Origin of the sequence: Actinomadura sp. B10D3 (assembly GCF_039871695.1) — a bacterium.
GTDB lineage: Bacteria > Actinomycetota > Actinomycetes > Streptosporangiales > Streptosporangiaceae > Spirillospora > Spirillospora madurae.
Genome location: NZ_JBDPLY010000020.1, coordinates 113786 through 161951, shown reverse-complemented (window position 1 = coordinate 161951; position 48166 = coordinate 113786). Strand labels below are relative to the sequence as shown.

Annotated in this window: 39 protein-coding genes (1 of these 39 only partly in view); 11 read left to right on the top strand and 28 right to left on the bottom strand. The window is 73.5% G+C overall.

The window, feature by feature from the left end; translation table 11 throughout:
* The 4 genes from ABGB11_RS27390 to ABGB11_RS27375 form a co-directional block, all read right to left on the bottom strand.
* Positions 1 to 602, bottom strand: a 602-nt coding sequence (locus ABGB11_RS27390; RefSeq protein ID WP_347637180.1) for a branched-chain amino acid ABC transporter permease, incomplete at its 3' end; no start/stop codon positions are given.
* A 9-nt stretch (positions 603 to 611) separates the two neighbouring features.
* Entirely contained in the window at positions 612 to 1853 is a 1242-nt protein-coding gene (locus ABGB11_RS27385) for an ABC transporter substrate-binding protein (RefSeq protein WP_347637179.1), read from the bottom strand.
* A gap of 36 nt (positions 1854 to 1889) precedes the next feature.
* Entirely contained in the window at positions 1890 to 2591 is a 702-nt protein-coding gene (locus tag ABGB11_RS27380) for an ABC transporter ATP-binding protein (protein ID WP_347637177.1), read from the bottom strand.
* Positions 2578 to 3396 carry an ABC transporter ATP-binding protein gene (locus ABGB11_RS27375; RefSeq protein ID WP_347637175.1) on the bottom strand — a complete coding sequence of 273 codons (819 nt, stop codon included), beginning with the start codon at positions 3394 to 3396 and terminating at the stop codon, positions 2578 to 2580. The genes ABGB11_RS27380 and ABGB11_RS27375 overlap by 14 nt, the downstream gene beginning before the upstream one ends.
* Positions 3397 to 3731: 335 nt before the next feature.
* On the opposite strand from ABGB11_RS27375, the gene ABGB11_RS27370 reads away from it, so the two are divergent.
* A complete protein-coding gene (locus tag ABGB11_RS27370) occupies positions 3732 to 5117 on the top strand; it encodes a tannase/feruloyl esterase family alpha/beta hydrolase (protein ID WP_347637173.1) in 1386 nt (461 codons plus the stop codon).
* Positions 5118 to 5167: 50 nt separating this feature from the next.
* Here the strand turns inward: ABGB11_RS27370 and ABGB11_RS27365 are convergent, their stop codons facing one another.
* The gene (locus ABGB11_RS27365) at positions 5168 to 6136 is read right to left on the bottom strand and encodes a LysR family transcriptional regulator (RefSeq protein WP_347637171.1); all 969 of its coding nucleotides are present in this window, start codon (positions 6134 to 6136) and stop codon (positions 5168 to 5170) included.
* A gap of 132 nt (positions 6137 to 6268) precedes the next feature.
* On the opposite strand from ABGB11_RS27365, the gene ABGB11_RS27360 reads away from it, so the two are divergent.
* Positions 6269 to 7456: a CoA transferase gene (locus ABGB11_RS27360; protein ID WP_347637169.1), complete on the top strand. Its 1188-nt coding sequence runs from the start codon at positions 6269 to 6271 to the stop codon at positions 7454 to 7456.
* Between the two features lie 17 nt (positions 7457 to 7473).
* Positions 7474 to 8817 carry an SLC13 family permease gene (locus ABGB11_RS27355; RefSeq protein WP_347637167.1) on the top strand — a complete coding sequence of 448 codons (1344 nt, stop codon included), beginning with the start codon at positions 7474 to 7476 and terminating at the stop codon, positions 8815 to 8817.
* Between the two features lie 13 nt (positions 8818 to 8830).
* Here the strand turns inward: ABGB11_RS27355 and ABGB11_RS27350 are convergent, their stop codons facing one another.
* From ABGB11_RS27350 to ABGB11_RS27340, 3 genes are all read right to left on the bottom strand, one after another.
* Complete coding sequence (locus ABGB11_RS27350; protein WP_347637165.1) at positions 8831 to 9724, bottom strand: RNA polymerase sigma-70 factor; 894 nt, start codon at positions 9722 to 9724, stop codon at positions 8831 to 8833.
* Between the two features lie 104 nt (positions 9725 to 9828).
* On the bottom strand, positions 9829 to 10554 hold the full coding sequence (locus ABGB11_RS27345) for an alpha/beta hydrolase (RefSeq protein ID WP_347637163.1): 726 nt from the start codon (positions 10552 to 10554) through the stop codon (positions 9829 to 9831).
* 64 nt (positions 10555 to 10618) lie between these two features.
* The gene (locus ABGB11_RS27340; protein WP_347637161.1) at positions 10619 to 11371 is read right to left on the bottom strand and encodes an SDR family oxidoreductase; all 753 of its coding nucleotides are present in this window, start codon (positions 11369 to 11371) and stop codon (positions 10619 to 10621) included.
* Between the two features lie 483 nt (positions 11372 to 11854).
* Here ABGB11_RS27340 and ABGB11_RS27335 point away from each other — a divergent pair, with 483 nt between their 5' ends.
* Entirely contained in the window at positions 11855 to 12568 is a 714-nt protein-coding gene (locus ABGB11_RS27335) for an HD domain-containing protein (protein ID WP_347637159.1), read from the top strand.
* Between the two features lie 27 nt (positions 12569 to 12595).
* On the opposite strand, the gene ABGB11_RS27330 is transcribed toward ABGB11_RS27335, so the two are convergent.
* Positions 12596 to 12784, bottom strand: coding sequence for an acyl-CoA dehydrogenase family protein (locus ABGB11_RS27330; RefSeq protein WP_347637157.1), 189 nt, complete (start codon positions 12782 to 12784; stop codon positions 12596 to 12598).
* A 223-nt stretch (positions 12785 to 13007) separates the two neighbouring features.
* On the opposite strand from ABGB11_RS27330, the gene ABGB11_RS27325 reads away from it, so the two are divergent.
* Both ABGB11_RS27325 and ABGB11_RS27320 read left to right on the top strand, forming a co-directional pair.
* Positions 13008 to 13136, top strand: coding sequence for a hypothetical protein (locus ABGB11_RS27325; protein ID WP_347637155.1), 129 nt, complete (start codon positions 13008 to 13010; stop codon positions 13134 to 13136).
* 135 nt (positions 13137 to 13271) lie between these two features.
* Positions 13272 to 13658 (top strand): DUF1232 domain-containing protein, encoded by a 387-nt coding sequence (locus tag ABGB11_RS27320; RefSeq protein WP_347637153.1) that lies wholly within the window; start codon positions 13272 to 13274, stop codon positions 13656 to 13658.
* A gap of 128 nt (positions 13659 to 13786) precedes the next feature.
* Here ABGB11_RS27320 and ABGB11_RS27315 read toward each other — a convergent pair whose 3' ends face one another.
* The gene (locus tag ABGB11_RS27315) at positions 13787 to 14410 is read right to left on the bottom strand and encodes a DUF6817 domain-containing protein (protein ID WP_347637151.1); all 624 of its coding nucleotides are present in this window, start codon (positions 14408 to 14410) and stop codon (positions 13787 to 13789) included.
* Between the two features lie 146 nt (positions 14411 to 14556).
* Here ABGB11_RS27315 and ABGB11_RS27310 point away from each other — a divergent pair, with 146 nt between their 5' ends.
* Positions 14557 to 15099: an isochorismatase family cysteine hydrolase gene (locus ABGB11_RS27310; protein WP_347637149.1), complete on the top strand. Its 543-nt coding sequence runs from the start codon at positions 14557 to 14559 to the stop codon at positions 15097 to 15099.
* Between the two features lie 16 nt (positions 15100 to 15115).
* Here the strand turns inward: ABGB11_RS27310 and ABGB11_RS27305 are convergent, their stop codons facing one another.
* Together ABGB11_RS27305 and nhaA are read right to left on the bottom strand one after the other, a co-directional pair.
* Positions 15116 to 15454, bottom strand: coding sequence for a hypothetical protein (locus ABGB11_RS27305; protein ID WP_347637147.1), 339 nt, complete (start codon positions 15452 to 15454; stop codon positions 15116 to 15118).
* Positions 15455 to 15463: 9 nt separating this feature from the next.
* Positions 15464 to 17347: a Na+/H+ antiporter NhaA gene (gene nhaA, locus ABGB11_RS27300; RefSeq protein ID WP_347637145.1), complete on the bottom strand. Its 1884-nt coding sequence runs from the start codon at positions 17345 to 17347 to the stop codon at positions 15464 to 15466.
* A 169-nt stretch (positions 17348 to 17516) separates the two neighbouring features.
* Here nhaA and ABGB11_RS27295 point away from each other — a divergent pair, with 169 nt between their 5' ends.
* Complete coding sequence (locus ABGB11_RS27295; protein ID WP_347637143.1) at positions 17517 to 18305, top strand: DeoR/GlpR family DNA-binding transcription regulator; 789 nt, start codon at positions 17517 to 17519, stop codon at positions 18303 to 18305.
* 165 nt (positions 18306 to 18470) lie between these two features.
* Here the strand turns inward: ABGB11_RS27295 and ABGB11_RS27290 are convergent, their stop codons facing one another.
* Together ABGB11_RS27290 and ABGB11_RS27285 are read right to left on the bottom strand one after the other, a co-directional pair.
* The gene (locus ABGB11_RS27290) at positions 18471 to 18620 is read right to left on the bottom strand and encodes a hypothetical protein (RefSeq protein WP_347637141.1); all 150 of its coding nucleotides are present in this window, start codon (positions 18618 to 18620) and stop codon (positions 18471 to 18473) included.
* Positions 18621 to 18654: 34 nt separating this feature from the next.
* Positions 18655 to 20070, bottom strand: coding sequence for an OFA family MFS transporter (locus ABGB11_RS27285; RefSeq protein WP_347637139.1), 1416 nt, complete (start codon positions 20068 to 20070; stop codon positions 18655 to 18657).
* A gap of 149 nt (positions 20071 to 20219) precedes the next feature.
* Between ABGB11_RS27285 and ABGB11_RS27280 the strand changes: the two genes are divergently transcribed.
* The 3 genes from ABGB11_RS27280 to ABGB11_RS27270 all read left to right on the top strand — a co-directional run bounded on the left by ABGB11_RS27280 (position 20220) and on the right by ABGB11_RS27270 (position 23756).
* On the top strand, positions 20220 to 20831 hold the full coding sequence (locus ABGB11_RS27280; RefSeq protein ID WP_347637137.1) for a helix-turn-helix domain-containing protein: 612 nt from the start codon (positions 20220 to 20222) through the stop codon (positions 20829 to 20831).
* On the top strand, positions 20828 to 23059 hold the full coding sequence (locus ABGB11_RS27275; protein WP_347637135.1) for an MMPL family transporter: 2232 nt from the start codon (positions 20828 to 20830) through the stop codon (positions 23057 to 23059). Before ABGB11_RS27280 ends, ABGB11_RS27275 begins: the two co-directional genes overlap by 4 nt.
* 97 nt (positions 23060 to 23156) lie before the next feature.
* Positions 23157 to 23756, top strand: coding sequence for a helix-turn-helix domain-containing protein (locus tag ABGB11_RS27270; protein WP_347637133.1), 600 nt, complete (start codon positions 23157 to 23159; stop codon positions 23754 to 23756).
* A 21-nt stretch (positions 23757 to 23777) separates the two neighbouring features.
* Here ABGB11_RS27270 and ABGB11_RS27265 read toward each other — a convergent pair whose 3' ends face one another.
* The 14 genes from ABGB11_RS27265 to ABGB11_RS27200 form a co-directional block, all read right to left on the bottom strand.
* A complete protein-coding gene (locus tag ABGB11_RS27265; RefSeq protein ID WP_347637131.1) occupies positions 23778 to 24917 on the bottom strand; it encodes a hypothetical protein in 1140 nt (379 codons plus the stop codon).
* Positions 24914 to 25804: a DUF6206 family protein gene (locus tag ABGB11_RS27260; RefSeq protein WP_347637129.1), complete on the bottom strand. Its 891-nt coding sequence runs from the start codon at positions 25802 to 25804 to the stop codon at positions 24914 to 24916. Before ABGB11_RS27260 ends, ABGB11_RS27265 begins: the two co-directional genes overlap by 4 nt.
* Positions 25805 to 25970: 166 nt before the next feature.
* Entirely contained in the window at positions 25971 to 27188 is a 1218-nt protein-coding gene (locus ABGB11_RS27255; protein ID WP_347637127.1) for a beta-ketoacyl-[acyl-carrier-protein] synthase family protein, read from the bottom strand.
* The gene (locus ABGB11_RS27250) at positions 27181 to 28200 is read right to left on the bottom strand and encodes a beta-ketoacyl-ACP synthase III (protein ID WP_347637125.1); all 1020 of its coding nucleotides are present in this window, start codon (positions 28198 to 28200) and stop codon (positions 27181 to 27183) included. Before ABGB11_RS27250 ends, ABGB11_RS27255 begins: the two co-directional genes overlap by 8 nt.
* Positions 28201 to 28370: 170 nt before the next feature.
* Positions 28371 to 29240, bottom strand: a complete 870-nt coding sequence (locus tag ABGB11_RS27245) for an AfsR/SARP family transcriptional regulator (protein ID WP_347637123.1) — start codon at positions 29238 to 29240, stop codon at positions 28371 to 28373.
* Positions 29241 to 29485: 245 nt separating this feature from the next.
* On the bottom strand, positions 29486 to 29797 hold the full coding sequence (locus ABGB11_RS27240; RefSeq protein WP_347637120.1) for a hypothetical protein: 312 nt from the start codon (positions 29795 to 29797) through the stop codon (positions 29486 to 29488).
* A 12-nt stretch (positions 29798 to 29809) separates the two neighbouring features.
* Positions 29810 to 30976: an L-prolyl-[peptidyl-carrier protein] dehydrogenase gene (gene redW / locus ABGB11_RS27235; RefSeq protein WP_347637118.1), complete on the bottom strand. Its 1167-nt coding sequence runs from the start codon at positions 30974 to 30976 to the stop codon at positions 29810 to 29812.
* Positions 30973 to 33687: a polyketide synthase gene (locus ABGB11_RS27230; RefSeq protein WP_347637116.1), complete on the bottom strand. Its 2715-nt coding sequence runs from the start codon at positions 33685 to 33687 to the stop codon at positions 30973 to 30975. Before ABGB11_RS27230 ends, redW begins: the two co-directional genes overlap by 4 nt.
* 8 nt (positions 33688 to 33695) lie before the next feature.
* On the bottom strand, positions 33696 to 34841 hold the full coding sequence (locus tag ABGB11_RS27225; RefSeq protein WP_347637114.1) for an aromatic ring-hydroxylating dioxygenase subunit alpha: 1146 nt from the start codon (positions 34839 to 34841) through the stop codon (positions 33696 to 33698).
* The gene (locus ABGB11_RS27220) at positions 34838 to 37582 is read right to left on the bottom strand and encodes a PEP/pyruvate-binding domain-containing protein (RefSeq protein ID WP_347637112.1); all 2745 of its coding nucleotides are present in this window, start codon (positions 37580 to 37582) and stop codon (positions 34838 to 34840) included. Before ABGB11_RS27220 ends, ABGB11_RS27225 begins: the two co-directional genes overlap by 4 nt.
* A complete protein-coding gene (locus ABGB11_RS27215; protein WP_347637110.1) occupies positions 37579 to 38634 on the bottom strand; it encodes a class I SAM-dependent methyltransferase in 1056 nt (351 codons plus the stop codon). The genes ABGB11_RS27220 and ABGB11_RS27215 overlap by 4 nt, the downstream gene beginning before the upstream one ends.
* A 1-nt stretch (position 38635) precedes the next feature.
* Positions 38636 to 39499 (bottom strand): thioesterase domain-containing protein, encoded by an 864-nt coding sequence (locus ABGB11_RS27210; protein WP_347637108.1) that lies wholly within the window; start codon positions 39497 to 39499, stop codon positions 38636 to 38638.
* Position 39500: 1 nt separating this feature from the next.
* The gene (locus ABGB11_RS27205) at positions 39501 to 47165 is read right to left on the bottom strand and encodes an aminotransferase class I/II-fold pyridoxal phosphate-dependent enzyme (RefSeq protein WP_347637106.1); all 7665 of its coding nucleotides are present in this window, start codon (positions 47163 to 47165) and stop codon (positions 39501 to 39503) included.
* Between the two features lie 11 nt (positions 47166 to 47176).
* Positions 47177 to 48166 carry the 3' portion of a D-alanine--poly(phosphoribitol) ligase gene (locus ABGB11_RS27200; RefSeq protein WP_347637104.1) on the bottom strand. Its footprint extends 606 nt past the window's final position, so 990 of the gene's 1596 nt are visible here — the last part of the coding sequence; its start codon lies beyond the right edge, outside the window; its stop codon occupies positions 47177 to 47179.

Genomic DNA, 48166 nt, shown 5'->3' with positions numbered 1-48166 from the left:
GCCAACGCCGCCAGCGCGATCCCGAACCCGAACACCGGCGTCACCCACCGCCCCACATCGATCCCCAGCGCCCTCGTCAGCTCCGGCCGCTCGGTCGAGGCCCGCACGATCATCCCCACCCGGGTCCGGGTCAGCACCACCCACACCACCGCGCACACCAGCACCGACACCCCCAGCACGAACACCTGATACGCCGGATAGGTGAACAAGCCCAGATCGATCGTCCCGCCCAGCTGCGACGGACGCGGGTAGGGCTGGGAGTTCACGCCGTACTGCCGCTTCATCACATCCTGCAAAATCAGCGCCAGCCCGAACGTGAACAGGAAATTGTAGAGGGGATCGAGCGGTGTCAGCCGCCGCACGAACAGCCGCTCCACCACGACCCCGACCACCCCCAACAGCGGCGGCACCAACACCAACGACACCCAGAAGTTCAGACCGAACGAATCCAGAGCGATGAACGCCCCGAACGCACCGAGCATGTAGAACGCACCATGCGCCAGGTTCACCACACCCAGCATCCCGAAAATCACGGCCAGGCCAAGGGCGAGCAGGGCGTAAAACGCCCCACCCACCAACCCATTGAACGCCTGCTGCAGCACGCCCGCCGCCTACAGCTTGCAGGACGCGTCCGGCTGCGGCTGGAACGCCTCCGCCGCCGGGACGGTCTTGAGGACCTTGACGTAGTCCCACTCCTCCTTGACCTCGCTCTTCGGCTTCACCTGCCCGAGGTACGCGTCGTGCAGCAGCAGGTGGTCCTGAGCGCGGATGGTGGCGTTGCGGGCGAACATGTCGTCGAACTTGTAGCCCTCAAGCTGCTTGACCACCTCGTCGGACTTGTCGGTGCCGCCGCGCTGCACGGCCTCCAGGTACTGCAGGGCGGCGGAGTAGTTGCCGGCCATGTTGGAGGTCGGCCGCTGGCCGACCTTGGCCTGGAACTTGTCGGCCCAGGCGCGGCTCTTGGCGTCGAGGTTCCAGTACCACATGTCGGTGTAGCGGGTCCCGGCCAGCGCGTCCGGCCCGAGCGAGTGGATGTCGCTGATGACCAGCAGCCCGACGGCGAGGCTGACACCCTTGTCGCGCAGCTTGTACTCGTTGTACTGCTTCACCAGGTTGACCAGGTCACCGCCCGCCTGCATCGTCCCGAGCACCTGCGGCTTCGGCTTCAGACCCGGCGCCTTCAAAAGGAACGTGGAGAAGTTGTCGTTCGGGAACGGCGTCGGGTCGGTCTTCACGACGCTGCCGCCCGCGCCCTTGATGGCGGTCGAGAACGTCTTCTGCATGTCCTCACCGAACGCGTAGTCCGGGTAGACGATGTACCAGTTCTTACCGCCGTCCTTCGTCACCTCGGCGCCGGTGCTGTGGGCCAGCATGTAGCTGTTGTAGCCGTAGTGGAAGGTGTACTTGTTGCACTGCTTGCCCTCCAGCTCCGTGCTGGCGGCGCCGACGTCGATGAACACCTTCTTCTTGTTCTTCGCGATGGTCGCGACGGCGAACGCGGCCGACGAGGTCGGCACGTCCAGGATCACGTCGGCGTGCTTGCGGTCGTAGAGCTCCTGCGCCTTGGAGTTGGCGATCTCCGGCTTGTTCTGGTGGTCGGCGGCGAGCACCTCGATCTTGTCGGTCACCGCCTTGTCGCCGTACTTTGCCTTGAAGTCGGCGACCGCCATCTTCACCGCCTCGACCGACTTGCTGCCCGAGGTGTCGGCGTAGACGCCGGACGCGTCGTTCAGGACGGCCAGCACCACCCCGTCGTCACTGATCTTCCCTCCGCCACCGCCCGGCCCGCCTCCGCACCCGGCCAGCAGCAGCCCCGCGGCCACCAGGCCGCCGCTCCACCCCTTGACTCTCATTCCGCGTCTCCTCTGATCTTCAGAACTCGGCCGTGGTCAGATTCCGAGGTAGTCGAGCAGCTCGTGCTCTCGCTCGCGGACCTGGTCGCGGTCCAGCGACTCGACGATCCGCCCCTCGGCGAGCAGATAGTGGCGGTCGGCGACCGTGGCGGCGAAGTGCACGTTCTGCTCGATCAGCAGGACGGTCACCCCCGCCTCCTTCACTTCGCGGAGGATCTCTCCGATCCGCTGGACGATCAGCGGGGACAGGCCCTCGGTGGGCTCGTCGCACAGCAGCAGCCGGGCACCCGTCCGCAGCACCCGGGCCAGCGCGAGCATCTGCTGCTCACCGCCCGACAACTTCGTCCCAGGAAACCGCCGCCGCTCCTGGAGCTTGGGGAAGGTCTCGTACACACGCTCAAGCGACCAGGGATCCGGGCCCATCACGGGCGGCAGCGTGAGGTTCTCCTCCACCGACAGCGACGCGAAGATCCCCCGGTCGTCCGGGACGTAGCCGAGCCCGCGGCGGGCGAGTCCGTGCGCGGCCAGGCCGGTGATGTCGGTGCCGGACAGCGCGATCGTGCCCGCCATCCTGCCGTAGGCCCCGTGCAGGCCCATCAGGCAGCGCAGGAGCGTGGTCTTGCCCGCGCCGTTGCGCCCGACGAGCGTGACGATCTCGCCCTCGTCGACGTGCATCGACACCCCGCGCAGGGCCTGAGCCTCGCCGTACCAGGCCGACAGCCCGTCAATGCGCAGCATTGGAGTCTCCCAGGTAGGCGGTCACGACGCGCGGATCGTGACGGATCTCCGCGTACGGGCCCTCGATCAGCACCTTGCCGTGCTGCAGGACGGTCACGCGGTCGGCGAGACTCGCCACCACGTTCATGTTGTGCTCGACCAGGACCACCGTCCGGCCGGCGCGGATCTTCTGGACGAGCTCGATGGTGCGGTCGACGTCCTCGACGCCCATGCCCGCGGTCGGCTCGTCGAGCAGCAGGACCTTCGGGTCCAGGGCCAGGGCGAGCGCCAGCTCCAGCGCCCGCTTGCTCCCGTACGACAGCGAGCCCGCCGGGACGTCGCCCTGCCCGGCGAGCCCGGTCTCGTCGAGCAGTTCCCCGGCTCGGGCGGCGAACCGACCGAGCGCCTTGTCCGAACGCCAGAACCGCCAGCCGAGGCCGGTCGGGCTCGCCAGCGCCAGCTCCAGGTGCCGGCGCGGGGTCAGCTCGGCGAACAGGCTGGTGATCTGGAACGAGCGCGCCACCCCCAGCCGGGTGATCGACTCGGGGCTGCGTCCGGCCAGCTCGTGCCCGTCCAGCCGGACGCTGCCGGCGGTCGGCTTCAGGAAGCCGGTGAGCAGGTTGAACAGCGTCGTCTTGCCGGCGCCGTTCGGGCCCACCAGCGCATGCACGCTGCCCTCGGCGACGTCGAGGTCGACCTCGTCCACGGCACGGAAGCCGCGGAACTCCCGGACCAGGCTTCGCGCCGTCAGGACGGGGCCGGCACCGTCCGGAGCGGCGCCTTCCGGAGCGGCACCCCGCCCGGCCTCCGTGGGACCTCCTCCCATGCGCCCTCCTCACGCGTCTTGGCGTGACCCGGGACACACCGGGACGCCGTGACCGTGAACGCTAGGCGGCGGCCGGGGGGTGAACCAGGTGACCTGGACACACATTCGGGCGGCCTGATATGAGGCGGCGCACACCGCGCGCTCGATCCAGAGGAGGAAAGTCGTCCTGGCAGGGCGTTCACGGAGGTCCGGCAGGCATCCGGCGGCGGGTTCATGGACGGAGCCACCACAGGATTCCGGTGAACAGTGTGCTCGCCGACGTGGCCCGTCCCGCCGCCGGTCGACCAGCATGGCAGGGCACGGGTCTGACGTGTCCCACCCCCAGGGAGCCGCTCATGCCGTTCCTCCGCAGATCCCCCGTCCTCCCGGCCCTGCTGGGGTCGCTTCTGGCGGTCCCGCTGGCCGTCGCGGTGCCCTCCGCCCACGCGGACGCCCGCTGCGCCCACATGAACCGGGTCCGCGTCCCCGGCGCGGTGCACCAGGTCGCCGCCTGCCTGGACGATCTGACCACCGCCGGCACGGTCGCCTCGGGCCACACCGACAAGGCCGACTGGGAAGGGCTGCATTCGGCGGCCACCCGGAACCCGAGCGGGGTGCCGGGCATCCAGATCGACGGCTACTTCCGCGACGACTCCACGTTCAACACCACCCACGGCTGGAACCACGACTCCCAGTTCGTGATCCGCCTCCCGAAAAAGTGGAACGGCGGACTGGTGGTCTCCGGGGCGCCGGGGACTCGCCGCCAGTACGCCAACGACTTCACCATCTCCGACTGGGTGCTGGCCAAGGGGTACGCCTTCGCCTCGACCGACAAGGGAAGCAACGGCAACCAGTTCTACCGGGACGGCAGGCGGCCGGGGGACGCCGTCGCGGAGTGGTACCACCGGATGATCCAGGTCACCGTGGCCGCCAAGGCGACGGTGGCCCGCCACTACGGCAGGCGCCTGACCAGGACGTACGCCGCGGGCATCTCCAACGGCGGCCAGATGGTGCGCTGGGCCCTGGAGACCCATCCCGAACTGTACGACGGCGGGGTGGACTCCGAAGGCACCTACTGGCCGCGCGACAACGGGAACAACGCGCTGGTCTACCTGCCCGAGGCGCTGCGCAACTACCCCGCATATGCGGCGACGGGCGACCCGAAGGCGCACGCCGCGATGCTGAAGGCCGGCTTCGCCCGCGGCTCGGAGTTCCTGTGGGACTTCAACTACCGCGTCCTCTGGGACAACACCCAGCGCATCTACCGCGAGGAGGTCGACCCGACGTACGACGGCGACCTGGAGGCGGGCATCCCGTACTGCGAGAGCGGCACGCCGAACTGCGACACCGACTACCGCTACTACTCGCGTCCGAAGAGCGTCCACCGGACGGTGGAGCGGCTGGGCATGACCGGCCGCATCGGCAAGCCGATGATCACGGTGCAGGGCACGCTGGACACCCTGCTGCCGATCAAGGTCCACGGCGACGCCTACGCCCGCAAGATCCGCGCGCAGGGCCGGGGCGGGCTGCACCGCTACTACCGGATCGAGGGCGCGTCCCATCTCGACCTCGAATACGACATGTTCCCCGGCAGGATGCGGCCGCTGCTCCCCTGCATGCGGACGGCCTTCGAGGCCCTCGAACGCTGGCTCGGCCCCGGCGGGGGCCAGGCGCCACCGCCCAGCGCCACCATCCCGCGCCAGACCTCCGGCGACGTGGTCAACACCTGCGCCATCGGCTGACCGGAGCGCGGGCACCCGCCCCCGGCGGGCCGCCGGGACCCGGTGGCCCGTCAGGGGACGCGGTCCGGCCGGACGGGGCCGTCCCCCCGCCCCTCCTCCCGTGGCGGGGACTCCCGTCCGGCCACCCCGTCCGCCATCCCGCCGGCCACTCCGTCGGCTTCGGCGCGGATGAGCCGGCGGACGATGAGGGCGGACCGCGACGGCCGCCCGTCCCGCCGCTGGGTCAGGCACAGCTGGACGGAGGGCGCGTCGCGCAGCGGGAGCCAGACCAGGTCGGTGATGTCCGCCGACGTGTCGAACCGGGCGAGGATGCCGAGCCCCGCTCCCTGGCCGACCATGACCTTCACGGTGCGCGCCGACATGGCCTGGACGACGACGTCGGGGTCGGCCATGTGCCGGTGCAGCATCTCCCACAGCACCGTGCCCGCCCGCATCGTGACGATGGGCCAGGTCTCCAGGTCGCGCCAGTGGACGTGGTCGCGTCCGGCCAGCGGGTGGTCGGTCCGCGCCCAGACCCCGACGGCGGCGGACACGAGCGGGATCCGGCGCAGCCCGGGGGCGGCCGGGCTCACCGGCATGGTGACCACCCCGAAGTCCAGCGTCCCGTCGAGCACCGCGGCCTCGATGTCGGCCGAGGCGCCCTCGTGGACGGTGAACCGCAGCCCCGGGTGCCGCTCCCGCAGCCGGCCCACCACCGGCGCGATGATCGTCTCCGCGGTCACCGAGACGCCGCCGATCCGGACCCGGCCGTGGTAGGCGGCGCCGGACTCCATCGCCGCCTCGCGCACCGAGTCCTCGGCCGCCACGAGCCGTCCGAGCGGCTCGATCAGGGCCTGACCGGCCGCCGTCGGGCGCACGCCGTGCCTGCTGCGGGTGAGCAGGACGACGTCGAGCTCCTCCTCCAGCAGCGCGATCTGCTGCCCGACGGTCGGCTGGCTCACGCCGCACCGGGCCGCCGCCGCGCGCAGCGACCCGGTCTCGATCGCCGCCAGGAAGTATCGCGCCCGCTCCACCCGCACCGGGCCACTATAAAGGGGAAACCTTTCACCTGTGAGCTCCGATCGCGTCTTCCCCGCAGCCCAGCGAGAGGGCATGTTGGCGTAAGCCCGATCTCCGGGCCGGCGATGCCGCCGACGTGAAAGGAATCCCCAGTGCCCGACGGTCCGCTGAGCGGAGTGCGCGTCCTGGACGTCTCGACGATCCTGGCCGGCCCCCTGGCGTCCTCGCTGCTCGGCGAGTTCGGCGCCGAGGTGATCAAGATCGAGCATCCCGCCGACGGCGACCCGGCGCGCCGGTACCCGCCGCTGGAGGACGGCGAGTCGGCGGCCTGGGCGATGCTGGCGCGCGCCAAGCGGAGCGTCACGATCGACCTGCACCGTGCCGAGGCCGCGGCCCTGGTCGGCCGGCTGGCCGCGTCCGCGGACATCGTGGTGACCAACTTCCGCCCGGCGACGCTGCGGCGGTTCCGCATCGACTTCGACGACCTGCGGGCGTACCGGCCGGACCTGGTCATGGTGCACGTGAGCGCGTTCGGGCGCACCGGCCCGTACGCCGACCGCCCCGGCTTCGCCCGCGTCGCGGAGGCCTTCGCGGGCCTGACCTACCGCACCGGCGACCCGGAACGGCCGCCGGTCTTCGCCGGCTACCCCGTCGCCGACGGCGTCACCGGCATCTACGCCGCGTTCGCCGCCATGCTCGCGCTGCGCCAGCGGGACCTCACCGGCGAGGCCCAGCTCGCCGACATCCCCCTCTACGAGCCGCTGCTGCGGATGATGGAGGACTTCGTCGTCGAGTACGGCGCGACCGGGGAGAACCGCGAGCGCCAGGGCAACCAGAACCCGCACATCAGCCCCAACAGCCTCTACCGGACCCGCGACGGCCGGTGGCTGGCCCTGCCCGCCTCCACCGAGCAGATGTGGCACCGGCTGATCACGGTCATGGACGCCGCGGACCTCGCCGTCCACGACACCATGACCGCCCGGCTGGAGCACCGGGAGGAGATCGAGGCGCGGGTCGCCGCCTTCGTCGCGGCCCACGACCTTGACCCGCTGATGGCGCTGCTCGCCGACGCCGGGGTGGCCGCCGGCCCGGTGAACTCGGCGGCGGACGTCTGCGCCGACCCGCACATCCGCGCCCGCGGGTCGGTGGTGGAGGTACGGGACGAGCGCACCGGCCGCCGGCGCCTCATGCAGGCGCCGGCCGGCCGCTTCTCCGGCTTCGGCGGCACGATCGGCCGCGCCGCGCCGGCCCTCGGCGAGCACACCGCCGAGGTACTGCGAGACCTCGCCGGGCTCGGGGACCCGGAGATCGACGACCTGCGCCACCGCGGCGTGGTCTGACCGAGAAAGAACCGCCCATGAGCCTGGCAACCCTGTCCATCATCGTCCTGGTCGCCCTCTTCGCGGCGACCCTGATCCCCGCGTTCGACCTCGGGCTGGGCGCCCTCGCCGCCGCGTTCCTGCTCGGCCTCGCCGCCGACGTCGCCACCGACGAGGTGACGGGCTTCTTCCCGGCCGACTTCTTCGTGCTGATCGTCGGGGTGACGGCGCTGTTCGCCGTCGCGCACCTCAACGGGACCCTCGACTGGCTGCTCGACCTGCTGCTGCGGCTGGTCCGCGGCCGGCTGGTGCTGATCGTGCTGGTCCCGTTCGTGATCGGCGCCGTGCTCACCGCCGTCGGCACCCTGCCCGCCGCGGCGACCGCCATCGTCTCCCCGATCGCGCTCGGCTTCGCCGCGCGGTACCGGATCTCGCCGCTGATCGCGGCCGTCCTCGGCATCACCGGGATCATCAGCGGGCTGCTCTCGCCGCTCGCCGTCTACGGCGTCACGGCGCGCGAGCTGAGCGAGAAGCAGGGCCTCGGGCTGCCCGGCTCGGCACCGGTGACCTTCCTGCTCGGCGGCCTGGTCACCGGGCTGGTCGTGTGCGCGGCCCTGCTGGTCGTCGGCACCCGGACGGGGGCCGTGCCGCCCGGCCGGATCTCCGGCTCGCCGCGTCCCGCCGCCCCGGAGGGCACCGCACCGGACGGTCCCGCACCGGGGGCGGCCTCCGTCTCCACCGCCGAGGGCGGGACGGCGACGGCCGTCACGGCCCCGCCCGCGGAGACGGCCGATCAGCCCGCCGGCGTCCGCGGCCTCACCATCGCCGCGCTGCTCGCGGTCGTCGTCCTCTCCGTCGGCTGGGACATGAACGTCGGGTACCTCGGCCTGACCGCGGCGCTGCTCCTCCAGCTGGCGTTCCGGCTGCCGTCCGGGGAGATCGTCTCCCGCATCCCGTGGAACGTGGTGCTGCTGATCGGGGGGCTGCTCACCTACGTCGGCCTGATGCAGCACCTGGGCGCGTTCAAGCAGATCAGCGACATGCTCAGGGTGGACGGCTCGCCCCTGCTCAGCCTGCTCGTGCTCTGCTACATCGCCGGGGTCACCTCGTTCGCCGCCAGTTCCATCGCGGTGTTCGTGACCACGATGCCGCTGCTGCCCCCGCTGGTCGCCGACGGCGTCTCCCCCGTCGGCGGGGTCCTCGCGCTCGCGCTGGCGTCGGTGCTGGTCGACATCAACCCGCTCGGCATCACCGGCGGCCTGATCCTCGGCGCCGCCGAACCCTCGGCGCGGCCCCGGCTGTTCCGCCAGCTGCTCATCTACGGCCTCGTCTCGATCCCCGTCGCGCCGTTCCTGACCTGGCTCGCCTTCGGCTGGTGGTGAGCGGCGCCGGGGCTCACCCGGCGGACGCCGCCGTGATCTTGGCCGGGTTCATCATCCACAGGACCCTGTCGATGCGCGGGCCGGAGGCGTCGACGGCGAGGACGGTGAACAGCTCGCCCTCCCGGTGGAGCAGGGCCGCCTCCTGCCCGTTCACCTCGGACCACTGGACGTCGACCCCGTTCCAGAACCGGTCCGCGAAGGCCCGGACGTACTTGGCGACGCGGAACGCCCCCTCCACGGGGAAGCGCGAGGCCCGGACGGCGCCGCCGCCGTCGGAGTAGCTGATCACGTCCGCCGCGAGGATCGTCTCCAGGGCGGTGAGGTCACCGGCGCGGGCGGCGGCGACGAAGGCGGTCAGCAGCCGCCGCCGCTCGGCCCCGGTCACCGGGGCCCGTCGCTCGGACCGCAGGTGCTTGCGGGCCCGGCTCACGAGCTGGCGGACGGCGACGTCGCTGACCTGGACGATCTCGGCGATCCGCGGGTAGGGGTAGTCGAACGCCTCCCGCAGGACGTAGGCCGCGCGCTCGGTGGGCGGGAGCTTCTCCAGGAGGAACAGGATCGCCAGGCTGAGGGCCTCCCCACGCTCGGCGCCGAGGTGCGGGTCGGCGCCGGTGTCGACGGGTTCGGGCAGCCAGGGCCCGACATAGGTCTCCCGGCGGACCCGCGCCGACCGCAGCACGTTGATCGCGAGCCGGGTGGTCGCCGTCGCCAGGAACGCGGCCGGCTCGGCCACGGCGCCGCGGTCGGTGGTCTGCCAGCGCAGCCAGACGTCCTGCACCAGGTCCTCGGCCTCGGTGGCGCTGCCCAGCATCCGGTACGCGATGCCGAACAGGCGCGGCCGCACGCCGGCGAACACCGCCGCGGCCTCGCCGAGATCGTCCCGTTCCGCGGGCCCGATGCCCCCCACGCTGATCGCCCCCGTCTCGCCGGTCGCCGGACACCTCCGATCATTCCCTACCCGCGAACGGCTCCCGCCAGGGCATCGGGCGCTCCCGGACGACGGCTCGGGGCTCAGCCTGCCTCGTCGCCGACGGCGTCGAGGATGCTCGCGACCACGGCGTCGGGCCGGGACACCGCGATCGCGTGCGAGCCGCCGGGGATCTCCCGGGTTCCGCGCGAGGAGGCGCGTTCGGCCATGAACCGCACCGCCTCCGCGGGGATGTTGAGGTCGTCCTCGCCGATGACGAACCACGACGGCCTGGTGCTCCACGCCGGCTCGCTCGTGCCGAGCCCGTCGGTCAGCGCGCGCTCGGTGACCGGGCGCTGGGTCGACGCCATGAGGGCCGCCTCGCCGGCGTCCACATCGGCGCAGAACTGCCGGTGGTACTTGTCGTCGGCGATGCGGACCTCGTTGCCCCCCGTGGACACCGGGTACGCGACCAGCGCGCTCGCGAGGGTGCTGCCCTCGAACTTGCCGGACAGCAGCAGCGCGCTCTCGCCGGGGTCCGGGGCGAACGCCGCGACGTAGACCAGCGAGCGCACGGCCTCCAGGCCCGCCGCCGCCTCGGTGATCACCATGCCGCCGTAGGAGTGGCCGACGAGGACGACCGGCCGGCCGATGCCGTCGATCACGTCGCGCACGTAGGCGGCGTCCCCGGCCAGGCCGCGCAGCGGGTTGGCGACGGCGACGGCGGGCAGGCCGCGGCCGTGCAGGCCCGCGATGACGCGGTTCCAGCTCGCCGACTCGGCGAAGGCCCCGTGGACCAGGACGACGGTGGGTCGTTCGGTGCTGCTCATGGCTTCTTCCCTTCGGTGTCGGTTCCGCCCGGACGTCGTCCGGGCGTCGTCCGGGCGGGCCGCGCTACCTGCCGGCGCCGCTCGCCAGCCAGTCGGCGTACTTGGTCTCGCCGAGCGTCGCGCCGTCGCCCGGCACGAGGTCGCCCTCCCGCATCTCGGCGCCGAAGTAGTGCGCGTGCGGGTCGGTGACGATCCGGCGCGGGTCGTTCCACGCCGTCAGGGCGTCCCGGAAGAACTCGTCCATCCGGAACCGCTCGGGGCCGCCGATCTCGACCGCGCCGTCCAGCGGCGCGCCCACCGCCACCCTGGCGACGTTCTGCGCGACCTCGTCGCCCGCCATGGGCTGGAAGAGCACCGGCGGCATCCGCACCGCGTCGCCGTCCGTGGCCTCGTCCGCGATCCGGCGGGCGAACTCGAAGAACTGCGTCGCGTGCACGATCGAGAACGGGATCGGCGAGTCCTCGATCAGCTTCTCCTGGGCGACCTTCGCACGGAAGTAGCCGATGTCGGGCCGCCGCCCGGTGCCGACGACCGACAGCGCGACGTGGTGGCCGACTCCGGCCGCCTCCTCCGCGGCCAGCAGGTTGCCGGTCGAGGTCTCGAAGAACTCCAGCACCGCGGCGTCCTCGAAGGACGGCGAGTTGGACACGTCGATCACCACCGACGCGCCGTCCAGCGCCCCGGCCAGCCCCTCACCGGTGAGCGCGTTGACGCCGGTGTTCGGCGCGGCCGCGACCGCCTCGTGGCCCTGCTCGCCGAGCCTCGCCACGAGCTTGGAGCCGATCATGCCGGTACCGCCGATGACCACGATCTTCATGAGAGACCTCCCGTCCGCCGGGGGCCTCCGTCGCCGCCCGGTCGCCAGCTATGACCGGGCACCTCCTCCGTCTGTGACAGGTTCGGGAAATCTCTCCAGAGACCGGTCAGCCGCCGAGGACCCCGCGAAGGCTGCGCGCCAACGCCTCGGGCTGTCCGGCGTAGCCGAACTCGCCGGGCGAGGAACCCGCCGTGGTGGCTCGGGAACACCTCCGCCCGCTGACCGAGCAGCTCGGCCATCGCCACCGAGGTGCGCCCGGTGAAGAGGCCCTCGGACTCCTCGCCCACGGCGAGCGCGGTCACCGCGCCGCCGCTGCTCGCGAACATCTCGACCGGACCCGCGCCGAGCGCCTCGATCCTGCGCCGTCTCGCAAACTCATCGGCGGCTCGCGGAACCCCGTGATCAGCGGGTGCGTCCGATGGGCACGCGGGAACGGCACGCACGCTCCCGGACGGGGGCACCTTCCCGCGGGAAGGGAGCACGGTGCCCAGTTACCTGCAGACACTCCCCCTCCACACGATCACCGAGGTGTACGGCGAGGCGGGGCTCCGCGACCGGTTCGCCCGCGAGATCCTCCGCTTCGCGGAACCGGACTGGCGGCGGCTGAGCGCGGCCCTCGCCCTGGCGAGTGACCTGCACCGACAGGACCGCCGGTCGCGCGAGCCGGTGGTCAACCACCTGCTCCGGGTGACGCTGCGGGTGATGTGCCACTACGAGGTGGACGACGTGGACCTGCTCGTCGCCTGCCTGCTGCACGACTCCGTCGAGGACCACCCGGCCGACCTGGCCGGCGAGGGGCACGACGATCCCGCCGAGGCGGCGCTGGACGTCCTCGCCGAGCGGTTCGGCCCGCGCGCCGCCGGCCTCGTCCGCGCCGTGACCAATCCGGTCTACGACCGCGAGGGCGACGTCCACGCCCAGTACCGCGCGCACGTCGCCGCGAGCCTGGACCGCCACCCCGCGGCGCGGATCATCAAGGCGTCGGACTTCACCGACAACGGCGTCGGCCTGATCCACACGACCGGCCCCAAGGTCCGCAAGCTCGCGCGCAAGTACCGGCCGCTCGTCCCCGAACTGAAGGAACTGGTCAACCGCCCGGACACCCCGCTGCGCGACCGGATCAAGCGGCACATCACCGGCCAGCTCGACCGCGCCGACGAGCGCTTCACCGCCATCCTCCAGGTCCACGCCGCCTGATCCGGCCGGGAGGCCGCGCGAGGCCGCTCAGCTCTTCGCCTTGCCGGGGCCGGCGAACCCGAACAAGTAGCCGGCCACCTTCCGCATCTGGACCTCCTCGGCGCCTTCGGTGATCCGGTAGCGGCGGTGGTGCCGGTAGATGTGCTCGAAGGGGGTGTGGCGGGTGTAGCCGAGGCCGCCGTGCACCTGCATCGCCCGGTCGGCCGCCTCGCACACGAACCGGTCGGTCGTTGTGGAGCCCGAGCCCCCGGTGGGCGAGATGCTCGCGTATCACCGCCATATCCAGGTTCGTCCCGCCGGAGCCGCCGACCTCCTCGAGTAGCCCGTAGCGCAGCCAGCCCGCGGCGTCCGCGCGGCGGAACATCTCACCGAGCAGCTCCTCCCACTCGGGACGCGGGACGCCCCCGTTCTCGAAGTCGGTACGCGCGTACTCGCGGCGGTGGTCGAAGAACCGCTCGTTGTCGTCCTGCGCCTGGAGCGGCAGGATCTCCCGCTCGATGAAGGCGTCGAGGTCGGCCAGGAGCCGGACCAGCTCGTCGGGCAGCGCGAAATCCACGAATCCTCTTGAACGATCGTCTAATAGCAGTACACCCGATCACCCCGCGCGGCCAAGGGAGCCGTCGCGGTGAGGACGGACGGCCGGGGCGCGAATGGAACAGCCCGGAGCGGCAATACCCGAGGGGACTCCCCCCGGAGGTGCGCGATGGTGTGGCTCGGACTCGTCCTCGTCGTGGCGGGGGCCGTCCCCGCGCTCACCGCGAGCGGCGACCTCGCCGGCGTCGACCTCACGGTGGCCGGCGGGATCGCGATGGCCGCGGGCGCGGTGCTGCTGGTCGCCGGCATCCTGCGGCTGCGCGGGCGCCGCCGCGCCGGCCCGGGCGGCGCGGCACAGGCCTACTACCGGACGTCCACCGGCAAGATCGTCGCCATGATCGTCGCGGTCGTCTACATCGTCTCGCCGGTCGACCTGATCCCCGACGTCTTCCTGCCGGTCGGCATCGCCGACGACGCCACCGCGTTCACCTGGCTGCTGTTCGCGCTCGGCCAGGAGTACACCCGCAGGTCGCGGACGGCCCGGCGCGCCCGCTGACGCCGCCGTGGCCCGGCGGAGCCTGACCTTCACCCCGCGCGACCGCGCGGCGTTGATCAGCGAGTCGGCGATGACCGCCTCCTCGAACCGGTACGCGGTGAACATGATCGTCGAGCCCTGCTCGGCGCTCACTCAGCGGGACCGAAGGTCCGATACGCGTCTTCGACGGCCTGGTTGGCGGGGTCGGTCAGCAGCGCTCTCCAGGAGGAGAACAGGTCCAGCAGAGCGGTGACCACTGCGCGGTCGACATCGGGAACGGCGCCCAGGACGTCGAGTTCGTTGGCGACGGTCAGTTCGGCGAAGTCCCGGCGCTGCCCGGGCGAGATGGACCGTGCGGTTCCGGCGAAGCGATCGGCGAAGGCGCCGTCCGGCCGGTTCAGGGCCGGGTAGGTGTCCGCACGTCGACAACTGCCGTAGAGGTACACGAGGGCCTCGGCCTCCGTGCCGATGACCTCGCGCAGTTCCCCGCGCCGGCCGGTGTCGCCGAGGGACGTGGCGAAACCATCGGTCCCGTAGAAGGCGTGGCACAGACCGGCGAGGGCCAGAGCGGGCCGCGCACCCCAGCCGTCCAGGAGGGCATGCACGCGCAGGAGATGCTCCAGCAGCGTCCCGCCCGGATGCCTGACCTCACCGGCACCCTTGGCGACCAGGAAGTCGGCCGCCACCGCGACGATCTCGATGGCGAGCTTGTCATCGAGTGCGTTGCGTCCCATGCCCAGCATCCGCGCGACCGCCGCCGGTTCCGTCGTCATCCCTCGCTCCCTTCGCCGTCCAGTACAGCTTGAGATCATCGGAGACCCTCGTCAATCCCTGGGTTTACTCGTGCAGATCCAAGGTTTCGCTTGGGGTAAATTCCGGCGGTCGAGGAGGCATCGCCGCGGTCTCGTGCGGGCAGGGCATGGCTGTGACCCGAAGCGCGCTGATCGTCATCGACATGCTGAATCCCTACGAGCACTCGGACGCGGAGCCGCTGGCGGCGAACGTCGAGGGCATGATCGGCCCGCTCCGCCGCCTGATCGACACCGCCGAGAAGGACGACGACGTGCTCGTCCTCTACGTGAACGACAACTACGGAGACTTCTCGGCCGACCGCCAGGACCTCATCGAGCGGGCACTGGAAGGGCGGCGGCCCGACCTCGTCGAGCCCATCGTGCCGCCGTCCGGCTGCGGGTTCCTGGCGAAGGTCAGGCACAGCGCCTTCTACGGCACCGCGCTGGAGTACGTGCTCTCCCGCGAGAAGGTCGAACGGGTCGTCCTCACCGGTCAGGTCACCGAGCAGTGCGTCCTCTACAGCGCGCTGGACGCCTACGTCCGGCACTTCCAGATCAAGGTCGTCCGGGACGCGGTCGCGCACATCCACGCGGACCTGGGGGACGCTGCCCTCCGCATGATGGAGGGGAACATGCGCGCGGAGATCGTCACGGCCGACCGGTGCTTCTGAGCGGCCGCCGGGCCGGTCAGGCGATCAGGCCGTCGGCGCGCGCCCCGTCGAGCACCCGCTCCGCCTCGCGGGAGTCGAGCATCTCCAGGCCGCGGGTCGCCCAGAACCGGAGCGGCTCGTCCATGCCGTGCAGCTCGTCGCGGAACACCTCCAGCGCCTTCGCGGACCGCGCCTCGGCGATGAGCTCCAGCAGCCGGCAGCGGAGGTCGAGATCCTCCTCCGCCCTGAACTGCGCGATCAGCTCGTCGACGTACGCGTCCGCGTGCTCCCGCAGAAAGTCGAACGCGTGCTCGCGGACCCGCACGTCCGGGTCCCGCATCTTCTCCATGGCCTGATCGAACCGCCGCCGCGACATACCCCGACCCTACGACTCCCCGCCGACACTCCCGGCCTCGGGCGGAGGGGGTTCGTCGTTCAGGGCGGCGCCTATCGCGGCGGTCAGGGACTCGGCGTCGTAGGGGCCGTCGTAGGGGCTCCCGTTGATGAAGAAGGTCGGGGTGCCGCTGACGCCGGCGCGCTCCCCCTTGTCGCGGTCGGACTGGACGCGTTCGCGGTGGCGGTCCAGGTCGCTCCACGCCTGGAGGCCGAGCCGGTCGCCGTACTCGGTCAGGTCCGCGTCGGTCAGGGCCAGCTGGTTCTCGAAGAGGAGGTCGTGCATCTCCCAGAAGCGGCCGGCGTCGGCGGCGGCCTCCGACACCACGGCCGTGGAGAACGCGTGGGGATGGACCTCGCGCAGCGGGAAGTGCCGGAACACGAAGCGCAGCCGGTCGCCCCAGTGCTCCCGGGTCGCCTTGATCGCGTCCTTCGCGCGGCCGCAGTACGGGCACTCGAAGTCGCCGTACTCGATCAGGGTCACGGGGGCGTCGCCGGGGCCGAGGACGTGGTCGCGGGCCGTGACGGGCGGCGGCGGCTCGGGCACGAGGTCCGGCTCCGGCGGCGGGGCGCCCGGCGGGGCGCAGACGGCGCCCCGGTTCCAGGCGAGCCGGAAGACCACCCAGCCGCACACGGCGGCCAGCACGGAGCCGGCGATGATCCCGATCTTGGCGTCGCTCTGCAGGTCGGACTCGCCGGAGAACGCCAGCTCGGTCACGAACAGGGAGACCGTGAAGCCGATGCCCGACACCGCGGCGCCGCCGAGCAGCTGGCCCCACACCAGGTTCCCCGGCAGGTCGCCCCAGTTCAGCCGGAGCGGGAGCCAGGCCCCGGCCGCGATGCCCGCGAACTTGCCGAGCACCAGGCCGGCGACGATGCCGTGGGTGACCGGGGACGTGGCCGCGGCGCGCAGCGCCTCGCCGTCCAGCACGACGCCCGCGTTGGCGAGCGCGAAGATCGGGACGATGACGTAGCTCGTCCACGGGTGCATGCGCAACTGGAGCCGCTCGTTGACCGACACGGTCCGCCGGACGGTCCGGAGCGCCTCGGTGGCCAGGGCCGGGCTCGGGTCGCGCGACAGTGCCTGGACGATCTCGCTGGCCGCGAGCAGCTTGTACTCGGTCGGCGCGTAGACGGCGACCAGCACGCCGAGGAGCAGGCCGGCCAGGGTCGGGTGGACGCCGCTCGCCAGCATCGCGGCCCACACGCCGATGCCCAGCAGCGTGTAGGCGGGCGCGCGCCAGATCCTCAGCCACCGCAGCGCGACGATCAGCCCGACGAGCACCACCGCGGCCGCCAGCGCGAGCGGCGACAGGTCCTCGGTGTAGAAGACGGCGACCACCAGGATCGCGGCGACGTCGTCGACGACCGCGAGGGTCAGCAGGAAGGCGCGCAGCGGCTCGGGGCAGCGCGTCCCGATCACCGCCAGCAGCCCGAGCACGAACGCGGTGTCGCTGGCGATCGGGATGCCCCAGCCGGACGCGCCGGGGCCGCCGGCGTTCAGCGCGATGTACACCACCGCCGGCAGGATGACGCCGCCGAGCGCGGCCACCGCCGGCACCGCGACCAGGCGCCGGTCGCGCAGCTGCCCGAGCCGGAACTCGCGGCTGACCTCCAGGCCGATGACGAAGAAGAACAGCGTCATCAGCCCGTCGTTCACCCACTCGCGCAGGGAGAGCGAGAAGCCGTGCTCCCCGAGGCTCACCGCGAGATCGGTGTGCCAGAACTCCTCGTAGGAGTAGCCCGTCGGGAGGTTCGCCCACACCAGGCCGGCGACGGTCCCGGCGAGCAGCACGCTGGTGCTGCCGGTCTCCGTCGTCAGGAACGCGCGCAGCCCCTCGGGCAGGGCCCTGACGGCGAAGGATCTCTCGGTCACACACGAAGGTTGCCAGATGGGAGGCCGTCTTCCTCGGGCGCCGCGCCTCGCGTGTCTCCCTCGCGCGGCACGTCAGGCCGCGACTTATCACTGTAAGGTGTGAATTTACCGTTGACGTTCCGCCCTGGATCGCCCGCCCGACGGTGCGCGGCCACGAGAGGATCGCAGCATGACCAAGGACATCAGCGGCAGGCGCGGGCCGGACGCCCGCCGCCAGGCCATCGCCGACCACGTGCTGTCGGCGGGCTCGGTGACCGCCGGCGAGCTGGCGGAGCGGTTCGGCGTGAGCCTCATGACGATCCACCGCGACCTGGACGAGCTCGAACGGCAGGGCATCGTCCGCAAGTACCGGGGCGGGGTCACCGCGCAGCCGTCGGGGGTGTTCGAGAGCAACGTGGCCTACCGCATGAAGTCGATGCAGGCCGCCAAGGACGCCATCGCCGCGAAGGCCGCCGCCCTGGTCGAGCCCGGCATGGCGGTGATGCTGGACGACTCCACGACCACGCTGGCCCTGGCGCGCCGGCTGGCCGGCATCACCCCCCTCACGGTGATCACGAACTTCCTGGAGACCACCAATCTGCTGGCGCGCGAGCGCGGCATCCGCCTGATGGCGCTCGGCGGGGAGTACGACCCGCTGCACGACTCCTTCCTCGGGGTCTCCTGCGTGGACGCCGTCATGGCGCTGCGCGTCGACCTCTGCTTCGTGTCGACCTCGGCCGTCTCCGGCGGGTTCGCCTACCACCAGGAGCAGCACATCGTCTCGGTCAAACGGGCGATGCTGGAGGCCGCCGCGCGCAACGTGCTGCTGGTGGACCACTCCAAGCTCGCCCGCGTCGCGCTGCACCGGGTGGCGCCGCTGTCGGCGTTCGACCGCGTCATCGTCGACGACGGCGCGGGCGCCGAGGCGCTGCGCGAGCTGGACGAGCACAAGGTCGCCTACGAGATCGCCGCCGTCTGACGGCTCCATAACGCGCAAGCTTGTTGTTATCTCAGCTCGATGTAACAGATCGCGGGCGCCTCGCTGCCGCCCCGCCCCGGTCGCGAGCTCCGGGCAGCGGAACGACCGGGCTGGAAGGCCCGGTCGTCCTGCGTGTGCCGGCACGCGCCCCAGAGGGGGGCGGGGTCACTGGCCGAAGAGGGGAAGGATCGCCCTGACCGTCTCGACGACCCCGTAGATCAGCGGGATGCCGACGATGGTCCAGGAGATGACGAGACGCGGGAGGTCCGGGTCGGTGCGGACCTCCTCCGGTGCGCTGCCCTCGGTCGACGCCATGGTGCTGCTCCTTCGGTGGTGAGGCCGGGCCGCGTCAGGTGGCGGGGCTGCGGTCGGAGACGAGGGGCTCGGTCGCGGTGACGTGGTGGCGTTCGGCGACCGGGCGGATGAACAGGTTGGCGGCGAAGCCGATCGCGAGGACGCCGACCATGGTGAACAGGGCGGGCCGGTAGTCGGCGGCGACCAGGGCGCCCGGTTCGCCGCGGGCGTCCAGGAACCGGTTCACGATCAGCGGCCCGGCGATGCCCGCCGCGGACCAGGCGGTCAGCAGCCGGCCGTGGACGGCACCGACCTGGTAGGTGCCGAACAGGTCGCGCAGGTAGGCCGGGACGGTCGAGAAGCCGCCGCCGTAGAACGAGATGATCAGCGCGGCGAGCGCGATGAAGAACGCGGTGGAGGCGTCGCCGAACAGCGCCAGCAGGATGTAGGCGCCCATCCCGACGCCGAGGTAGCCGACGTAGGTGGGCTTGCGGCCGATGTAGTCCGAGGTCGACGACCAGACGAACCGGCCGGCCATGTTGAACATCGACAGCAGCCCGACGAACCCGGCCGCCTCGGTCGCCGACACCGAGGTGGAGCCGCCGGAGCGGAAGAAGTCGCTGATCATCGGCCCGGCCTGTTCGAGGATGCCGATCCCGGCGGTGACGTTGCAGAACAGCACCGTCCAGAGCAGCCAGAACTGGGGCGTCTTGATGGCGGACGCGGCGGACACGCTGTTCGCCGTCACGAGCGTCCTGGCGCGCGCCGCCTCCGGGTCGAACCCGGCCGGCCGCCACCCGGGGGGCGGGACCCGGACGTTGAAGACGCCGAGCATCATCACCAGGAAGTAGACGGCGGCGAGCGTGACGAAGAGCCAGGCGACGGCCGCGCCGGACGAGGGGTCGCCGTTCGGGTCGTAGCGGGACAGCAGTTCGCGCGACAGCGGGGAGGCGACGAGCGCGCCGCCGCCGAAGCCCATGATGGCCATGCCGGTCGCGAGGCCCGGCCGGTCCGGGAACCACTTGATCAGCGTCGACACCGGGGAGATGTAGCCGATGCCGAGCCCGATGCCGCCGATGAAGCCGTAGCCGATGTAGACCAGCCAAAGCTGCTCGGTGGCGATGCCCAGGGCGCCGACGAGGAAGCCGGACGCCCAGAAGCACGCGGCGGTGAACATGGCGCGCCGCGGCCCGACCCGGTCGACCCAGGTGCCCATGACGGCCGCCGAGGCGCCGAGCATGACGATCGCGATGGAGAAGATGACGCCGATCGCCGTCAGGCTGACGTCGAAGTGCTTGACGAGGGCGGTCTTGTAGACGCTGGTGGCGTAGGCCTGCCCGATGCAGAGGTGGACGGCGAGGGCCGCGGGCGGGATCAGCCAGCGGTTGTAGCCCGGTTTCGCGACGGTGTGCCGCTGGTCGAGGAAGGAGAGCGCCACGCGGGCCTCCAGGGGGTCGGGAAGCGTTTTCACAACAGGTCGTGCACCCCGATAAGGACGAACATAGACACCCGACGTGCTACTTGAACAGGCCCAACCGCAGCCGACCTGTTGAGTTTCCCGAACGGCGTTCTGCCCCCGCGTCTCTTGCATTGTGCAACGTTCGGCGTTACCTTGGCCAGGTGACCAAGGCGACTGGACAGGGCACTCGGCCAAGCAGTGCCGAGCAGGGAGCGGCCACCCGGAAGGCGATCCTCACGGCGACGGCCGCGCTGATCGGCGAGGTGGGCTGGGGGCAGGTCACCATGCGGGCGATCGCGGCCCGGGCCGGCGTCCCGCACGGCGCGATCAGCTACCACTTCCAGGGCAAGGACGACCTGCTGCGGCAGGCCGCGATCGCCGGGACCCTCCAGGCGCTGGCGGAGCCGCTGGCGATGGCGCAGGCGGCCGGCGACGTCCGGGAGATGTTCGAGGGCACCCTCGGCTGGTTCGCCGGCGGCGGCCTCGAGGACCCGTCCGTGGCGCTGCTGCTGGAGACGGTGCGCCAGTCCTCGCGCGACCCGTCCCTGCGCGAGCCCCTCGCCACCGAGATGCGCAGGTTCCGGGCCGCGCTCACCGAGCTGGTCCGGCGGGACCAGGAGCAGGGCGCCATCACCGCGGACCCGCCCGCGTCCGGGACGGCCACGGTGGTCGCGGCGCTGCTGGACGGGCTGCTGCTGCACCTGATCCTCGACCCCGAGCTCGATCTGCAGGGCGCGGCCGAGGCCGTGCGAACCCTCCTGAGAGGCGGATGATGGGACGACGACGCTGGGGCACCCTCATGGCCGAGCACCGCCGGCTGGTGATCACCATCTGGATCGTGGTGCTGATCGCGTGCGGGGTGAGCTTCCCCTTCCTCTTCAAGCAGCTCAAGGCACCCAACTACGGCGTGGAGGGCGCCCAGTCGACGCGGGCCTCCGAACTGGTGGAGCGGTACTTCGCCGGCCAGGGCGACGAGCAGGACGTCATCGTCTTCGACAGCGCGCGGGGGCCGATCACCGACCCGGCCCGCAAGGCCGTCGTGCAGAAGGTGGTGGCGCAGGCCCGCCAGGAGACGGGCGTGGTCACCGTCATCGGGCCGTTCGACCCGCAGGCCAAGGGCCAGGTGTCCCCCGACGGCCGCGCCGCCCTCGCCATCGTCGGCCTCAAGGGCGAGGCCAAGGACCTGCCCTCCCGGGCGGGCGACCTCCAGGACGCCGTCGGAAAGGCGGACGGGCAGGGCGTGTCGGCCTACCTGACCGGCTTCTCCCCCATCACCAACGACCAGACGATCGTGGAGACCGCGGACGCCGAGCGCGCCGAGTCGGTCGGCATGCCGATCGCGTTCGTGGTGATGGTCATCGCGCTCGGCGCCGTGACGGCCGCCGTGCTGCCGATGCTGCTGTCGGTGGCGGGCCTCGTCCTGACGTTCGGCACCATCTACCTGCTGTCCTTCGGCTTCCACTTCGACGCGTTCCTGCTGACGATCGTCACGATGATCGGCACGGGCATCGGCATCGACTACGCCATGTTCATCGTCAGCCGGTTCCGGGAGGAGCTGGCCAGGCGGGGCGTGACCCGGGACGGCCCGCGGCGGGAGGCGGAGATCGCCGAGGCCGCCGGGGTGGCGGTCGCGACGTCCGGACGGACCGTGCTGTTCTCCGGCGTCGTCGTCGCGATCTCGGTGTGCTCGCTGTACATCATGGACGCGCCCGTCTTCCGGGAGATCTCCACCGGCGTGCTGCTCTCGGTGATCTGCACGCTGATCGCCGCGCTGACCCTGCTGCCCGCCGTCCTCGCGGCGCTCGGGCCGCGCGTGGACGCCGGTTCGCTGCCCGAGCGCTGGCGGCCGGCCGACACCCGGTCGGGCGCCGGCGCCGAGCACGGGGTCTGGGCGCGGTGGGCGCACCTGGTGATGCGCCGCCCCGTCGTCTTCGGCGTGGTCGCCGCCGCCCTGCTGGTCGCCGCCGCGATCCCCGTGACGGGCCTGAAGTACGGCATCGACCTCGGCACCGCCTCGCTGGACGGGCGGCCGAGCGCCAAGGCCCAGGCCGTCCTCGAACGCTCGTTCAGCGCGGGGGCGGTGTCGCCGGTGCAGGTCGTGGTCACCGGGCCGGACGGCGCCGCCCTGGACTCCGCGGGGCAGCGCAACGCGGCGCAGGTCGCGTCCCTGATCGGCAAGGACAAGCGGGTCGCCGGCGTGGAGACCCTGCCCGGGTCCGGACGGGTGCTGATCAACGCCGTCCCCACGGTGCCCATCGACTCCACGCAGGCCACCGACCTCGTCAAGGACATCCGCGACGACATCGCCCCGCGGGCCGCGGCGGGCCAGGAGGTGCTCGTCGGCGGCGCCACCGCCACCTTCGTCGACCTCTCCGAGGAGACCACGGGCAAGCTGCCCTACGTCATGGCGCTGGTGCTCGGCCTGTCGCTGCTGTTCCTGCTCGTGGTGTTCCGCAGCGTCGCGCTTCCGATCAAGGCGGTCGCGATGAACCTCCTCGTCACGGCCGCGGCCATCGGCCTCACCGTCGCGGTGTTCCAGTACGGCCACGGTGAGGGCCTGCTCGGCTTCGAGAGCACCGGGTTCCTGCAGGTGTACCTGCCCATCACCGTGTTCGTCCTGCTGTTCGGCCTCTCGATGGACTACGAGGTGTTCCTCATCCGCCGGATGAAGGAGGCGTGGGAGGACGGCCACGACAACGCCGCCGCCGTCGCCACCGGGATCGAGCACACCGCCCGCCCCATCGCCGCCGCGGCAGCGATCATGGTGGCGGTGTTCGGCGGCTTCATGACCGCCGGGATCCTGGAGCTGAAGGAGTTCGGCCTCTCGCTGTCCGTCGCGATCGCGCTGGACGCCACGCTGGTGCGGCTGGTGCTCGTCCCGGCGCTGATGCGGCTGTTCGGCGACTGGAACTGGTGGCTGCCCGGGAGGCTCGGCAGGCGGCTGCCGCAGGCCGGCGCGGAGGGGGTGCGCCCGCCCGCCGGGCAGCATCTCGCCGGCTGACGGGCCGGAGCCCGAGACGGAGCTCGAGACGTTCTCCGACCGGCGCGGGCGCCCTCCCCCGCGGGCGCCCGCGCCACCCCCTCCCGGGAGGTGCCGGATGCATTCAGCGGACAAGACGGCGCGAACCGAGATCTGCGACCAGGCGCTGCGGCTGTTCGCCGCGAACGGCCCGGACAACGTCAGCCTGCGGCAGGTGGCCGCGGCGGCGGAGGTGTCGCCGAGCCTGGTGGTCCACCACTTCGGCGGGAAGGCGGGGCTCCGCGAGGCCGTGAACGAGCGGAGCCTGGCCGCCTTCCGGCGCTTCGTCGAGAGCGTCGTCCCGGCCGGGGCCGGGGGCGAGGCCGTGGACGACTTCCTGCCCCGCCGGCTGGTCGCCTTCCTGCCCACCGACTCGCCGGTGCTGGTCCATCTGTGCAGGCTGCTGATGAGCGACGAGCCGGCCGGGCGGCAGATCTTCCGGCGGTGGCACGAGCTGAAGCTCGCCTGGCTGGACGCGGTCGCCGGCACGGCCCGGCCCGGTGAGGACCGGTCGCTGCGCGCGGCCTGGCTCACCGTCAACGAGCTGGCGGTCCTGCTGCAGCGGCACCAGCTCCGCGGGTTCCTCGGCCGCGACCCGCTCGACCCCGAGGTGGCGGCGCGCTGGGCGCGGGTGGGCGCCGACGTCTACCGCGACGGCATCCGCGCGGAGATCCCGTGAGCGCGGGGTCGAAGCGCAGGGTCAGAGCGTGCGGCAGGCGGCCGCGGCGGGGCGCCGGGGGGACGCCGGAAAGGCGGCGGCGGGGTGCCCGAGCCGCGCCACGAAGAACACCCGGCCGGGCAGGCAGAACCGCCGCTGGAGGGCGAGGCGGAGGTCGTCGTGCTGGATCACGATGCTGATCGGGTGCAGGACGAGGCCGGCGCCGGTGGCGTCCAGCCAGTAGTCCGCGAGCGCCCCCGCGGCGGCCAGCACGTCGGGCGGGCCGGGGTCCGCCACCGGCAGGCCCATCATGACGATGACCGGTGAGCGGCGCACGACGGCCGCCAGCCGCCCGGCGAGGAAGCGCGGATAGCCGATCCGGCTCAGGGCGGCCATGACGGGCGGCGCCAGCGCGAGCCGCCTGGCCCAGCGGTCGTGCGCGGGAAGCGGCCCGAACAGGTGCTCCAGGGTGAACCCGTCGCCGCGGGCGGACGCGTCGCCGGCGCTCCAGCGGATGAACGAGTGCGTCTCCCGCCAGGCGCCGCCGTGCGCGAAGTCGCGCCCGCCGTGGCCGGCGACGAACCCGGCGAACCGGAGCCGTTCCGGCCAGGACCGCAGATGCCGGACGGCGACCGGCAGCGCGTCCCCGTTCCCCCGGTGGCGGGCGAGCGAGGCGAGCACCTCCGGGTCGACCGCGTCGGGACGGAACGGCGCCCGGTTGGTGTGGCGGCGCCGGGCGAGGCGGGCGAGGGCGGCGAGCGCGCCGTCCGGCTCCCCGTCCCGGCGGAACTCGGCGGCGCACAGCGGCTCCCACGTGCCGGGCAGCCCGAGCCCGGACGGGGACGCCTCCCGGGGGAAGATCCGCGACCGCACCCGCGTCCATCCCTGCGCCGCCAGGGCGCGCTCCAGGAAGCGCCAGTACAGGCCGCAGCTCAGCTCCATCTCCAGGGCGTGCGCGGGCAGCGCGCCGAGCCGGCGCTCGCGGTCGGCGGCCAGGACGAGGAACTCCCCGCCGGCCTCCGGCGCGGCGCCGAGCGCGGCCGAGACCGCCGCGCGGGCCGGCGGGCTCGCCATCCGCGCGAGGCCCCAGGGCTGGCAGTTGTGCGACGACGGGCTCAGCGCGGCGATGTCCAGCGCCGCGGGCAGGGCGTCCGCGAACGCGGCGGCGAGCGTCCCGGTCAACGGTCGACGTCGGGCGGGAGCAGGAACGGGTACGTCCGGTGCCGGATCCGGTTGTGCCAGAACCGGTCGGCCTTCCGCAGCCGCTGGATCAGCTCCCACATCCGCGCGTCCTCCTTGTAGTAGGCGGCGACCTCCTCCGCGGTGATGGGCCCGTTCAGGCGCTCGGCCGCCTGCTCCAGGAACACCGGGACGAGGTGCCCGAGCCGCTCCTTGTGCAGGTTGCCGAGGAAGTCCAGCACCGAGCCCCGGGTCGAGTAGAACTTGTCGAAGATCGACTTCGTCATCGAGATCCGGACGGCGTCGCGCAGCGCCCACGGCAGCGAGGTGAAGAACAGCTTCACGTCGAGCCGCTCCCGGCCGCGGCCGTCCCGCATCAGCGGGGTGGTGATGTCGAGGTACACCAGCTCCCCGCCGACGTCGGTCCAGTTGGACGCCTGCGCGTCGAGGCCGAGGTCGGGCGCGACGGCGCGGTCGACGGTGTCGAGGAACCGCTTGAAGAAGCCGCGCGCCCACTCCTCGTTCTCGGTGTGCAGCAGCGTCGAGCACAGGCGCTCGGACGGCAGCTCCTCCTGGACGCAGTAGGCGACGATCTGCCCGGAGGGCCGGGCCTGGTGCCACAGCCTGGTGTCGGCCACCTTCAGGCCCCGCTCACCGAGCCGGGTCAGGTAGGTGTCCAGCAGCCTGCGGTACCGGTCGAACCGCTGCCGGGACGGGAAGACGGGGAGCCGCTTGCAGGCGAACGACCCCGCGCCGGTCTTCAGCCGGAGGACGAGGGTGACCTCGCCGTAGCCGAGCACGTCGAGTTCGGTGGCGTCGGTGGTGACGAGCGCCCGCTGCACCTCGCGCTCCAGCCGCAGCAGCTCCTCGTGCGGGACGGTGAACGCCATGGGCCTCAGAACTCCCCGTCGAGACCGTCGTCGGCGGCCCGCGCGGAGCGCAGCCGGACCACCAGCGCGACCGCGGCGAGGATGGCGGCGATCCCGAAGACACGGCGAAGCTTCATCTGTTCTCTCCCTGTGTGTGTTCCCTGCGTGGGCACGGACCGGCGCCCGGTCAGGCGCCGGTGAAGACGAGGACGGCGTTCTGCCCGCCGAACCCGAACGAGTGGCTGACCGCGGCCTCGATGGCGCGGGGGCGCGGCGCGCCGGCCACCACATCGATGTCGATCTTCGGGTCGGGATCGTCGTGGTTGGCCGTGGGCGGTACCGTCGCGTGCTCGATCGCGAGGACGGTGAGCGCGGCCTCGATCGCCCCGGCCGCGCCGAGCGTGTGCCCGACGGCCCCCTTGGCCGAGGTCACGGCGGGCGCGTCGCCGAACAGGTCGCGGACGACGGCGGCCTCCGCCGCGTCGTTGAGCGGCGTCGAGGTGCCGTGCGCGTTGACGTGGCCGACGTCCCCGGGCTCCGCGCCGGCCTCCGCCAGCGCGTCCCGCACGGCACGCCGGACCTGGGTGCCCTCCGGGTCGGGGGCGGTCATGTGGTGGGCGTCGGCGGAGGCCCCGTACCCGGCGAGCCGGGCGCGGATCCGCGCGCCCCGGGCGCGCGCGTCGGCGGCGCGCTCCAGGACGAGGACGCCGCTGCCCTCGCCGATGACGAAGCCGTCGCGCCCGGCGTCGAAGGGCCGGGAGGCCGCCGCCGGGTCTGCGGTCCGCCGGGAGAGCGCGCCCATCCGCGCGAACCCGGCGACCAGCAGCGGCGTCACCGGCGCCTCGGTGCCGCCCGCGATGACCGCGTCGCAGTCGCCGCGCTGCAGCAGCCGCATCGCGACGCCGATGGCGGTGGCGCCGGACGCGCACGCGGTGGCGGTCACCAGGTTCGGGCCGGTGGCGCCGAACTCCATGGCGAGGTGGCCGGCCACCATGTTGGGCACGATCAGCGGGATGACCAGCGCGGACACCGCCGACGCGCCGCGTCCGAGCAGCCGCTCGTGCTCCCGGGACGCCGAGGTGTATCCGCCGGACCCGTTGCCCATGACGACGCCGACCCGCGCGCCGTCCCACGTCGCCGGGTCGAGGCCGGCGTCGGCGACCGCCTCGCGCGCGGCCGGGATCGCGAGCTGGACGTGCCGGTCGTGCATCAGGGAGCTGCGCCGGCCGACGTGCTCGGCGGGCGAGAACCCCGGGACGGCGCAGGCGATGTCGACGGGCAGGTCCGCGAGCCGGGGGTCGGTGGCGGCCGTGGACCGTCCCGCGCAGACGCCGTCCCAGGTCGGGGCCGTGCCGATGCCGGCCGGGGTGACCAGGCCGATGCCGGTGACGGCGATCTCACTCATGGCGTTCCCCTCCGGCGGTGCCGTCGAGCCGCGGCCAGCGCAGGGTGACCGAGCCCCAGGCGAGGCCGCCGCCGAACGCGGTCAGCAGGATCCGGTCCCCTTCCCGCAGCCTGCCGTCGGCGTGGCCCTGGTCGAGCGCGAGCGGGATGGAGGCGGCGGCGGTGTTGCCGACGTCGGCGATGTTGCTCAGCGCCCGCTCGCGCGGCAGGCCGAGCTCGTCGGCGAGATGGTCGGTGATCCGCTGGTTCGCCTGGTGGCAGACCAGGTGGTCGAGGTCGTCGGGGCGCCAGCCGGCCCGGTCCAGCGCCGCCTGCGACGACTGGGCCATCTGCTGGACGGCGCGCCAGAACACCGACTTGCCGGCCATCGCGAAGTAGTGGTCGCGCGGATCGGGCTCGGTGCCGGACAGCCGCTGCCGCGACCCGCCGGCCCGGACCGTGATGAGGTCGGCGCCGCCGCCGTCGCTGCCGAGGTCGAACGGGCCGAGCGCGCCGGGCTCGTCCGGCTCCCCGGGGCGCAGCACCACCGCGCCCGCACCGTCGCCGAAGATGACAGAGGTGGCCCGGTCGCTCGGGTCGAGAATGCTGGAGAACACGTCGGCACCGATCACCAGCACCCGCCCGGCGATGCCCGCGCCGATCAGCCCGGTCCCGGCGGCGAGCGCGTAGACGAACCCGCTGCAGACCGCGGCCACGTCGAACGCGGCGGCGGACCACAGCCCGAGGCGCGTCGCGACGTCGGGCGCCGTGCCGGGGCACGGGCGGTCCGGGGTGGTGGTCGCGAGGACGACCGCGTCGGCCGGGCCGCCGCCCGCGGACTTCAGGGCGCGGGCGCCGGCCTCGACCGCCAGGTCGGAGAGGGCCGTCCCGGGGGACGCGACGTAGCGGCGGCCGATCCCGGTGCGGGTGCGGATCCACTCGTCGGAGCTGCCGAGCCGCTCCGCGAGCTCGGCGTTCTCCACCGCCCGCGGCGGAAGCCGGCCGCCGATCCCTGCCACGACCGCGGTCCCCATGGGGCACCTCCTGCCGGAACGCCGGGTCACCTGGACGGTGTCCACCTTGCAGCCGGACGCTGACCGTGCCGCTGACGAGCCGCTGACGCGCCCGCCCCGTCCGGCCGGCCCGCGACAGGCGAGGGCCCGGCCGCCCGGACGAGCGTCCGGGAGCCGGGCCCCGTGCCCTCTCAGCCCGCCGCCGACTCGCGGCGGACCCGCAGCACCGCGTCCGGCGACTCCAAGATCGCGTGCTGCGCGAGGATGTGCCCGTACAGCCGCTGGAGGGACCGGCCGGGCTGGACGCCCAGTTCCTCGTCGAGCCGCACCCGCGTCCGGTGGAACAGGTGCAGCGCCTCGGACTGCCGGCCCGCCCGGTAGAGGGCGAGCATCAGCAGCTCGCAGAGCCGCTCCCTGGTGGGGTGGGAGGCGACGAGGCGCTGGAGCTCCGCGATGGCCTGCCGCTCCTCGCCGAGGAGCAGCCGCGCGCTGACGAGGTCCTCCGAGGCTCCGAGCCGCCGCTCCTCCAGCAGCGCCGCGGCGCCCTGGCAGCGGCGTCCGGTGCGGGTGTGCAGCAGGGCCGGACCGTTCCAGAGAGCGAGCCCGGCCTGCAGCAGGTCGCGGGCGCGGGAGGGGTCGTCGGTGAGCAGCGCCACCGCCCGCGCGGTGTGGTCGAGGAAGCGGTTCCCGTCCACGAATTCGCGGGGGATATCGAGCACGTAACCGTTGGAGACGGCGCGCAGCGGGAGCTCGGCGCGGGCGCGTTCCGCGCAGCAGTCCAGGATTCTCCTGATCCTGGTGGCATGCGCCTGCAATGCATTACGCGGGTTGCGAAGAATTTCTCCCGGCCACAGTTCTTCGGACAGTTCGTCGTGGGATACGGTCCGGCCGGCCTCCAGCGCGAGGGTCGCGACCATGGCGCGCACCTTGCCGGCCCGCAGTTCCGTACGGGATCGCTGGACGACGATGGAGACGGTGCCGAGCAGGTCGATGCCCGCACCGTCCCCGTGGGCGGCGGCGGCCGGTCGGCCTGCGCGCTGCCCCAGAATGTCAACAGTCATCATCACCCTTGACGTCGAGCGGAGAACGTTCTTTGGCATGACGGCCCGCGGGGTGTTCATCCGTCGTTCATTAAGAGGAAACTCCCCGGCAAAAGGCCGAACAACTGTTCAGCGGCAAGTCTTACAGACTAGCCACCGCTCCCGCCATCCATCCGTTGGCCATTCTCTTCTCAACGTGCGCACGGGGGACGACGCCGATCTCATCCTTTCGTTGAGCACGACGGGACGCCGTCTCAACGCGCGGATCAGTCCCTGGCGTATCCGGGCTCCAGCCGCGTCCCGGACATCTCCTCGGTCACGGCGGCCATCGTCGAGAACGCGGTTTCGAGCCGCCGGAAGGCGGGCGTCCGCATGTCCTTCTCGAACTCGGCGGCGCTGCCGACCCGGATGATCTCGAAGTAGCGGCCGGGCCGCCCGCCGGGCGCGCGGACGACGTCGAAGGCCTGCACGCTCGGAAGGTCGGGGCACGTCGCGTAGTCGACGTCCCGCACCCACGCCTCGAACTCCGCGGGATCGGCGTCCGGGTGCAGCGCGATGGTGTGCACGATGATCTCCATGGTGCGGTCCTCTCAGCGCCGGGGGGCGGGCCGGCGGCGGCCGATGCCCAGGGCGCGGGCGATGTTGTTCTTCTGGATCTCGTTGGTGCCGGAGAAGATGCGCGCCGGCAGCGCGTCGCGGAGCAGCGCCCCGGGCCCGCCGTCGAGCACGCCGGCGGCGCCCCGGAGCTGGACGGCGTCCAGGCCGACCCTGACCGCCGCCTCGCTCACCGCGAGCTTGGCCAGCCCGGAGGCGACGTCGCAGTCCTCTCCGGCCGACAGCCGGCGCGCGGCGTCGAAGAGCAGCAGCCGGGCCGATTCCAGGGCCAGCACCATGTCCACGATGCGGTGGCTCACCGCCTGGAACTCGCCGATCGGCGAGCCGAACTGCTCGCGCTCGGCGGCGAACGCGATCGTGTCGTCCAGGGCGCGGCGCATTGCGCCCAGGTAGACCGCGAACAGGCAGGTGCGCTCCCACTTCATGGACCCGGTGAACACGGCGGCCCCGGTGCCCTCCGCGCCGAGGACGTTGGCGGCCGGGACCGCGCAGTCCTCGAAGTACACGTCGGCGGTCGGCGACCCGCGCAGCCCGGTCTTGTCGTAGGGGCGGCCGACGCGCAGGCCGGGCGTCCCGGCCTCGACGAGGAACGCGGTCAGGCCGAAGAAGCCGCCGCCGGGTCGGGTGGCCGCCTGGACGACGAAGACGTCGGCGGCGGGCGAGTTGGTGGTGAAGCACTTGCTCCCGTTGAGGACGTAGCGGTCGCCGTCGCGCTCGGCGCGGGTCCGCAGGTTCAAAGTGTCCGACCCGGCTCCGGGCTCGGTGATGCCGTGCGCGGCGATCCGCTCGCCGGAGCACAGGGCGGGCAGCCAGTGGCGCTTCTGCTCGTCCGTCCCGAACTCGACGATCGGCATCAGGCACGCGAACAGGTGCGCGGCCACCGAGAACGCGAGGCCGGTGTCGGCGCAGCCCTCACCGAAGGCCTCCATCAGGACGGCCGCGGACTCGGCGTCCAGCCCGCTCCCGCCGTACTCGGCCGGCACGGTGGCGCCGGTCAGGCCCTGCTTCCCGGCGAGGCCCCAGCGCCGCCGGAACTCCGCGGCGTCGAACGGGCCGTCCCCGGCGGGCGGCAGGTCGCGGCCGGCGAAGGCGAGCACCATCTCGCGCATCGCCGCGGTCTCCGGGGTGAGTCGAGGGTTCATCCGGCTCCGTCCTGGTACTCCTCGATGAGCAGGTGGTAGTTGATCCCGCCGGTGCCGAACGAGCTGACGCCCGCGCGGCGCGGCCGTCCGGGCCCGGCGGGCCACGGCTCGGGCGCCACGGGCAGCCGGGCCGGGATGTCGTCGAGCGGAAGCCCGGGGGCGGGCGTCCGCAGGCCGGCGTTCGGCGGGAACGTGCGGGCGCGGATGCTCAGCAGCGCCTTCAGCAGCCCGGCGGCGCCGGCCGCGGCGAACGTGTGCCCGAAGAACGACTTCGCCGACCCGATCACCAGCGGGTTGGGGCGGCCGGGCTTGGCGTACACCTCGGCCGTCGCGGAGATCTCCACCCGGTCGCCGACCCGGGTGCCCGTCCCGTGCGCCTCCAGGTAGTCGACCGCGGCCGGGTCGAAGTCGACCTGGTCGAACGCCTGCCGCATGGCGCGGACCTGCCCGTCGGCGTCCGGCGCGATCAGCGACCGGGCGTCGTTCGAGCCGCCCATGCCGCGCAGCAGCCCGTGGACGCGGTCCCCGTCGCGGACGGCGTCCGGCAGCCGCTTCAGCAGGAACAGCGCGCACCCGTCGCCGGGGCTGAACCCGTCGGCGGCGGCGTCGAACGGGGTGATCCGGGTGTGCGACAGCAGTCCGAGGGCCGAGCAGAGCACGAGGTCGCGCGGGTTGCACGCCAGCTCGGCCCCGCCCGCGAGCGCGTAGTCGGCCTGCCCGGACCGCAGCGCGCCGAGCGCGATGTCCAGCGCGGCCAGCGACGACGCGCAGGCCGCCTCGACCGCGACCGGCACGGCCGGCAGCCGGTGCTCGGCCGCGATGAGCGCGGCGACGCCGCTCGCGAGGCAGCCGTCCAGGTCCACGGCCGACGGCTGCCCGCCGGGCGCCCCGTGGCGGCGCCGGACGCGGTCGAGCAGCAGCCCGCGTGCGCGGTCGGGCAGCGTGCCGAGCGCGTCGATCTCAGCGACGGCCGCCTCCAGCTCCCCGACGGCGCGGCCGGCGTTGAGCCGCCGTTCCCGGGTGAGGCTGAGGTTGCCGCCGATCGCGACGATGCCGGGCCGTCCGGCGAGCGTGCCGGCCCTCCCGTAGCCGGTGAGGGTCTCGTGCGCGACCGCGAGGGCGACGCGCTGGACGGCGTCCATCGCCTCGTACCGGTGCGGCGTGATGGGCAGCCCGTCCGGCGGCGCGTCGGGAACGGGGACCGGGGCGCCCAGGTCGGTGTAGCTGTGGGTGAGGCTGACGCCCTCCTGCTGGAAGTACAGCTCGCGGTCGAGGACGTCGTCCGGGAGCGGGCCGATGCGGTCCTCGGCCGAGTGGACGGCGTCCCAGAACGCGGCGGCGTCGGGGGCGCCGGCGAAGCGTCCGCCGAACCCGACGACGGCGATCGGCTCGGGCCGGCTCGTGACGACGGCCCCGCCCGCCCGCGGTGCCAGCCGGGCCTCCGGCCTGCGCGAGTCGTGCTCCTCCAGGAGGAGGTGGGAGAGCGTGCCCGTCAGCGAGGCTCCGCAGACCGCCGCGCGGCGGGGCTCCGAGCCCGGCTCGTCCGGCCAGCTCCCGGCGGTGCGCGCGGACCGGAAGGGCGCGCCGGACGCCGGACCGGACGCGGGCAGCCTGCGGTGGTAGAGGGCGAGCGCGGCCTTCGCCACCGCGGCGAGCCCGGCGTTGGCGAACGTGTCGCCCAGCCGCTCCCCCGGGGCGCCGAGGGTCACCGCCCCGGACGGCGCCTCCCCGAACAGGCGGCCGAGCGCGTCGAGCCAGGCCTGCGCCGCTGCGGGCGGGCCGCCGCCCGCGCGCTCGACGTACCGGACGGACCGGGGCGGCACGCCGGCCGCGTCATGGCAGGCACGGGCGACGCGGTACCGGCGTTCGGCGGACGCCGAGTAGCGCAGCACCCCGGGCCGGGCGTCGTGCTCCATCGCGCATTCGAGGATCGAGGCGTAGATCCGGTCCCCGTCGCGGACGGCCGAGGACCGCCGCTTGAGCAGCAGCGCCCCGACCCCCTCGCCGAGCCCGGCGGGCAGGCCCTTGGCGGCGAGCAGCTCGGCGGCGAGCGGGCTCTCCCGCCGCTGGCCGGCGAGCACGAGCACCGCGTCGCACAGGTCGCCGCGCAGCCCGTTGACCGCGTGCGCGAGCGCCGCGAACGAGGTCGCGTCCGCCGACTCCACGGCGAGCGTGCGGCCCCGCAGCCGGAACGCGCCCGCGATCCGGGCGGGGATGGTGCTCGCCATCTCCCCCACCCGGTCGTGCGGGGACGCGCCGAGCCGCTCGGCCACCCGCGCGCGCAGCTCCCGCGCCGCCCGCGCCGCGACCGGGCGGGCGTGCCCGCCGAACAGGGCCGGCACCTCGCGTTCGAGGTCGCGGGCGTACCGCGCGGACTCGACCCGCAGGGCGTTGGCGTACTGGCGGTCGAGGCCGAGGCAGGTCCCGGCGATGACGTCCGTCCGGTCCGTGCCGAGCGGGCGCCCGGTGTACCCGGCGTCGGTGAGGCACTGCCGGGCCGCCTCCAGCATGAGGACCTGCATGCGGGTCATCGACGTGCGCTGCACCGGCGGGATGCCGAAGCGCGCCACGTCGACGTCCACGTCGTCCAGGCTCGCCGTGGCCGGCGGCGCGCCGGACGGGTCCTCGCACAGCCGCCGCCAGAAGTCGCCGGCACCGCGCGCCTCCGGGTAGAGGCACGCGATGCCGATGATGGCGATGGGTTCGCGCACGGCGGCCGTCACACCGTCGCGGCGTCCTCCGCGGACGCCCCGTCGAGCGCGGCCGGTCCGGGGTCCGCCTCCCGGTCGCCCGCGTCGTCCGCGGACCCCCCGTTCAGCTCGGCGGCGCCGGTGCCCGGCAGCCCGGCCTCCTTACGGAGCTGGTCGCGCATCACGACGTACTTGGCGTTCAGCTCGTCCACGGCGACGAACCGGTTGACGCCGCGCCCGGTGACCTTCGGCTCGATGCGGGTGACGATGTTCATGTCCTGCACTTCCTGGACGCGCTTCTGCGCGAACAGGGCGAGCTTCGGGAGGACGCGCCGCAGGCTGCGGGCCCGGAGCACCGGCGCCAGATGCGTGTCCTCGTACCAGCGGAACAGCACCTGGGTGTTCTCGTCGTCGACCGGCGTCATCCAGATGGTGACGTCGAACGGCTCGGTGTGGATGTGCACCATGCCCGGGAAGGTGAACGTCACCGACATCGGCGCGACGTTGGTCGGGTCGCCCTCGCCGGCCAGCCGGAACGTGTGCCGCAGGGTCGTCCCGTCGACCTCCAGGCGGCTGTCCTGGACCATCGTCATCGCGAGGTAGCGGCGGCGCCCGTCGAGGCCGAGCTTCTTCGCGGTGCCGCTCCAGCCGACGTAGTCGAGGACGTTGAACCAGTGGTCCCGGTGCACGACGGGCACGTGGTAGAAGTCCAGCAGGCTCTCGATGTAGCGGGTGTAGTGGACGGGCTGCTGCCAGGCGCTCGTCGCGTGGACGTCGTCTCGCTCCCCGACCTCGGGCGGGACCTGCACCTCGGGCAGCACCTCGCGGTCGTCGCCGTACCAGAGCCAGATGAGGCCGTTGACCTCGCGGACGTGGTAGGTGTCGAGCCGCATCGACCTCGGGATCCGGCCGCCCGTGCCAAGGCACGGCGCGAGGGTGCACCGCCCGTCGGCGGCGAACCGGAAGTCGTGGTAGGGGCAGCCGAGGGTGTCGCCGCGCAGCCGGCCGTCCGCCATGTTCGCGCCCTTGTGGGGGCAGCGCGCCGACTGGCAGATGAGCCGCCCGGCGGTGTCGCGCCACAGGACGAGTTCCCGGCCCAGGCGCCGCGCGCCGGTCGGCCGCCTGGTGCCGACGTCCTCGGACCGGAGGATGGCGTACCACTGGTTGGGAATCATCCGTTCTTCCTTTCGTCGGTCTCGACGACCTCGACCACGCCCCGGTCGCCGTCCACCGTGACCAGGTCGCCCGTCTTGATCGTTTGCGTGGCGTGCTTGGTGTTGACCACCGACGGGACGCGGAACTCGCGGGACACGATCGAGCTGTGCGAGAGCATCGACCCGATGTCGGTGACGACCGCGCCCGCGATGGCGAACAGCGGCGTCCACGAGGCGTCGGTGAACCGGGTCACCAGGACCTCGCCGACCTGGAACTCGTCGGCCTGCCAGACCAGGTCCTCGATGATGCGGGCCCGCCCGACGACGCGGCCGGGGCTCGCGCCGAGCCCCTCCAGCCGGACCCCGTCCGGCGCGGGCCGGACCGCCTTCGTGACGTCCCACTCGCCGACGAGGCTGAGCGGCGGCTCGGGCAGCCGGGCGTACGCCTGGAACGTGCGCCGGGCCTCCTCCAGCTTCGCGCGGGAGAACACCTCCCGGGCGTCCCCGCCGCCGGCCAGGTACTCCTGGACGTCGGCGAAGTCCAGGTCGGCGACCTCGTCCAGCGACCGCAGGACCCCCGCGGCGACGAGCCGGCGGCCGACCTCGTAGACGACGCACCGCACCAGCCAGATCGAGGTGATCATGGACATCCGGGTGGTCTCGCGGAGCCGGCTGCACGTCTCGTACAGCTCGGTGACCTTCTCGATCGCGCGCCGCTTCGGCAGCGGCAGCCGGGCGAGCGCCTCCGCCGCCGCGTCCTCCGCGGGGTCGGGGTCCCGGTCGAGGACGTCGTCGATGGAGAAGCCCTCGTCGGCGTACCGCCGGATCATCTGGAAGACGTAGGACGGGTCGTCGATCCAGCGCGGGTGGGTGAGCTCCATCTCCTGCCGGCCGCGGGTGCCGTTCTCGCGCAGGAACGGGACCATGTGGCGGTCCCAGAAGGCGCGGCCCGCCTCGTCCGCGCGGAGCAGGGCGGGCACGTCGGCCGCGGCCCCGGCGCGGATGATCTCCATCACGCGGGGGTCGCGCCGGGCGACCTGCGCCAGAGCCCAGATCTCGCGGGCCGACTCGACCGTCCGCAGGCTCGACATGTCGCTCTTGACGCGGTTGCGCAGGCCGGCGCCGGCCTGGCCGAGCCACGCCCCGCTGAGCGCTTCGAGCACGCCGTAGAAGCCGAACGCGTTCATGTAGTACGGCATGTAGCCGACGTGCATGTCGTGGAAGTAGGCCAGCCGCCGCTTCAGCTCGGCGTTCAGCTCGGGGCGGTCGAGCCTGGCCAGGTCGATGCCCTGGGCGCGGTCGAACTCGTAGAACCGCGAGCGGACCATCCGCCGGGCGCGCTTCTTCATGTTCCGCAGCTCGGAGATGGAGCTCTTCAGCCAGAACGCGGCGGAGAGCAGTTCCTCGCCGCCGCCCGGCCAGGTGCCGAACGGGTTGGAGTAGGTGTCGAGGTCCACCTCCTCGCTGACGAAGCGGCTCGTGAAGCGGCTCTGGTCCCGGGTGGGGAGGCACTGGCCCAGCATGTAGGCCGTGTAGGAGATGTTGAGGTAGACGTGCCCTTGCAGGTAGCCCATGTGCACGGACATGTCGCCGGGGTCGCGGACACCGGTCGACACGGCGCAGCCGCGGTGCACGTTGTGCTGGTAGTACTGCGCGAACGACTGGCCGAGCGGCGACATGATCCCGGTGAAGATCTCGCCGATGTCCATGCGCGACCAGAGCGTCCCCTTCTGGACGGCCTCGGGCTGCGGGTGCAGGTACGGGCTCGTCCGCCGGTCGGGAACGGGCGTCGTCGTGATCGGGCGGGCCTGGAGCAGGTACGGCACGCCGTCCCGCACGGCCCACTCGATGTCCTGTTCGGCGCCGTAGTGGTCGCGGACGCGGACCGCCAGCCCCGCCAGCTCGGCCAGCTCGCCGGGCTTCAGGCAGGGCGTGTTGCGCGCGGCGGCGTCCACCTTGACGAGCCCGACCGTGCCGGGCTCGACCGGCGCGCACTTGGTGACCTTGTACCGGATCTTCCGGTCGACGACCCGCGGGCCGTCCGGGTCGACGAGGAAGAAGTCGGAGGTGACCTTGCCCGCGACGAGCCCCTCGCCGAGGCCCCAGCAGGCCTCGACGACGAACCGGTCGGTGCGCCCGCTGACGGGGTCGCGGGTGAACAGGACGCCGCCGGTGTCGGCGTGCACCATCTGCTGGACGACCACGGCGATCGACCCGGCGTCGGACGCGTCCCGGTAGGCGGCGGCGCGGTCGGTCCACAGCGACGCCCAGCAGACCTTGACGGCGTCGAGGAGCGCGCTGTCCCCGGCGGTGTCGAGGACGGTGTCGTGCTGGCCCGCGAAGGAGTGGGACGCGGAGTCCTCGGCGGACGCCGACGAGCGGACCGCGACGCGCGGCCTGCCGAGCTCCCCGTACGCCTCCAGGACGGCCGCCGCGATGCCGTCGGGGACGTCCGCCGCGAGGACCCGTTCCCGCAGCTTGGCGGGCTCGGTGCCGGCGATGCCGGCGTCCAGGCCCGTCTCCCGGACGAACCGGTCGAACAGCGCGGTCGTCAGGCAGAACGCGGGCGGCACGGGCAGGCCCGCGCGGAGCATCCCGTCCAGTCGGGCCGCCTTGCCGCCGAGCAGCGCGGGGTCGGGGACCTCGCCCGCGCCGAGCACGACGATCTCGTCGCCCGGGGCGGCGGCGGGCTTCGCGGGCTTGGCGCGCCCGCCTCCCCCGGTCGTCTTCGCCGCGCGCTTGGCGGAGGTCGGGGTCGTCATGCGATCAGCTCCTCGGCGTCGGTGCGGTGGTTCGGGTCGCGGTTGGTGCCGGTGAACGCGCGGAACTGCTCGCCGGGGATGAGGCGGCGTTCGCGGACGCCGGTGAAGCCCGCGCTCTCCAGCTGCGCGGCGAGGTCGGCGGCGTGCGGCAGCGGGCCGCCGAAGTCGGCGCACTCGAACCACAGGTCGAGGACCTCCATGCCGACGCCGCCGCCCCGGCACGGGGTGGTGAGCAGCAGCCGGCCGCCCGGGGCCAGCAGGGAGCGCACCTTCTCCAGCACCTTCACCCGCTCGCCCTCGGGGAAGTAGTAGATGTTGTTGTGCATGGTGACCAGGTCGAACACCGGCTCCGTGTCGAGGTCGCGGACGTCGGCGCGGCGGACGTCCACCCGGTCGGCGAGGCCCCACCCGGCCATGTTCACGGTGGCGGCGGCGGCCACGTCGTCCTGCAGGTCGATCGCCAGCGCGGTCAGCCGCGGGTTCAGCGAGGCGGCGTGCCGGACGTAGACGCCGCTGCCGCAGCCGATCTCCAGCAGCCGGCACGGGCGGGTCCGCGGCACGGCGAGGCCGACGGCCTCCTCCACGAACGGCTGGACGACGCGGGTCGAGCGGGCGATGACCTCGCCGTCCTGGTCCCGGAGGGTCAGCCGCCGCCCGCCGCGGGCCATGGCCGGGGCGTCCAGCAGGACGGGCAGGTGGAACCGCGCGACCTCCTCCAGCGCGGCGGCGACGCTGTCGTTGCGCGCCTTGCCGAGCGCCTTGGCGGCCCGGCCGCGCAGCTGGTAGCAGCCGTCGTCGAACTTCAGCTCGCCGAGCCGGACCCCGATCTCCAGCCAGGCCCGCAGGACGTGCCGGTCCTCGCGGACGCCGAGGGCCGCGGCGAGCGTGTCCAGATCGCAGGGCCGGACGGCGAGCCGCCGCAGCACCCCGTTGCCGGAGGCCGCCGCCAGGAACGACGCCCGGTACGCGGGGGTGACGAGCCTCCGGCTCAGCGACAGCAGCAGCGGAACCTGACGGCCGCCGGCCAGCTTGGCCAGGGTCGCGACTTTCATGTCACAGTCCTCCGGGTTCGGTGGTGGAGACCGGCGGCCGGCGGCGGGCGTGCCGGCCGAGCTCACGGCGGAGCTCGTGCAGCAGCGCCGGCCGGTCCGGCCCGGTCAGGTAGAAGTGGCCGCCCGGCAGGTGCCGGCGCAGCGTCGAGCCGTAGGTGTACTCGCGCCACTCGTCCACCTGGCCGGGCGGCGCGATCGGGTCGCCGGCCGCCGAGAACGCCGTGATCGGGCAGGCCAGCGGGCGGCGCGGCGCCCACCGGTAGCGCTCGCACGCGGTGAGGTCGGCGCGCAGCACCGGCATCCGGCGGGCGAACGCGGCGCCGCCGCCCCGGGGGTCGACGCCCGCGCCGGCGAGCCCGCCGAGGTCGCGGACCATGGCGAGCAGGGCGTCGTCGGTGAGCTCCGCGCCGATCCGGGCGCCGTAGAAGTGCGGCGCCCGGCTGCCGGACACGAACAGGTGGACCGGTTCCCCGGCGCCGCGGTCCCGCAGCTCGCACGCCACCTCGTAGGCGAGCAGCGCGCCCATGCTGTGGCCGAACAGCGCGAACGCGTCCGCGAGGCCCTGGCCGATGAGGGCCGCCGCGATGTCGGCGGCCATCGGCGCCATCTCGCGGCGCGGCGGCTCCCCGAGCCGGAAGCTCCGTCCGGGCAGCAGCACGGGGACGACCTGGACGCGGCCGCCCACGTGCTCGTGCCAGTCCCGGTAGACCGAGGGCGTCCCGCCCGCGTGCGGGAAGCAGACGAGGCGGACGTCCGCGGCGGGGTCGGGCGCCACGCCCGGGAACCACGGCGCGCCCGCCCTGCGGGCGGCCGGCGTGCCCATCGCTGTGCCGGTCGCTGTGCCGGTCGCTGTGCCGGTCGCCATGTCAGCCACCGAGGTGCTCGCGGCCTTCGGGGGACTCCAGCCATTCGATCGTCCGGGCCATGCCCTCCTCGAAGGCGACCTCGCCCTTGAAGCCGAAGTCCTCGCGGGCCCGGTCGATCGGGAAGGACTGGTCGCGTTCCAGCAGGTGCACGGCGTGCCGGGTGAGCACGGGGCGGGACTTCAGGCGCAGCGTCCCGTACACCTTCTCCGCCGCGCCCGCGACGCCGGCGGCCAGCGGGCGGGGCAGGCTCACCGAGGGCGGCCGGACGCCCAGCCCGGCGGCGAGCGCCTCGATGTACTCCCGCCAGGTGACCGTCTCCGGGTCGCGCAGGTTGTAGGCCTTCCCGGCGGCGGCGTCCGACCCGCAGGCGGCGATCATGCCGTCCACGGCGTTGCCGACGTAGAGGAGCCCGGCCGGGGCCGTGCCCTTGCGGACGTAGACCATCTGCCGGCTCTTCAGCAGGTTCGCGATCTCGATGACGAAGTCCTTGCTGCGCGGCCCGTACACCGAGACCGGCCGGATGACCGTGAGCGGCAGGCCCGCCTTCTCCGCGGCCCGCGTCACCGCCTTCTCGCCGAGGACCTTGCTGCGGTTGTAGGGCAGGCCGATGTCCTTCGGCTCGGTGCGCTCGTCGCACGGCCGGACCGGGTACCCGTACACGTCGGTGGTGCTGAGGTGCACGAACCGCTCGACGGTGCCCGCGTGGTGCGCGGCGTCGACCAGGTTGCGGCAGCCGGTGACGTTGGCCTGCTCGAACTCCTCCCACGGCCCCCAGTCGGCGGACTTGCCCGCGCAGTTGTAGACGTGCCGGACGCCGGAGGTGGCGCGCAGCAGCGCGTCGAGGTCGGTCAGCGACCCCACCTCGACCTCGACGGGCAGGTCCGCGAACGCGGAGCGGTCGCTCCCCTCCCGGACCAGGACGCGGACGCGGTGCCCGATCTCGGTCAGCCGCCGGGTCAGGTGGCCGCCGATGAACCCGGACGCGCCGGTGACGAGCACGTCGGCGCTTCCCGTCCCGGCCCTGTCCTCCACGCGCGGCGACGTGCGGTGGCGCGGCGTGTGCGACGGCTCGTACGGCGTCTTCTCGGATTGCGAGGTCGGATCCATGGCGTCCACCAGAAGGTCGAGGGAGCGGTCGAGGTCGGCTTCGCGATGGTCGGCGTTGACGAAGAACCTGAGCCGGCACTTGTCGCGCGGCACGGCCGGGTAGCCGATCGGCATCACGTTCACGCCGCGGTCGAGCAGCGTGCTGGAGATCTCCATGGCCCGGCCCCAGTCGCCGACGATGATGGGGATGACGGCCGTCTCGCGCGAGACGCCGGTGTCGAGGCCGCGGGCGCGGGCCGCGCTCCGGAAGTGCTCCGCCAGCTCGCGCAGCCGCGCGACCCGCTCGGGCTCGTCCCGGATGACGCGGAACGCCTCCAGCGCGGCGGCGGCGTTGGCCGGGGAGATCCCGGTGCTGAAGATGTAGAGCGGCGTCGTGTACTTCATGAACTGGATGAGCGGGCGGCGCGCCGCGATGTAGCCGCCGAGGCTGCCGACGGCCTTGCTGAGCGTCCCCATCCAGAGGTCGACGTCGCCCGGGTCCACCCCGAAGTGCTCGCCGATGCCGCGTCCCGTCCGGCCGAGGACGCCGAGCGAGTGCGCCTCGTCGATCATCAGCATCGCGTCGTGGCGCTTCTTGACCTCGATGAAGCGGGGCAGGTCGGGGAGGTCGCCGTCCTGGCTGTAGGCGCCCTCGATGACGACGACGGCGCGCCGGTACCGGCCGCGCATCGCGCCGAGGACGCGGTCGAGGGCCTGCCAGTCGTTGTGCGGGAACGGCCGGCGGCGCGCGCCCGACAGGATGGTGCCGCGGACGGTGCTGTCGTGGATCCACTCGTCGTGCAGGACGAGATCCTCGGGTCCGAAGAGGTGCCCGACGGTCGCGACGTTGGTGGCGTGCCCGCCGGCGAACACGATCGCGGCCTCGGTGCCGAGGAACCCGGCGATCTCCGCTTCCAGCTCGTGGTGCAGCGGCGTCTCCCCGCACAGCAGCGGGGTCGCCGAGCTGGACGTCCCGTAGCGGTCGATGGCGGCCTTCGCCGCCGCGCGCAGCCGGGGGTGGGACGACAGCGCGAGGTAGTTGAACGCCGAGAAGTTGACCATCCGGCGGCCGTGCATCTGGATCAGGCCGGAGTTGAACCCGTCGTGGACGCGCTCGTAGGCGTTCGGGCCGCTCGACTCGATCAGCCGGAGCCGCTCCAGCATCTCGGCGTACTCTTCCCACTCCTCGAACCGCCGCTGGACCACGACCGGCCGTGGCTCCTCCGGTGCTGGAGCAGGTGCCGGAGCAGGGGGCGGGGCGGGTGCCGGTGCGGGGGCGGCGGGCGGTGCCTGGACGGCGGGCTCGTAGGCGGGAGCCACCGGCGCCGCATCGGAGACCCCGAGGGCGTCGAGGAGCTGGGCGACGGTGAAGTCCTCGGGCAGGGTGTGGCGGAGTTCCGCGACCCGGCCGGGGTACATCGGGGCGAGGTGGCGTTCCAGCTCGCCCTTCATGAGCGAGTCGAGCCCCAGCTCGCTGCCGACGTGGGCGTGGGGCGGGATCTGGTCGGCGGGGAAGCCGGAGACCCGGGCGACGCAGGCGAGTACCCTGCCGGCCTCGGCGCCGCGCGCCGCCGCCCCCTCCGTCCGGCCGGCGTGCCCGTATCCGTTGCCGTTCACTTCGCTCTCCCTTCGCTGCTCGCCCCGAGGCGTTCCGAGCCAGTAGGGGCTGCGTTCGAACACCGCGTGGGGCACCGGGACCCGGCGCCGCGGGCGCCCGGCGTCGAGGCCGGCCCACCGGACGCCGCCGCCCGCGCAGTACCAGCGGCCCGCCGACCGCAGGAACGTCTGCCAGTCGTCTCCTCCGCGGCGCAGGGACGGCAGCGACAGCACGGTTCCGGCGTCGTCCGCGAGCCCGGTGCGCACCAGGCCGAGGAGGGTGGGGTGCGGCCCCGCCTCCACGAACGCGTCGCAGCCGAGACGCCGCAGGGCGCCGGCACCGTCGGCGAAGCGGACCGTGCCGAGCAGGTGGCCGGCCCAGTAGCCGGCGTCGGGACGGCCCATGGCCTCGCCGGTGCGGTCGGAGATCCACGGGATGTCCGGCTCGCGGGCCGCGACCGCGCGGGCTGCCTCCCGCAGCGGCCCGGCGGCGCCGTCCATCAGCGGCGAGTGGAAGGCGTGCGAGACGGCGAGGCGCCGGACGGCGACGCCCTTCGCCTGGAGGTCGTCGGCGAGCCGCCCGATCTCCTCCTCCGGGCCGGACAGGACGAGGTGGCCGGGCGCGTTGACGGCGGCGACCGCGACCGCCGGGTTCGCGGCGGCGGCCGACTCGATCGCCGCCGCGTCCCCGGCGCAGGCGATCATCGCGCCGGAGCCGGGCAGCTCGTCCATGAGGCGGCCGCGGGTCGCGGCGAGGGTGAGCGCGTCCTCCAGGGTCAGCGCGCCCGCGACGCACGCCGCCGCGAACGCGCCGACGCTGTGACCGAGCACGGCCGCGGGCCGGACGCCGGCCGACTCCCACAGCCGCGCGAGCGCGACCTCGACGGCGACCAGGGCCGGCTGGCAGTACCGGGTGGCCTTCAGCCGGGCCGGGTCGTCCTCGGTGAAGACGAGATCGCGGAGCGAACCGCCGATCAGCGGGCGCAGCACCTCGTCGGCCCGGTCGACGACCTCCGCGAACACCGGGCTGGACTCGTAGAGCCCGCGTCCCATGCCCGGGTACTGCGTGCCCTGGCCGCTGAAGAGGAACGCCGCGCGCGGACCGCGCCCGGTGGGCTCGCCCCGCAGCACGCCCGCGGACGCCTCGCCGGACGCCAGCGCCGTGAGGGCCTCGTCCAGCTCGGTCATCGACCGCGCGGTGATGACGGCGCGGTGCCCGAGCGCAGCACGGCCGGTGTTCGCCGCGTGGCACAGGTCGGCGAGCTCCACGTCCGGCCGGGCCGCGATGTGCGCCCGGTACCGCCGGGCGAGGGTCGCGAGCGCGGTCGGCGTGTGCGCCGACAGGCAGAGGGCCTGGACCGGCCGTTCGGGCCCCGGCCGCTCGGAAAGACGCGCCTCGTCCGCGCGTCCGACGATCACATGCGCGTTGGCGCCGCCGAACCCGAACGAGCTGACGGCGACCTGGGACGGCGGGACGCGGGTCCGCCCGGCCGGCTCGGTCAGCACGGTGAGGCCGGAGCCCTCCCAGGTCAGGTGGCGGTTCGGCGTGGTGAAGTGCAATTGCGGGGGCAGTTCCCCGTGCCAGACGGCCAGCGCGGACTTGATCAGCCCGGCGATGCCGGCCGCCGCCTCCAGGTGCCCGATGTTGGCCTTGACGGAGCCGACCGGGCACGGCGCCTCCGCGGCACGGCCCGCGCCGTACACGGCGGCGAGCGCCTCCCATTCGACCGGGTCGCCGAGGGCGGTGCCGGTGCCGTGCGCCTCGACGTAGTCGATCCCGCGGCCGTCGGTGCCCGCCTCGGCGAGCGCCCGCTCGATCACCGCGCGCTGCGCCGATCCCTTCGGCGCGGTGAGGCCGTTGGCGCGGCCCCCGTGCCCGACCGCGGCACCGGTGATCGTCGCGTAGATCCGGTCGCCGTCGGCCAGGGCCCGGGACAGCGGCTTCAGGCACACCAGCCCGGCGCCCTCGCCGCGCACGTACCCGCCGGCGGCGTCGTCGAAGGTGCGGCACGCCCCGTCCGGCGACAGCATCCCGCCGCGCGCGAACGCGACGGACAGCGCCGGGTTGATCAGCAGGTTGACGCCGCCCGCGAGCGCCATGCCGCACTCGCCGGCGCGCAGGCTCCGGCAGGCGGCGTGCACCGCGACGAGCGAGGACGAGCAGGCGGTGTCGATCGCCAGGCTCGGCCCGCGCAGGTCGAAGTGGTACGACAGCCGGTTCGCCGCGATGGAGTGCGCGGTGCCGGTCGCCGCGTACACGTCGACGGACGCGGGGTCGGTCAGCTGGAGGTCGCCGTAGTCGTGGCTGCTGATGCCGACGAACACGCCGGTGTCGCCGCCCGCCACGCCGTCCGGGGCGATGCCCGCGTCCTCGAAGGCCTCCCAGGCGACCTCCAGGAGGAGGCGCTGCTGGGGGTCCATGCGCTCGGCCTCGCGCGCGGAGATCCCGAAGAAGCGGGCGTCGAACCGGTCGATCTGGTCGAGGAACCCGCCCCTGGCCGGCGCGTCGACCCCGGCGGCGTCCCAGCGGCCGGCGGGGACTCCGGCGACGGCGTCCCGGCCGTCGAGGAGCAGCCGCCAGTACTCGTCGGGTCCGGGCGCGCCCGGAAAGCGGCAGCCGATCCCGACGACCGCAACCGGTTCCGCGGATCCCGGCCGGCCACTCCGCGGGACGGGACGCGCGCCGGCCTCGGGATCGGGTCCGGTGCCGAAGAGGTCCGCCACGTCGCGGATGGTGGGGCGCTCGAAGACGGTGCTCGGCGCGAGGTCGCGGCCGAGCCAGGCTCCGAGCTCCTCGACGATGGCGACCGCCGCCCTGGACGCGAGACCGAGCGCCGCGAACGGGACGGTCGTGCCGATCGTCCGCGCGGGCAGCCCGAGCCGGGCGGCGACCTTCTCCACCAGCCACGCCTCGATGTCGGCCGCGCTGCGGCCGGACGACCCGGGCACCGGACGCCCGGCGGGCGCGTGGTCCTCGTCCGCGCCGAGGAGTCTCAGCAGCGCGGGCACGGTGGGATCCGCGAGCAGTTCGCCCATGGGCACGCGCCGGCCGAGGTCGCGTTCCAGCCGGTCCGCGAGATCCAGCAGGCCGGTGTAGTCCAGGCCGAGGTCGGCGAGCGAGCACCCCTCGACGTCCGTCCGGCCGGTCGCGGACGCGATGAGGCCGAGGATCTCCGTCCGGTCCGGCGCCGCGGCCGTGCCCGCGCCGGAGCCGGACTCGCGGACCACGCTCGCCGCGACGACCGGCAGGGCGAGGGACAGGAACGCCCGCCGGGTGCCCTGCCGCTGGATCTTGCCGCTGGTCGTCTTGCCCACGGACGCCCGCTTCACCAGGACGATCGCGTGCGGGGAGACGTCGTGGTCGCGGGCCACGGCGGCGCGGAGCCGGGCGAGCAGCTCGCCGGTGTCGCCGGCGCGGTGCCCGTCCACCTCGACGACGACGATCATCTCCTCGGCGCCGTCCACGTCGACGCCGAACGCGGCGCCGCAGCCCGCGCGGACCGCGCCGTCCTCGCGCTCCACTGTCAGCTCGACGTCCTGCGGGTGGTGGTTGCGGCCCTGGACGATCACGACGTCCTTCAGCCGCCCGACGACGTGCAGCTCGCCGTCCCGCTCGAAGCCGAGGTCGCCGGTGCGCAGGTGCGCGGTGCCGTCCCCGCCGTCGATCCGGGCCTGGAACGTCTCGCGCGTCGCGGCCGAGTCGCGCCAGTACCCGCGGGCGACGCCGGGCCCGCTCACCCAGATCTCGCCGACCCGCCCCGCGGGGAGGCGCCGCCGGGTCTCCGGGTCGACGATCGCGACGCCGACGCGGTCGGCGGCGGGACCGCAGCCGACGCTGCGGACGGAGCGGCGGCCCTCCACCGCGGGTTCGGCGCGGCCGTTCTCCAGCGCCTCGGCATCGAGCGTCCCGACCCGCGGTTCCCGCCCGGCGGCGGCCCCGCTGACCAGCAGGGTCGCCTCCGCCAGCCCGTAGCAGGGCAGCAGCGCCCGCCGGTCGAAGCCGCAGGGCCCGAACCGTTCGGCGAACCGGTCCAGCGTGCCGGCGCGCACCGGCTCGGCGCCGTTGAGCGCGAGCCGCCAGGAGCGCAGGTCGAGCCCGGCCGCCTGCTCGGCGGAGATCCTCTGCAGGCAGTAGTCGAAGCCGAAGTTCGGGGAGATCGCGGTCGTGGCGCGGGTCTCGGAGATCGTCTCCAGCCACAGCAGCGGACGCTGGATGAACGTCCTCGGCGCCATGAGGTGCGCCGGGACGCCCCCGTACAGCGGCGTCAGGAGGCCGCCGATCAGGCCCATGTCGTGGTACGGCGGGAGCCAGGACACCAGGACGGAGTCGCGGTCGTGCTCCATCATCAGGTGGATCGCGCGGAGGTTGGCGACCAGGTTCTCGTTGCTGACCATGACGCCCTTCGGCGTCGCGGTGGACCCGGAGGTGTACTGCAGGAACGCCAGCGACCCCGGGCTCACGCCTGGATCGGCGTAGGCGGCCGCGTCGTCCGGGCCGCAGTCGGTGCTCGCCAGCCAGCGGATCCCGGCCGTGCCGAGCTCGCCGCGGCTCCCGTCCCCGGTCTCCAGGGAGCGCTTCTGCTCCTCGTCCACGAGCGCCCATTCCGCCCGCGCGTTCCGCGCGATGGCGGCGAGCCGCGCCAGGGTCTGGCCCGTCCGCCCGGTGTCCGGCGGGTAGGCGGGGACCGCGATCGCGCCCGCGTACAGGCAGCCGAGGAACCCGGCGACGTACTCCAGACCGGGGGGCAGGAGGAGCAGGACGGGCCGGTTCCGCAGCCCTTCCCGCTGGAGCCGTCCGGCGACGGCGCGGGCGCGCAGGTCCAGGTCCCGGTAGGTCCAGGACTCGCTCTCCCCGCCCGTCCCGGTCAGGAACCGGTACGCGAGCCGGTCCGGCGTCCGCCGGACGTGGTGCCGCAGGATCCCCGCGACCGTCTCCGGTTCGGGGCCGTTCCAGTGGCCGTCGATCAGGTGCGTGCGCGTCATCGTTCCACCGCTCATGACGGGAGGGGCGCCGGGGCGGCCGGGCGGTCCGCCGCGCCGCCGCGGAGCCGGCCGAGGTCGACCTTGCCGTTGGAGTTGCGCGGCAGCGCCGCGAGGCGGGTCGCCGCGTGCGGGACCATGTACTTGGGCAGGTGCTCCGCGCAGTGCCGCTTGATCTCGATGAGGCCGGGCGCCTCGGCGCCGTCGCGGACCGCGTAGAAGAGGGCGAGGCGGGCGTCGGTGCCCTCGCCGGTGACGAGGACCGCGGCCTCGGCGACAGCTGGATGCCGCAGCACCACGGCCTCGATCTCCCCGAGCTCGATGCGGTAGCCGGACACCTTCACCATGCGGTCCTTGCGGCCCCGGTAGACGAGCGGCCCGTCCTTGTCCCGGCTCACCAGGTCGCCGGTGGGATGCCGGTGACGGCGGTGCAGCTCGGCGGGCGGCTCGGAGTCGCGGCCCCAGTAGCCGGGGGTGACGCAGTCGCCCTCGACGACCAGCTCGCCGAGCGCGTCCGGGCCGTCCAGCGGGCGGTCGTGCTCGTCCACGACGATGAGCCGCGCGTTCCCGACCGGCAGCCCGATGGGCGCCGGCTCGTCCCGGTCCAGGTCCTCGGGACGGACCCGGTGGTAGGTGCAGACGTTGGTCTCCGTCGGCCCGTACAGGTTGTACAGGGCGGTTCCGCGCGGCAGCCGGGCGCTCAGCTCCCGCAGCCGCGGCATCGGGTAGACCTCGCCGGCGAACAGCACGTAGCGCAGGCTCCGGACGGTCTCGTCCGTCAGAGCCCCCGAGACGGTCAGCAGGGTGAGGATGGACGGCACCGAGTACCAGACCGTGACGCCGTGCTCGCGGATGCCGGCCGCCAGCGCGGCGACGTCCCGGGCCTGCGCGTCCTCGACGATCCACACGGCGGCGCCGACCGACAGCGCCACGAACAGGTCGAAGGTGCTGAGGTCGAAGTTGAACGACGCGTGGTTGGCGAACACGTCGTCCGCGCCGACGTC

Excerpts from the sequence above, each read along its gene's own strand:
- ABGB11_RS27385 (WP_347637179.1), bottom strand. The coding sequence starts at position 1,853 with ATGAGAGTCAAGGGGTGGAGCGGCGGCCTGGTGGCCGCGGGGCTGCTG.
- ABGB11_RS27380 (WP_347637177.1), bottom strand. The coding sequence starts at position 2,591 with ATGCTGCGCATTGACGGGCTGTCGGCCTGGTACGGCGAGGCTCAGGCC.
- ABGB11_RS27375 (WP_347637175.1), bottom strand. The coding sequence starts at position 3,396 with ATGGGAGGAGGTCCCACGGAGGCCGGGCGGGGTGCCGCTCCGGAAGGC.
- ABGB11_RS27370 (WP_347637173.1), top strand. The coding sequence starts at position 3,732 with ATGCCGTTCCTCCGCAGATCCCCCGTCCTCCCGGCCCTGCTGGGGTCG.
- ABGB11_RS27355 (WP_347637167.1), top strand. The coding sequence starts at position 7,474 with ATGAGCCTGGCAACCCTGTCCATCATCGTCCTGGTCGCCCTCTTCGCG.
- ABGB11_RS27345 (WP_347637163.1), bottom strand. The coding sequence starts at position 10,554 with ATGAGCAGCACCGAACGACCCACCGTCGTCCTGGTCCACGGGGCCTTC.
- ABGB11_RS27340 (WP_347637161.1), bottom strand. The coding sequence starts at position 11,371 with ATGAAGATCGTGGTCATCGGCGGTACCGGCATGATCGGCTCCAAGCTC.
- ABGB11_RS27320 (WP_347637153.1), top strand. The coding sequence starts at position 13,272 with ATGGTGTGGCTCGGACTCGTCCTCGTCGTGGCGGGGGCCGTCCCCGCG.
- ABGB11_RS27315 (WP_347637151.1), bottom strand. The coding sequence starts at position 14,410 with ATGACGACGGAACCGGCGGCGGTCGCGCGGATGCTGGGCATGGGACGC.
- ABGB11_RS27310 (WP_347637149.1), top strand. The coding sequence starts at position 14,557 with ATGGCTGTGACCCGAAGCGCGCTGATCGTCATCGACATGCTGAATCCC.
- ABGB11_RS27305 (WP_347637147.1), bottom strand. The coding sequence starts at position 15,454 with ATGTCGCGGCGGCGGTTCGATCAGGCCATGGAGAAGATGCGGGACCCG.
- ABGB11_RS27295 (WP_347637143.1), top strand. The coding sequence starts at position 17,517 with ATGACCAAGGACATCAGCGGCAGGCGCGGGCCGGACGCCCGCCGCCAG.
- ABGB11_RS27290 (WP_347637141.1), bottom strand. The coding sequence starts at position 18,620 with ATGGCGTCGACCGAGGGCAGCGCACCGGAGGAGGTCCGCACCGACCCG.
- ABGB11_RS27275 (WP_347637135.1), top strand. The coding sequence starts at position 20,828 with ATGATGGGACGACGACGCTGGGGCACCCTCATGGCCGAGCACCGCCGG.
- ABGB11_RS27270 (WP_347637133.1), top strand. The coding sequence starts at position 23,157 with ATGCATTCAGCGGACAAGACGGCGCGAACCGAGATCTGCGACCAGGCG.
- ABGB11_RS27260 (WP_347637129.1), bottom strand. The coding sequence starts at position 25,804 with ATGGCGTTCACCGTCCCGCACGAGGAGCTGCTGCGGCTGGAGCGCGAG.
- ABGB11_RS27255 (WP_347637127.1), bottom strand. The coding sequence starts at position 27,188 with ATGAGTGAGATCGCCGTCACCGGCATCGGCCTGGTCACCCCGGCCGGC.
- ABGB11_RS27250 (WP_347637125.1), bottom strand. The coding sequence starts at position 28,200 with ATGGGGACCGCGGTCGTGGCAGGGATCGGCGGCCGGCTTCCGCCGCGG.
- ABGB11_RS27245 (WP_347637123.1), bottom strand. The coding sequence starts at position 29,240 with ATGACTGTTGACATTCTGGGGCAGCGCGCAGGCCGACCGGCCGCCGCC.
- ABGB11_RS27240 (WP_347637120.1), bottom strand. The coding sequence starts at position 29,797 with ATGGAGATCATCGTGCACACCATCGCGCTGCACCCGGACGCCGATCCC.
- redW (WP_347637118.1), bottom strand. The coding sequence starts at position 30,976 with ATGAACCCTCGACTCACCCCGGAGACCGCGGCGATGCGCGAGATGGTG.
- ABGB11_RS27225 (WP_347637114.1), bottom strand. The coding sequence starts at position 34,841 with ATGATTCCCAACCAGTGGTACGCCATCCTCCGGTCCGAGGACGTCGGC.
- ABGB11_RS27220 (WP_347637112.1), bottom strand. The coding sequence starts at position 37,582 with ATGACGACCCCGACCTCCGCCAAGCGCGCGGCGAAGACGACCGGGGGA.
- ABGB11_RS27215 (WP_347637110.1), bottom strand. The coding sequence starts at position 38,634 with ATGAAAGTCGCGACCCTGGCCAAGCTGGCCGGCGGCCGTCAGGTTCCG.
- ABGB11_RS27210 (WP_347637108.1), bottom strand. The coding sequence starts at position 39,499 with ATGGCGACCGGCACAGCGACCGGCACAGCGACCGGCACAGCGATGGGC.
- ABGB11_RS27205 (WP_347637106.1), bottom strand. The coding sequence starts at position 47,165 with ATGACGCGCACGCACCTGATCGACGGCCACTGGAACGGCCCCGAACCG.